The following is a 57671-nucleotide window of genomic DNA, read 5'->3' as shown; positions in this document are numbered from 1 at the left end:
TGGGCGTTCCTTATGCCTTCCTCCTCAAGCAGGCTGATGTCCCGTCCGTCGCCGTGTATTACCATTGTGTCCGAGTCGTCGAGCAGCTGGTTCAGCCGCTCGCAGCGTTTCTCGTCTATCTCAATGATCTTTATGTTCATGTTGTCGGGCGCTGTCAGGGCAGTCCTTACAGCCGTCTTGCCGCCTCCCATGATGATAACGTTCTTCACGTCTTCATAGTGCTCCTTGCCTACTATCTTGCGTATATATGGTAAATACTCCTTTGTGGTCATGAAAAAAGCCATGTCGCGGTCGTGCAGCTCGTCGTTTCCGCTTGGTATTATCGCCTCGGCCCCGCGCTTGATTGCCACTATGTGGTACGGATCGTCAGGGCCGCATAGTATCCGCAGCGGTTGGTTCAGGATCTCGCATTGCTCATGCAGTTTGATGCCGAGCATCACCAGATTGCTGCTGTGCACGTTCCAATGCAGCCTTGCCCAGCTGAGTCTCAGTCCGTTCACGATGTCTACCGCGGCCAATGCCTCGGGATAAATGAGCGAGTCGAGCCCCATTCTCTTGAAAAACGATTCGAGGCTTGGTGCCAGATACTCATAGTTGTCTATCCTCGCCACTGTCTTTTTAGCTCCGAGCGAGTGCGCTATGATACATGCGTTTATGTTTGTGCTCTCTTCCGGTGTCACGCCGATGAACAGGTCGGCGTTGTATACTCCGGCTTCTTTCTGTGTTTTGATGCTTGTCGGAGAACCTTGCAGTGTCATTATGTCGCATTCACGGTCGAGATTGCCGAAGCGTGCTTCGTCCTCGTCTATCAGAGTACAGTCCTGATGGTCTTTCGACATCAGTCCGGAGAGGTGTGTTCCGACGGCTCCAGCGCCGGCAATGACTATTTTCATTCTGTTATTTTCTTTTTAATACTGTCTTTGTCCAAGCCTACTATCTCCCGTAATTGCTCTACCGTGCCGTGTTCAACAAATTCGTCGGGCAGTCCCATGCGTTCTATTTCGGGATAGTGGCCGCGGTCTGCCATCCATTCCTGTATCGCCGAGCCGAATCCTCCGGCTCTCGCTCCGTCTTCCACGGTGATTATTCTATGGAATTTTGCCGCCACCTCATTCAGGAGTTCTTCGTCGAGCGGTTTCAGGAAGCGTATGTCGTAGTGCGCCACAGACAACCCCTCGTTCTCCTTCTCGGCCTCTTCTATAGCCTGTGCCACGGTGTTTCCTATCGGACCTATTGTCAGCACGGCAGTGTCCCTGCCGTCTTTCAGCCTGCGTCCGGTGCCCACTTCTATTTCTTCAAGCGGGCATTTCCAGTCTTTCAGCACTCCTTTTCCGCGCGGATACCTTATCACGAACGAGCCTTTGCCCGGCAGTTGTGCCGTATACATCAGTCGTCTCAGTTCGTGTTCGTTCATCGGTGATGCTATCGTCAGGTTCGGAACGGCCCGCAGGGCCACCATGTCGAAAGCTCCGTGGTGTGTAGCCCCGTCTTCGCCCACCAGTCCGGCCCTGTCGAGGCAGAGCACTACGGGCAGGTTCATGATCGCCATGTCGTGTATGATGTTGTCGTAAGCTCGTTGTGCGAAAGCACTGTATATGTTGCAGAACGGTTGCAGGCCTTCTTTCGCCATGCCTCCCGAGAATGTCACTGCGTGTCCTTCGGCTATGCCCACGTCGAATGTTCTGTCGGGCATGGCTTGCATCATGATGTTCATCGAGCATCCCGTCGGCATGGCGGGAGTCACTCCCACGATGTTCGGATTGCGCTCCGCCAGTTCGAGCAGCGTGTGCCCGAATACGTCCTGATACTTCATCGGGCTGTCATCCGACCGGTTTTCGATGCGCTCTCCCGTATCCACGTCAAACTTTCCGGGCGCGTGCCATATCGTGGCCGCTTTCTCTGCCGGCTCATATCCTTTGCCTTTCGTGGTGTGAAGGTGCAGCAGTTTGGGGCCTTTCATGTCTTTCAACTGCTTCATTATGCGCACAAGCTCTTTCACGTTGTGCCCGTCGAAAGGTCCGAAGTACCTTATGTTCAAGCCTTCAAAAATATTCTGTTGGTGGCTGATTGCCGCTTTGAGGGCGTTTCCCAGTCGTATCAGTCCGTTGCGCCTGTCGTCTTTGAGGTAGCCTTTCGAGCGCAGCCAGTTTCCTGCTTTAAATCTCAGTGCGTTGTAAGTCTCGTTGGTGTTCAGCTCGAGCAGATATTGTTTCATTCCTCCCACGCTCCTGTCTATGCTCATGTTGTTGTCGTTCAGCACTATGAGCATGTCGTTGGGTGTGGATGATACGTTGTTAAGCCCTTCAAATGCAAGTCCGCCGCTCATAGCCCCGTCGCCGATCACGGCCACCACATGTCTCTGCCCGGATTGTGTCTTGGCTGCCACCGCCATTCCGAGCGCGGCCGATATGGAGTTGCTGGCATGTCCGCATACGAACGTGTCGTATTCGCTCTCTTCCGGCGATGGGAACGGTCTGATGCCGTTCAGCTTGCGGTTGGTGCAGAACTGTTCTCTCCTGCCGGTCAGTATCTTGTGCCCATAGGCTTGATGCCCCACGTCCCACACAATGCGGTCGTCAGGTGTGTCGAATACATAATGCAGGGCCACCGTGATTTCCACCGCACCGAGGCTCGACGCCAGGTGTCCCGGGTTTACGGAAAGCTCTTCTACAATGTCCTTGCGTAGCTTTTCACAGACTTCCGGAAGCTGTTCAACATTTAGTTTTCGCAGATCATCCGGGTATTTAATGTGGCTCAAAAGGCCCAAATCATCTTGTCTCACTATATATCTTTCATGTATAATATGTGCAAAGATACGCTTTTATTTTTAAATAGGCCTTTATGTAACGATAATTTAGCGGCTTTTGCGATGATATTCGACATGGGTCAATTATGTGTCTTTCTGTGTCCCGTCGACTCTTTGTGACCTCGGGCGTGTGTTCTCAGCAGCCGTTGCAGTGGCAGTTTTCTGTCTCGAATTCGAGTGTGGTGTGGGTTATCCCGGCTTTGGCAAGGACTTTTTTTATGTCGGTTTTCGTCTGCTCTATGGCATTGATGTCGCTTGTTACGACATGTGCCGTCAGTGCGTTTGTAGTGGTGCTTATGGCCCAGATGTGTATGTGGTGCACGTCCTTAACGTTGTGTCTGTCCCTTATCATCTTCTCTATCGCCTCTGTGTCTATGCCTTCCGGTGTGCCGTCGAGAGACAGTCTGAGGCTTTCCGATAGCAGGCGCCATGTCGACGCGAGTATTACCAAGGCTATTGCGATAGACACAATCGGGTCTATCACGTACCATCCTGTCATGCTTATAGCCATGCCCGACACCACCACACCTGCCGATACCAGCGTGTCGGCCGCCATGTGCAGGAACGCTCCTCTCACGTTGATGTCGTTTTTCTGTCCCCGCATGAGCAGGATTACAGTCAGTCCGTTGATGATAATCCCGGCGGCGGCTGTCCATGACACTGCCGCGCCGTTCACTTCTGTCGGTTCGTAGAATTTGTGCGCGCTCTCTATCACTATCGCCCCGACGGCGGCGAGCAGAATGATTGCGTTGAGCAGCGATATGAGTACGGTGCTCTTTTTCAGTCCGTAGGTAAATCTTTTTGTGGAGTGGACCCTCGACAGCCTGAAAGCCACAAGCACGAGTGCGAGCGAGAACACGTCGCTCAGGTTGTGTCCGGCGTCGGATAGGAGCGAAAGCGAGTTCTCCGCCAGTCCCACCACAGCTTCTACTGCCACGAAAAGCAGGTTGATGAGTATGCAGAATATGAAAATCCTGTCTATCGTCCGCGGGGCGTGTACATGTACGTGTCCGCCGTGTGCGTGACTGTGTCCGTTATGGTTGCCTTGTTGTTTCATTTCTTCCATGTTTTTGTGCAAAGGTAATGAAACGTCTGTGCAATCCGGTTGCAAAGTGTGTGAAAAAATGTTCCGGCTATGTTTTCCGGTATTCTTCCGGCTCGTGACCGGTGATTTTTTTGAAAAAGGCGTTGAAACAGCTTTCCGAGCAAAAACCGAGTGCGGCCGATATTTCGGCTGTTGTGAGGCCGTGGTCCATAAGCATGGTCTTGGCGGTCTTTATGCGGTGCAGGCTTACATAGTCCGCGGTGTGCTTGCCTGTCTCGTGACGCAGTAAGTCGTCGAGATATGCCGCCGATACTTTCAGGCCGGGTGCCATGTCTTGTGCTGTCGGCATCGTGCCTGTTGCCGCCAGTCCTGCCGCCATGTATTCGTCGATAGCCTTGTCGATGCGGCTTATCAGCGCGGTGTTGACATCGTGTCGCGTGATGAACTGCCGTGCATAAAACCGTTCCGAGTAATTGAGCAGCGTCTCGATATGGTTGCATATCAGTGTCTTGCTGAACTTGTCCACTCCGTGACGCAGTTCGCTCTTCACTCCGTCTATGCACCGCTGCGCTGTTTCCGCCTCATGGAAAGACAGGTGCAGTGCCTCGTCTCCGGCATATCCGAAGAATGTATGTCTGCCTAATGCCAGTCCGAGTGGTGTACTGCTAATGATGTCGGGGTGGAACAGGAGTATTGCCGCCTTGTCCGCGTTTTTCGTTGAAACGGTCTTTCCCGGCCTGCGAAACTGCATTGTGGCGTATGAGAAATCGCATCTCATGCGTCCGAGATGCCGCCCGCCGTCAGGAAAAGACGCCATCATCACCGAATAACAATCACCGCACCTGAAAACCTTGTCTTGTCCGTCGGCACATACCACGCCGACAAGCGGGTGTCGTGTCTCTTCGCCGAAGAGACAGTTGCATCCACAGACTGTGGATGTCTCCGTTATGTATCCCATCTTACGTGCGTCAGACCGTTTCCTTCCTGTATTCGCTCGGTGTCTTGCCCACCCCGCGCTTGAAGTATCTCGTGAAGTGCTGCGAGTACTGGAATCCGAGGTCATACGATATTTCGTTTACCGATTTCTTGGTGCCCAGCAGTTCGTCTTTCGCCAGTTCTATGATTTTCGTCTGTATGAACTCCTGCGGGGTACGGCCCGTCTCTTTCTTCACCAGGTCGCCGAAGTAGTTTGGCGACAGGAAGCACCGCTCGGCGAAATACTTTACCGACGGCAGTCCGTCGCGCCGTGCCGTGCTGCCTCGGAAGTAGCCGTTCAGTTCGTCCTCAAACCGTGTCAGTATGTCGCGGTTCGCCTCGTTGCGGGTGATGAACTGCCGCTCGTAGAAGCGCATGCAGTAGTCGAGCAGCAGCTCGATGTTGCGGCATATCAGTTTCCGGCTGTGCTTGTCTATGGGGCGTTCCAGTTCGTCGTTGATTTTTCGGAGACAGTCCTTGAATATCCCTTTCTCTTCTTCCGACAGGTGCAGGGCTTCCCGCGACGAGTAGTCGAAAAACGAGTACTGTTTTATCTCTCTGCCGAGCGACGTGCCGCGGATGATGTCAGGATGAAACAGCAGGCCGATGGCGTTGGGGCTGAAGTCGGGCAGATGCTTCACATGCACCACCTGTCCCGGGGCGAAGCTCGTCACGGTGCCCTCCTGATAGTCATACGGTTGGCGGCCGTAGGTGATGTCGCCGCAGTATGTCTGTTTGAGAAACAGGGCGTATACCTCGTACCGGTATGTCACCTCGGCGGGGCCGGGATCGGTGCCGTTGAGGTCGACCACGGTCACGAGCGGATGCCGTGTCTCGAATCCTTGACTCTTGTTGTACTCGTCTATCGAACTAATCGTAATCAGGTTGTCCATCGTTCCAATGTTTTTGTTTGTTCCTACTGCCCGAATTCCAGGCATAATGGTTTTTGCAAAGGTAGCGAATAAATCCCGATAACACCGCAACCCGCATTACAGAAAAATGTAACCATATTACGTTTGGTTGTTTATGCGTGCCGTAAAGCATTGTTAAAATATCGTGGTGTATATGGAAGTGTATCGCGGTGAGGCTTGCTTCGACTTGCTTTTTATGTTAAATTTGTTGCGTGTTGAAACTAATTTAAACGTTGGAATGATGATAAATGTTTACAAAATAAAGCATGGGCATATGGGTGTGATACGCCGGAAGTGTATTTTTATGCAGTCTGACGATACTTTGATTTCTGATAAACGGCCGGTAGAGAAGTAGTTGCCTACATATTAATATCGTATCGGTGTATGCCGCAGCTCTGGCGGCATACATGCAGTCAGGCTCCCGACGCATTGCGTCGGGAGCTTTTTTGTTATATTTCGTGTCGTATCGGGGTGCTTTTTGCTTTGCGTTTGGATACCGGTTGGGTCGCATTTAGCGTCTAAACGCGACCCAACCGGTATCCAAACGCAAAGCAACGGGGTACCTGTCTCAACCGGGCGGACGGCTGGCGTGCTCATTGTCTGTTTTCTGTCAAAAAACAAAGTGGATATAGCCGTGTGTCGTTTTCGTTTTGCATAAATATTATCTTTATGCGCATAAATATTCGGTTGGCGGCAGTATATTGTTGGCTGATGTTTTGTTTACATTTTATGGCGCCGGCATATTGACGTGCCGATGTTTTTTTGATAAATGACATCCGGTATCGGAAAAATTCGTATCTTTGCAATAAGACAGGCTACACCTTGACCCAGGATGACGTGCGTGTCGGAAGATTTGAGACATGTTTCGCGGCTCTCTGTTTGCGCTGTCTTTGAATAAGCGGAAAAAACTGTTGATTACTAAAACATACAACTTATTATATGAAGAAAAACGACATTCGCCTGGGCGGCATGATGGCTGCGCTGAGCGTCGTTCCGGCAGCCTCTCAGGCGGCAGACAACAGCCCGAAGGCCACTCCGGACAGGCCTAACATCATTTTCATACTTGCGGACGATATGGGATATGGAGACCTTTCGTGTTTCGGCAGCAAGCATGTGAAGACACCCAACATAGACCGGCTGGCGGCCACCGGCACCACCTTCACACAGTGCTATGCGGGCAGCGGAATATCATCCCCGTCGCGTTGCGCCCTTATGACCGGAAAGAACACAGGCAATACCACGATCAGGGACAACACGTGCACGGCCGGCGGCATAAAGGGGATAAAGATTTCGCCGAAAGGCGATACCACGTATATACGCCGGGCAAACCTGTTGCCTACGGACACTACTCTGGCCACGGTGGTGGGCGCGGCGGGTTACCGCACGTGTCTGGTGAACAAGTGGCATCTCGACGGGTACGACCCGCTGTCGGCTCCAAACCATCGTGGCTTCGATGAGTTCTACGGATGGACGATAAGCACGGTTCACTCAAACTCGCCTTATTATTATCCGTATTATAGGTTTGCGGGCGACAGTCTGATAACGATAGACGAGAATGCGCACGACCGGCATGTGAAGCACAACACGGATCTTTCAACCGAAGACGCCATCAAGTTCATCCGACGCAACAGGGAGAACCCGTTTTTCCTTTATCTGGCATACGACGCGCCGCACGAGCCTTATATCATCGACAACACCGTGTGGTATGACGACCGGGACGACTGGTCGGCCGACACCAAGCGGTATGCCGCCCTCATTACCCACATGGACGAGGCGATAGGCAGGCTGATTGCCGAGCTTGACAAAATGGGGCTGAGGGAAAATACTCTCGTGATATTCGCGTCTGACAACGGGGCGGCCGTGCAGGCACCGATTGCCGAGCTTAATTGCAATGCGGGCTTCCGGGGACGCAAGGCACAGTTGTATGAGGGCGGCATCCGTGTGCCAATGATTGTCAACCAACCTGGGCGTGTGCCGGTACGCAAGCTTGAAAACCTTGTTTATTTCCCCGACATCATGCCCACGTTCGCCGCTCTCACCGGAGCGACGTCCGCACTGCCGCAGAGGCTCAACGGCATGAACATACTGCCGCTGTTCTACGGCGGAGAGGCGGATACGGACGACAGGCTGTTGTACTGGGAGTTTCCTGGAAAGCAGCGCGCCGCGCGTCGGGGCGACTGGAAGTGCGTGACAATAAAGCCTGGCAGGCCGCTCGAACTGTACAACCTGAAAGACGACCCGGAGGAACGTGTCAATCTGGCCGACAAGTATCCGGAGATGGTGAAACGGTTTGACGAGGAGATGAAAGCCATGCGCACACCGTCGCCAAATTGGCCGCTTGAAGGTGAGACATTCTGATGTGTCAAAACGAATGTGACTGTATGCTCGTCGTTTAATCACTATTTATCGGCAAGTATTCCATTGCATCTTCCCGTTGTTGATTTTTTTATTATCTTTGCATCAGACAGGCTGCGTCTCGGTAATTTGAAACGAGTTTCATTACACTCGACTTGCACTGTCTTTGTCCTCGACTTGCGTAGCCTTGTCGACTGAATACGATAATAATAAAGATGCGACAACTATTATATATAGCGGGTATACTGATGTTTCTCACGGTGGGTTGCGGGAGAAACGATGACACGGGGCACATCAGTGAGGAGACAAGAAGACGGTTGAGGACTCTTGACGACTCGATAGATGCCATGTCGCCAAAATCATTGTCAATGATAGCGGGCGGCATGGCATCTGCCGTTGACAGCCTGACATGGTATGGATATTACCTGAGATACGCGAGATATTACTATCTGTCGCAGACTCCCGACTCCATGTTGCCGTACATCGACCGTACGCTCGATTTCGCGGATGGTCGCAAGCCCGGGCCGGCGGTGAACGGAATAAAGGCTTTCGCCCTTGAATTGAAAGCCGACTACAGCCACATGTACCGTAAAAATCACGATGAGGTGATAGGCCTTCACACCGAGGCTTACGACTTGATGATGAGGAGCGACAATAAGGGAAGTCTCCCCGAGATCTGCGCTAACCTTGCGGATGCCTATGCGCAAATCAGCGACATGGCACAGGCGGCCGCCTGGTATCGGCGGGCGCTGTTTCTTGTCGATTCGCTGAAAATGCCCGACACGAAAAACATTACCCTCTATCTCGGACTTGCCAACATATACATGCAGCTCAAAGACTATGACTCTTCGCTGCGCTACTATCAGGAGACGAGCAGATACTACGACCTCATGGCACCGAACATGCAGGCTTATTATCTAAATAATTTCGGCAATTACTATTATTACAGAAAAGATTACGGTGAGGCGCTCAAAGTGTTCCTCAGACTGGAAAGCATGCTTGACAAATACGGAAACGACGGAATGGCAATGGCTACGTGCCGTGTGAACCTTGCCGATGTGTACTTGAACCTTGGCGACGATTTGAAAGCCGAGGAGTATGTGGCGCAGGCTGAGCGGTTTTTCGCCGGCCACAGTGTGTATGCGGGAATGTATTACGCCAACTCGATACGCATCGCACTGGCGGTGAAGGCAGGACGGCCGCATGAGGTTGGGAAGATAATCGCGTCGGAGAAGTTTGCCGCTCCGGGTGATCATGCGCTCGTGGGGATACGCAACAAGTACATGAGGCTGTATCATGAGAGTACGGGCGGATGGAAAGCGGCCCTGAGAAGTCTCGAGGACGAGATGCGCGTGAGCGACTCGATAGAGGAGGCACGCAGCCACATGAGGGCTTCGGAGATCATGCAGAGACTCAAGGAGGACACGCTGTTGCTGCATCATGCCATTGAGATGAACGCCAAGGATATCGAGCTTAGGAACATGTGGGGCGTGGTGGCGGCGATAGTGGTGCTGACGCTGGTGGTCGCAATGCTCTGGGGCACATACACATACAAGCGTAAGCTGCGTACGGAGATGGACATGATGTATCTCAGGCTGGCGAACGTTAGAAACAGGATATCGCCGCATTTCATGTTCAACGTGCTGAACAATCACATGCATACCATGCGTGCGGAAGAGCGTGAGAGGCTGATGATGCTCGTGAAACTGCTGAGAGCGGATCTCGACATGTCGAGAAACATGTTCATCAGTCTTGCCGACGAGATTAATTTCGTAAAGTATTACGTTGATATCGAAAAGCCCATATTGGGCGATGATTTTGAATTTACGGTGGAAGTGCCCGACGATGGGACGCTTTCGGAAATCAGCGTGCCGTCCATGTTTGTGCAGATACTGGTGGAAAATTCAATAAAGCACGGCCTGAAAGGGAAAGACGGGACAAAGCGGCTGATTATAAAGGTGGATGCACTGCCCGGCTGTACTGTTGTCACGGTAGCCGACAACGGCAACGGATTTGACATGAGCCGTGTGCGTAGCGACAGGACAAGGACCGGGCTTGACATAATACGCCATACCATACGCATTATAAACGAAAGGAGAAAGCGGAACTTTATGAGGTTCGACATATCAAACCTGACGGATGGTGACGGAAATACGGCTGGGTGCGAGGCAAGGCTTACGATACCGGCCGATGTGCGGCCGTGAGTGAGGCGGATGTAACAAAACGAAACTGATATATGAGTATGAGAATAATAATAGTTGATGACGACAAACCGGCGATAGAGTCCCTGTCGGACGCTCTTGTCAATTTTCCCGATGTGGAAATAGTGGGCATGGCGCTGACAGGCGAGAGCGGACTGAGACTGGTGGAGGAACTTGAACCGGACGTGCTATTTCTCGATGTGGAAATGCCTGACATGTCGGGGCTTGACTTTCTCGCTACGATGAACGGCGGTGGGGTTGACTGCGATGTGGTGATATGCACCGCTTTCGATAATTACATGCTGTCGGCGTTCAGGCAGCAAGCATTTGATTTCCTTCTGAAGCCGGTGGATTCGGACGAGTTGGAGATAGTGATGCAGCGGCTGACGGAGAAGAGGGACAGGCGTGGAGCAAGGCTTGCGGACGGCATGAAAAAGCCGGATGAGGGCACTTTCATATTCTATACCAACTCGGTGGATTTCAGGATGGTGAAGATAAAGGATATAGGAGTGTTCCAGTATAATCACGAGATGCGCTCGTGGGAAGTTGTGGTGGCGGGATGCAAAACCCCGATAAGGCTTAAAAGGAATATGACAAACGACAAGATACTGTCTATCGACAACCGCTTCAGACAGGTAAACCAGAAATATATCATCAATATCGATTATCTCTTCGAGGTGAAAGACAATGTATGCTGTTTCTATCCGCCTTTCGAAAATATCGGATATGTGAAGGTGGGAAGCTTCTTCCGACGCCGGTTCATAGAGCGGTTCAATAAGTTCTGAGGCTTGTCTCCGATTTCTTGGGTTGCGGCGTTCTTATAGTGCTTTAGGAATACCGGGATCATAAAAAAAACAAACTGTGCCAGGCTGTTGTTTCAGTTTGACACAGTTTTTCTTTTTCCGTCATTCATGGCAGTCTTCTACTCTCTGCCGTAGAGGGCTTGTTTGCCGAGCTTTTCCTCGATCCTTATCAACTGGTTGTACTTGGCCGTGCGGTCGGTGCGGCTCAGCGAGCCGGTTTTTATCTGTCCTGAGTTTGTGGCCACGGCAATGTCGGCAATCGTGGTATCCTCAGTCTCTCCCGAGCGATGGCTTATCACGGTTGTGTAGCCGTGGCGGTGAGCCATTTCGATGGCATCGAGTGTCTCGGTGAGCGTCCCTATCTGGTTTACCTTTATGAGAATGGAGTTTGCCGCTCCCATCTCTATGCCCTTGCCGAGAAACTCGACGTTGGTGACAAAGAGATCGTCGCCCACCAGCTGGCACTGTCCGCCGATGGCTTTGGTCAGTTTTACCCATCCGTTCCAATCGTTTTGGTCGAGTGCGTCTTCAATGGAGTCTATCGGATATTTGGTTATCAGGCGTTCCAGATACGCTATTTGCTCCTCGTCACTGAGCTTCTTGCCGTGCTGTTCTTTCGGCATGCCGTTTTTGAGCCTGCTGTAATCGTAGTAGAACTTGCCGTTTTCGATCACCGAGAACTCACTCGCCGCGCAGTCGATGGCTATCGTGACGTCGGTTCCGGGAGCGTAGCCGGCATTGCTGATGGCAATCATGATGCAGTCCAGAGCGTCCTCGATACTGTTAAGTGCCGGGGCGAACCCGCCCTCATCGCCTACCGCCGTGGTCAGGCCGCGGTGCTTCAGCAGGGCTTTGAGCGCGTGAAACACTTCCGCTCCCATCCTTATCGCTTCTCTTTCGGTGCTTGCGCCCACGGGGCGTATCATGAATTCCTGAAAGGCTATGGGGGCATCGGAGTGTGCTCCGCCGTTTATTATGTTCATCATCGGTACCGGCATGACGTATGCGTTCGCTCCGCCGAGATACCTGTATAACGGCAGACGGAGGTAGTTTGCGGCCGCATGGGCCACCGCGAGCGACACTCCGAGTATGGCGTTGGCTCCGAGCAGCAGTTTGGCCGGTGTGCTGTCGAGTTTTATCATCGCCTCGTCGATGGTGCGCTGTTCCAGCGCCGATAGCCCTATCAGTGCCGGTTCGATGATGTTGTTCACGTTTTTCACGGCTTCCAGCACACCCTTTCCGCAATAACGTCTTTCGTTTCCGTCGCGCAGTTCAAGTGCTTCGTGTTCTCCGGTGGAAGCTCCCGACGGTACAGACGCTCTTCCTGTGATGCCCGATTCGAGGGTCACTTCAACCTCGACAGTCGGGTTTCCCCTTGAATCGAGTATCTCTCTTGCATGTACTTTGTTGATATTCATGGCTTAAAAGTTTTTTGAATAGTTGATAATAACTTGGTTTATATGTGATAATGAGTTGGTTCTGATATAATGACCGTATCTTTTGTGTGCCCGCCTCACGTTTCCCTGCGTGCCTTGTACGGTGCAAATATAGTAAAAAAAGCCGTCCCACAGCGTGATAAGGCTCTGTAAGACAGCACTATTGTTTTATTTTATCTCTTTTTAGTTGATGTTTTGTTTATAAATGTTGAAAATCCGCTTTGCGCTCGAATATCATGCGTTTCCCGGTGGCAGGGTGGGTGAATTCGAGCCGGCAGGCGTGCAGAAAAAGACGCCCGGCTTTGTGTCCGTACAGTTCGTCGCCTGTTATCGGAGCATTGAGACCGTCGTGATGGGCGCAATGTACACGCAGCTGGTGTGTGCGTCCTGTCTCGGGATGCAGTTCGAGAAGTGTTGTTCCGTCTTTTGTTGCCACCGCACGCCATGTTGTTATTGCTTGTCTGCCTTTCGTCTTGTCTACAATCTGCATCGGACGGTTGAGCGTGTCGGGGCGTAGCGGCAGCGAAATGCGGCCGCTGCCGGTCAGTTCGGCATCTACCAGAGCGGCGTATGTCTTCTTTACGCTTCTCGTAAGAAACTGTTTTTGCAGGTTGCGGTAGGCCGCTTCGGTCTTTGCTATAACCAACAGTCCCGAGGTCGCCATGTCGAGACGATGCACTATCATGGGGCCGGTGGCGTCGGGGCATCGCTCACGCATAATGTCGAGCACCGATTGGCGGTTCGTCTTGCCGGGAACAGACAGCATTCCGGCCGGTTTGCATATTACGGCAATATGCCCGTCTTCGTATATTATGTCGGCCGTTTCATGGTTGTCGGCGGCCTGCGGGTCATCATCCACATCGAGTCCTTGCAGCATGTGGGTGAGTATCGGCAGGCATTTGCCGCGGCATGACGGGTAGTAGCGGCCGTGGTGGCGCACTTCCGACTTGGGTGACGCGCCCCACCAGAACTCAGCCATGCATACGGGATGCAGCCCGTGAGCGTATGCGTACTGCAGCAGTTTGGGCGCACAGCACTCTCCCGCACCCGCCGGTGGTACCCGTCCGGCAGTCTCTTTGAATATATCCGTGAGGTCACGGCATTCTCCACGGGCGTTAAGCATCTTGAATTGGGAGAACAGCCATGCCTGCAATTCATCCGACATGCGTCTCCGCCGTTCGCGGAGAGCGGCTATCTCGTTATCAAAAACGGCCAGGGCCTTTTCCGTTGCGGCTGTTGCCGCTGCGTGACGGAGCTTTATCCGTCGCAGTTCGGCCTTCAGATATTGGCTTTCCCGTATCAATCTGCCTTCCTCTTCCTGCGTCAGCCCGTCGGGACAGGCATTCCGTAGCGCGTCTCTTTCGGCCTTTGCCTGTCGCATTTTATGTCTGAACCCATCCTCCTCGGCGACCGCTTTGGCCTTAATGTCAGCCAGTTTGGCAAGCAACGACAGTCTCTTCTCGTTGTTTTCAAGTTCGGTCACCCGCTTGTTTACCGCCGTGATTTCCGCTTCACGCCTTTTGAATGTTCCGTCGGGGTGTTGGGCATCGAACACAGGCGGCACGAAAAACGGCAGGTCGTTGCGCCCGTCGAGCAATCCGGAGTAGGCCGCGAGATAATAAAGCCGCTCCCCTTGCTTCACAACAAGGACTCCGAACATCTTTCCCTCGTCGGCAAACGCCTTAATATCGCTTGCCGATATATAATCCTGTACCTCCCTGACGGCCGTTATGCACAGCTTGTGAGGCTCATAGCAGAATGGGAAGGTAAACCGTCCGGGTGGTTCTATCGTAGTGTCGAGAGGGTGAATAATGTCTGTCATGACGGCAAAGTTACGATTTTTTTTATTACCTTTGTATGTTCGGAAAACGATAATTATGCTTTCGCTGGCCGATAAGTGATTTCTATTAAAGGGATAAATGAGTCCTGTTGATGGGATAAACTCTTTTTGCGTAGGAAACAAGCAGTTCCTTATTAAGTGGATAAGCGCTTCCTTTTAAGTAAATAAATGCTTCCTTTTATAAATAAGTGCTTTGGGTAACGCTGATAAACACTTACTGTAGGGTAAATTTAAATGTTTTCGCATATATACAAATCAAATAAACAATCAGGCAAAATGAATAAACTACTGACATTGACAATCGTCATATTGATTTCTTTTACGGCCTACGGCCAAGGCGTTTACACCCGTGAATGCAATGACAAGGTGCTTCAAAAGAAAGCCGCCAAGTGGGTGAAGAAAGGAAAATGGCGCAACGGTTTTACCGCTGCCGCGCCTCACGAGACTGTAAACTCGGTGGAATTTTACGAGCAATATGCCAAGAATACCGACCAGTGGGAAGCCATGTTCCGCTGGCTTGCCTCAACGGACCTGCTCGCCATTCCCGCCGGCAAGCACCCGATAGAGGGTACGGAACTTGTGACAAGCGTGGAAGACAGTGAGAACGGAGAGCTTGCCAAGCGCCGCAGCGAGAGCCATTACCACCATGTCGACTTCCAATATGTTGTCAAAGGCACTGAACGATTCGGAATCATCGACCACAACACGAGCGAACCGAACACCAAGTACCGTCCCGACGTGATACATTACAGATACGATCCGGACAAGACACGGTTCTACGACTCCGCTACCGATAAGTTCTTTGTCTTCTTCCCGTCAGACTGGCACATCGCAAAGATAAAGACAGACGGTGACAGTCAGAAGATACGTGTGATAGTGGTGAAACTTGATTATAAGGAATGACATGGCCGAAACGACATCACCATTACTCGAACTGCAGCGGCAGCGGTTGTTGCTCGAAATGGAATACAATGCCGACAAGGAGACTTTTCGCCGCCAGACGGACGAGATGGGACTTCGGCGCATAGTAAAGAGGGGCGATGCGTGGTTCCCGTTGCGTGTCGCACGCAGTTATTACAACTCTCTCAACCAACTTGCCGTAGAGGTCTTCCGGCTAGCCGACATCGACATAGAGCATAATTTCGAGTGCGGACGTCCCGTTGTTTTCTTCACGGTTGAAGACAACGGGAATGCCGCCGGAAAAGAAAAAAGCTGTGGCGGAAGCGCGAAGAATACCCGGATAAAGCATGGTGTGACCGGTACGGTGAGCTATGTGGACGGCGACCGCATGGTGGTGACCGTTCCCGATGGAACGAATATCCTCGACTTGCAAGGAACCGGGAATGCCGGCTTGCAGTTGTCGTTCGACGAGACGAGCTACCGCACGATGTTCGCCGCTCTCGACCGGGTCATGCGCGGCAAAGGACGGCTCGGCTATCTGCGCGACCTCTTTTATTCAAGACAGAAAGCCGAGACGCTCACATTCTCCCCGTTGCGCTTCCCTTATCTCAACGCCACGCAGGAACAGGCCGTCAACAACGTGCTCCGTGCGAAAGACGTGGCCGTGGTTCACGGTCCTCCGGGCACGGGAAAGACCACCACTCTCGTGGAGGCCATATACGAGACGCTGCGGCGTGAGAGCCAGGTGCTCGTCTGTGCGCAGAGCAATATGGCCGTAGACTGGATATCGGAGAAACTCGTCGACCGTGGTGTTAATGTCTTGCGGATAGGCAACCCGACCAAGGTCAACGACAAGATGCTGTCTTTCACATACGAGCGGCGTTTTGAGGCTCATCCCGATTACCCGCAGCTTTGGAGCATACGCAAGGCCATCCGCGACTTGCGTGCCAACCGCCGGCGTGGCGATGAGCGGTGGCACGGCAAGTTGGAAAGCCTCAAAAGCCGTGCCACGGAGATAGAGATACGCATCAACGCCGAACTGTTCGCCGAGGCACGGGTTGTGGCTTCCACGCTTGTGGGCAGCGCCAACCGTCTGCTCGACGGCGCCAAGTTCTCCACTCTTTTCATAGACGAGGCCGCCCAGGCGCTCGAGGCGGCATGCTGGATACCCATCCGTCGTGCCGGCCGTGTGATATTTGCCGGCGACCACTGCCAGCTTCCGCCCACGGTGAAGAGCATAGCCGCCCTGAAAGCGGGTTTGGGCAAGACCCTCATGGAGCGCATCGTTGAGCGGAAGCCCGATGTGGTGACTCTTCTGCGCATGCAGTATCGCATGAATGAGGATATAATGCGTTTTCCGAGCGACTGGTTTTACGGCGGTGGGGTAGAGGCGGCGCCCGATGTCAGGTATCGCGGCATACTCGACCTGGATGTGCCCATGGAGTGGGTAGACACGTCGGAGTATGGCGACCTGGCGGAAGACGTGTCGTTCAAGGAACAGTTTGTCGGCGAGAACTTTGGCCGTATCAACAAGGCCGAGGCCGAACTGACATTGAAAACGCTCGAAGATTATTTCATAAGGATAGGCCGGCAGCGCATTATCGACGAGCGGATAGACGTGGGTGTCATCTCGCCGTATCGTGCCCAGGTGCAGTATCTGCGTCGGCGGATAGCCAAAAGCGAGTTTTTCAAGCCTTATCGACGTTCGGTTTCCGTCAATACTGTTGATGGTTTCCAGGGGCAGGAGCGCGATGTGATACTGATTTCGCTTGTTCGCTCCAACGACGAGGGGCAGATCGGTTTCCTGCGCGACCTCCGTCGCATGAACGTAGCCATCACCCGTGCCCGGATGAAACTCATAGTCCTCGGCAGCGTGCCTACCATGACCCGCCACCCGTTCTACCGCAAGCTGTGGGAATACGTCAAGGCGTTATAGATACCGGTTTTGCCCAATATAATATTCATTCGTACCCGAATTATTGATATCATTGTATCAGTTTTATTCTTCGATTCCCAAAAATATCATAATAAGTTTGTAATTCATTCCGGAACTATGCAAAGAAATAGGGAATTTAGGATTAAAAACTTATGCGTTTTGCGGAATATGGCAGTCGGATAAACATAAATCATGGGGCTGTTTAAAGCAGATATTCTTTTATCCTAAATGCGGAGATAAAGTTTGCGGGCAGGCGAAAGCATTATTGTTTCCGCCTGCCCGCACGGGTAGTTCAGTCCGTTAAGCGAGCTAAGTGTTTTTATTCTTCGATATTGCTCTTGAATTCTTCTATTGTCTCGGTTATCTCTTTGATGTACCGTAACTCTTTGGATAGCATCCAGAAAGCGAGACCAAGGCCTATTGCACTGCCGATTAAGGCTCCGGCCAGAAATTGCGAAAAACATGTCAAGGATATCCATATCAGCCATACGATAATGACGGGTATCTCTATCATCATCTGCAATTTCTCGTTGCGCTTGAACCTTATCAGCCACTCGCCCGCCTCTATCAGGTTGCCCGCGGCCAGTGTTTTCATGCCTCTTGTATTGATGAAGTTATATACTGCCTCGCAAATCATTAACAGGAATATGAAGATGCTCGCTCCTATGGGCATTCCTATCTTGTTGAAGAGAGAGTAGAGCATCGGTATCAGCACCACGCAAGCCACGCTGATATACCTGTTCATGTTTCTTATCCACATGATTTTCGAGTGCGTGGCCTCGCGCAACATCTTGTCGCTTACGATTGTCTGCTTGTCCAGTTTCTCTTTGAATATGGTGAGCTGCTTTTTGAGTTGCTCCATTTCGTTGTTGTTGATGATATTATTTTCCATTGTCGCACGTTTTAAGTTATTGTTGTTTTTTAAATATCGTTTTATTATTATTGCCGTCCCGTTTATTTCCTCTCGGCTTCGTCGCTCATTTTCCTGAGCTGTTCCTTTATTCGGTACAGTTTGACCGATACGTTCTTCGCGCTTATTCCCATCACGGCCCCGATGTCGTCGTAGCTCATGTTCTCGAGCCACAGCATGATGACGGCGCGATCGAACGGTCCGAGTCTCGCTATCCGTTTCCTTAGCATTTCCATTTGCAGCGAGTTGTTGTCCGTATCTTCAAACGGGTTCATGTCTATCCGCAACGGTACACGTCGGACGGTTTTCCGTTTCTTCCTGTCCAGCGATACGCATACGTTGAGGCTCACTCTGTATATCCATGTCTTTATGTCGCTGCGTCCTTGGAACGTGTCGAAGTTTATCCACAGGTTCATGAGTACCTCTTGAAAGAGGTCGTTCACCTCGTCCTGGTCTTTGGAAAACATGTAGCAGACGGTGTAAATCGTGCTCTTGTGCGTGTGTACCATCCGCTCAAATTCCTTCTCGTTCTTTTTCATCATGTTGATTTTATTGAAATCGTTCTGCACGTTAGTCGCAAGAACGTTGGAAAAACTACAGCGAAAGTAATCTTTTTTTGTTCATCCGCATATTTTTTATCCGGTTATATCGCTAAGTGTATCGTAATGAGGCTTGTTTTGACGTACTTTTTATATTAAATTTGTGCATGTTGAAATCAATTTAAATGCTGAAGCGATGATAAATATTTACAAAACCGATAATGTTCTCTGCTTGCCTGTAGTCATGAATTGCATATTTATGCGGTTTTTGCCGACTGTGATATTTGACAGTTCGCCACCGGTATCATGCCTGTTTACATATTAATGCACGTTTGGTGTATCTCTGCCGTCTGTATGTGGCAGTGGCATCAGGCTTCCGACATATGGTGTCGGAAGCCTTTTTTTGTTTTCGGATGATTGTTTTTTATGCTTCATTCGGCAGCCGATTGCCTTGCAACGGGATACTGAACGGAAGCCAACGGGATACTAAACGGAAGCTGACGGGATACTGAATGGAAACCAACGGGTATCCCGTTGCGAGATGGCGGCCGGTGTCTGTAGGTAAAAGGGATTTTGTGTCAAAAAACAAAGGATTTCTTATCCGTTTTCATTCTTCTATTGTATAAATATTCGTTTATACTCCGGATTTGAGTATATGGTTTACAATGGTTTTTGTGTGACTTATATTTTACAATGCGTAAAAACGGCTTAATCAAATCCGTCTGTTAGGGATTAATTGAGATTGGTATTTGCAATTCGAGCAAATAGCCATGTCTTGGTGGAAAGCATTGTGTGATATGTCGAGGCTATGACACGGCAAGGTGTCAATGTAAATGTGTGACTGCCGGTGAAAGCCGGAAAAGTGAAGGGGCATATTCGTAGCTGTGTCCAACAGCATGGAATATGCCTCCACCGGTTTGTGAGCCGTTATGTGGCTCGAAAAGGGGAAAAATTATGATATAAATGTGCCGTGGCAGGCTGTGTCCATCCGCCTACGGCACACTTATGCGTTTGTCAGAAGTTGTAGCCGAGGCTTATCATCCAGTTTCTGTCTTTCACGTTATCGTAGTCGTCATTGGTTTTTATGACGTTGGACAGGCCGAGCTGATAGGCAAATCCCAGGTAGTAGTGGTTGCTGAACGTCAGACCGGCGCCAAACTGCAGACCGCAGTTGAATCGGTTGGCACCGTAATTGTCGTCTCCGTCGCCAAAGAAATCTACTTCATATGAATCATCATCATTCCATTCAGCCTTTATCTTGCCACCGATACCGTATCCGAAGTAAGGGCCGGCGTTAATCTGCAGTTGCAGGGCATCGCTGAAGTCGTAGCGGTAGGAAGCCAATATCGGGATTTCGAGATACATGGGCTTTGATGTCTCGGTATATTCGTCTTCCTTGTATTTATGGCCTTTATTCTGGAAGAAAAGTCCGGTCTGCACGTACAGGCTTTGCATCAGGGGAATGTCGGCCGTAACTCCGATGTGAAACGCTGTGCGGTTTCCCGGAGAGATGGAAACCCCGTTCTCATCAGATGCCGATGCGTTCGCAATATTCATACCTGCGCGTATTCCGAATTCAATACCGCCCTCGGCCTTTTCCGTAGAGAAGAAAGAGGAAGAAGAACTGCTTGCGCGCTGTGCCGAAGCAGTCAGTGAAAGTACCGCACATGCGATAACCAATAAAGTCTTTTTCATTTCAAAAAGAGTTTAATTAATAATTATGTGAACTAAAAAAATAATTACATGTTGAAGTCCATTCGCCACACGTTGTAGATCCTGTCGGCCGATCCGCGCTGTGATAGGAAGAATATGCTCCGTCCGTCGCGCGACCATATAGGTGACAGGTCGTTGCCGGGGTGGTATGTGAGCTGGGTCAGCTGCGTGCCGTCCGTGCGGATAACGAAGATATCGGTATTGTCGATGCCCTCTTTCTCCGACTTGCTGCTGCCGGTGACGAGCAGCCATTTGCCGTCGGGCGACAGTTGAGGGGTGGTGAAGCTCTTGCCCGGCTGTGTGAGTATGACCTCTTCCACGCCCGTCTCGAAGTTTATGCGCCATATCTCGCTCTCGTTCTTGTCGGTGAAGCGTGCGCAGTAGATGGTGTGCTTGTTGCCCGGAATGAGACATGCCGTCATACCGCGTGAGTAGTTGGAGAAAAGGTTTGTCTTGCGGTCATAGCTCCAAAGGCTGTAGCTCGAGCGTCCCTCGCCGCGATGAAAGAATATTGTGTTGCCGTCGGGACTCAGCACTCCGCCGTAGTCGTTGTCCGTTCCGTTCGATATCTGGCGCACCACCGTGCCCTGGTTGGCGTCTACGAGATATACGCCGTGGTGTCCGCCCCTCGCTTCGGTGAAGCAGAGAGTGCTGCCGTCGGGGCTCCATGTAAATCCCTCCACGTTGGTGCGGAACGTGCGCTGCACGCTGGGACCGCCCTTCGAGGCACTCTTTATCATTACGTTTGTTGTCTTGTTTTTCTCGTTGATATATCCTATGCGCTTGCCGTCGGGCGAGAGGGCTATCTGTGGTATCACCCACCAGTCGAGCACGCTGGTCTTCTTTGAACCGAAAATGCTTGAAGCCTTGGCCACGAGGCCGCCCTCGTAGTCGGACACGTTGTCGGCATCCTCGGTGATTTTCTCAAATTTCACTCCGCCCTCCTCAGGCACGAACACCACCGAATAGTCGAATTTGACTTTCTTTGCTCCGGCAGCCGATGCTATCAGTGCCAGTGCCATGACTGTGAAAATAGTCCTTTTCATTGCTTGTCCTTATCGTTTTTGTTAATAATAAAGTGCATATGATTATTGCTGCCGCGCATGCGGAATGGCATGAGCGGTAATACGGCGGGCAGACTGACGCTCTGAAGTGGCAATGTGCCACGCCATACCGGAGGAAACGACAGACTTGGCAGGCTACCGGCATAAGCCGGAATCGCCACGTCTGTGTCCATAAGAACAAACCTTTCATAATTGGCCGTTATTTAGGGGTTCTTCTTTGCAATAAAAACATGGTGAAACAAAAGAGCGGGCGTCTTCTTCACATTCATTTATCGCCCCAAGGGAACGGCCAAGCACCCCGCGTAAGATAAAAAACTAAAAGGAGAATACGCCCGCATACAGGCGTATCTAATCCCTTTATTCTCTTACGCTTCTCAATTAATTATTGGCCGTTATTTTGAGACGAGAACGAAGTTCATAAACACGTATTTCACTCAAATGTTCACTGTCCTCTCCGTGGAAAGGACAGTGCAAAGATAGTGTTTTTTTTCGTAGCGGACAACATTATGTGTAAAAAAACGAACGTAATATGCCGAATTGCATTATTTGGAGGTTTGCCATGTGATTGTAACTGTTTTTTTGTAAATTTGCGCATTCAGACAATACTATTAACCATAAACTAAAAAAACAGGTATGATGATGAAGAGAACGTATTATGTAATTAGGTATGTGGCCGGACGTGTACGGCTGACGGCATGCCTTGCGGCCCTGTCTGCCGCTTCGGTGCTTGTGGCCCGAGAGAGCGGCAGCCGGCTCACACTCCATTACGACCGGCCGGCCGAACACTTCGAGGAAGCCCTTGTGATAGGCAATGGCACGCTGGGAGCCGTGGTGTATGGCGGCACGCACACCGACCGCGTTTCGCTCAACGACATTACCTTGTGGACGGGAATGCCCGACACGGAGGTGACAACGCCGGGAGCGCACAAAGCCCTTCCCGAGATACGCGCGCTGCTCGACAAGGGTGACTATCGCGCCGCTGACCGCGCCAACAGGAAAATACAGGGGCACTACTCCGAGACATATCAGCCTCTCGGTCAACTCACGATAGAACATATTGATAATATGGCGAGGAAAACAACCGGTTACCGGCGTTGTTTAGACATAGACAGAGCCGTGGCGTCGACAAGCTACCGGACGGCCGGCGGAGAGTTTTCCACTGACTATTTCGCCTCGGCTCCCGACTCGGTGATAGTGATAAGGATGAGAGCCGGCGGAGAGAAGATCAACGCCGTGCTGCGGTTCAAGTCGCAACTGCCGTGTTCCGTGACATCGGCCGGTGGAGAGATTGTTGCCGAGGGATATGCGGCACACAAGTCGTATCCGAGCTATTACAAGGGTGTGGCCGACGACGAGCGGATAATATATGACCCGTCGCGCGGAATACGTTTCCGGACCGTCATCCGTGCCGTGGACAAGAGCGGCACGGGGCGCATAGTTTCTTATCCTTCCGGTGACTTGAAGATAGAGGGATGCGGCGATGTGCTGGTATTCGTGACCAATGTGACGAGCTTCAACGGATTTGACAAAAATCCCGTTACCGAGGGCCGCGACTACCGTGCGCTTGCCAAGAGGCGTATAGGCCGTGCGGTGAAAAAGACATACGACGAGCTTTATCATACTCATCTATATGACTATCAGCGCCTTTTCGGGCGGGTGAGCCTCGACCTCGGAAAGACAGACCCTGTCATCGCAGCCATGCCCACTGACCGGCAGTTGCGGTTGTACACAGAGGAAAACCAGATCAATCCGGAGCTGGAAGCGCTCTATTTCCAGTATGGGCGCTATCTGCTCATATCGTGCTCGCGCACCGAGGGGGTGCCCGCAAACCTGCAAGGGCTGTGGAACGAGAAGATAACGCCGCCTTGGAGCTGCAACTACACGGCCAACATCAACCTTGAAGAGAACTACTGGGCGGCCGAGACGGCCAACCTGAGCGAGATGCACCGCCCGCTGCTCACCTTTATCGGTAATCTGGGCAAGACGGGAGAGACTACGGCCCGAGAGTATTACGGTGTAGGCCGCGGCTGGTGTCTCGGGCATAACACGGATATATGGGCCATGACCTGCCCGGTGGGCCTTCATGCCGGCGACCCGTCGTGGGCCTGTTGGAACATGGGCGGGGCGTGGGTCAGCACGCATATATGGGAGCACTATCTCTTCACTCAGGACAAGGCGTTTCTCCGGGCCAACTATCCGCTGCTCAAGGGAGCGGCCGAATTTTGCGTTGGTTGGCTCACAGAGAAAGACGGCCGGCTGCTGACATCGCCCGGCACGTCGCCCGAGAACAAGTTCATAACCCCCGAGGGATATTCCGCCGCCACTTCGTATGGTAATACTTCCGACCTTGCCATGATACGTGAGTGCCTGATCGACGCACGGGATGCGGCACGGGAGCTTGGCATCGACCGGGACTTCATACGTACTGCCGACAGGACGCTTGCCCGTCTGCAACCATATAAGGTAGGTAAGGACGGAAACTTGCAGGAGTGGTATCATGACCTGAAAGACAGTGACCCGCAGCACCGCCACCAGTCGCACCTGTTCGGGCTTTATCCCGGCCACCATCTGTCTGTCGGTGCCACTCCCGACCTTGCCAGGGCATGTGCCCGCACGCTTGAAATAAAAGGCGACAAGACCACGGGATGGAGCACGGGATGGCGTGTGAACCTCTATGCCCGCCTGCTCGATGCCGACGGAGCCTATCACATATACCGCAAGCTGTTGAGCTATGTCAGCCCCGACGGATATAAAGGAGCGGACGCCCGTCGCGGCGGTGGCACATATCCCAATCTGCTCGATGCCCACTCCCCGTTCCAGATAGACGGCAACTTCGGCGGCTGCGCCGGAGTGATAGAGATGCTCATGCAGTCGACCCCGGCTGAGATAACGCTTCTTCCCGCACTGCCGGGGCAGTGGAGCGAGGGAAGTGTGAGCGGGATATGCGCCCGCGGAGGTTTCGTCGTGGATATGAGCTGGAGCGGCGGCCGCGTCACCGGACTTAGGATCGCTTCTCGCCGGGGCGGCAGCACTACAGTGAAATACAACGGCCGCTCAAAGCGCCTGAACCTGCGTGGCGGAGAGACGGTAACCTTGCTTTAACATTTTATTTACATAAAAGCCCAAAGATGGTTAAGATGTGTTTTGTAATGCTTGGCCTGTGGGAAATAATTGCTACTTTTGTGCCGTAATAAAACAGTAATAACAATAAAAAGGATAAGATTATGAAAGGAATAGTAAGAAGAATTGTCATGATGATTATGGGTGTTTTCATGTTGGGTGCCACGGCTACGGCGGGCAACGGCAAGGCAATAACACTGACAGACCTGCCTTGTATGGCACAGAAGACCATAAAGGTTTATTTCGGCAAGAAGAAAGTGGCGATGGTGAAGATGGAGACAGGCTTCTTCGAGAAGACGAGCTATGACGTGGTGTTCACCAACGGCGATAAGATAGAGTTTGACGGAAACGGAAACTGGAAAGATGTGTCTGTAAAGACAGGTGCGGTGCCGGCCGCTCTCGTCCCGCAGGCAGTCAGGACATATCTGAAAGCCAACTATCCGAGAACCAAGGTCGTGGAGATAGACAAGGGTCGCGGCAAGTGCGAGGTGAAGCTGTCTTCCGGACTTGAAATAACATTCGACAACAACTATAATGTGATAGATATAGATGACTGACGGCGCATGGCCGGTATGTTAAAAAAAACATAAGTAATCGGCCGATGTTTGTATGTAATGTGTAAAAAGATTATCTTTGCTGTCCCGTTTGAATTCAGACGGGACAGTTTTTTGGGAATAAAAGAAAACACGTAATATATAAAGACAATGAAAATGAAGAAAGTATTGACCGCAGTGTGCGCCGTAGCGGCGTTGGCATCGTGCGGAACGAGCGGCAAGGTGGGTTCTGTTTACAGACTCGGAGGTGAGTGGAACATAGTAAAAGTGAACGGACATGAAATTAAAGAGGCAGATGTGGAGAAAGCACCGTTCATCGGTTTCAACGTCGCTGAAAGCAGGATATACGGCAGCACGAGTTGCAATAATCTCATGGGAGGAATGACAGCCGACGGCAAGACAGGCAAGATAAGCTTCGGCCACATGGGCAGCACACGGATGATGTGCGCCAAGATGGATGTGGAGCAGAAGGTGCTCGATGCGCTCAACAGTGTGGAGAAATTCAAGCTCGTGGGCGATAATAAGCTGGAACTGGCAGACAAGTCCGGCAAGACGGTGATGGAATTGAAGAAAAAGTAATGCTCACGATCCCCCTAAAGGGGCGTGATACCGCCACGGGTATGGCGGTTCTGTATTCCCGGCGGGCGGTAAAGCCCGGTTTGGAATGAAAACAGGAAAACAGGGACACGGAGAATGCGGGATATATATCGGTTGTGCCGATGATAATCCGTATCTCCGTGTCCCTGTTTTCCTATGTGGACGTTTTGCAGTATTCTCATAAAAATAATCTCATGACCTTGGTTTTCTCGCCGTTTATGCGTATTTTTGCGCAGCGATAGAAATCCAAGCAAAAAGACATGAGCAAGAATATCCCCAACGAGTGGAATGATTTTCTGTTGAAAGACGTGTCGTTCGTCAATCTGATGACGCACCGAATATTCAACGTCCTCATCGTAGCTAACCCATACGACGCATTCATGCTTGAAGACGACGGGCGGGTAGACGAGAAAATCTTTGATGAGTATATGGATCTCGGACTGCGGTATCCGCCGACATTCACGCAGGTGAGCACGACGGAAGAGGCTCGCGAGGTGATGAAGACATCGGATATCGACCTTGTGATCTGTATGCCCGGAAACGCCGACAACGACGCTTTCGATGTGGCGCGTGACGTGAAGGCCTGTTCGCCGAACATTCCGTGCGTTGTGCTCACGCCGTTCTCCCATGGCATCACGCGGCGTATGAAAAACGAGGATCTGTCTATCTTCGACTATGTGTTCTGCTGGTTGGGAAACACCAATCTCATACTCTCTATAATAAAACTCATCGAAGACCAGATGAACATAGAGCATGACATAGGCGAGGCCGGCGTGCAGGTGATATTGCTTGTGGAAGACAGTATCAGGTTTTATTCGTCGATACTGCCGAATCTGTATAATTATATTCTCCAGCAAAGCAAGCGCTTCTCCACGGAAGCGCTCAACCCTCATGCGGCAGCGCAGCGGAAGAGAGGCCGTCCGAAGGTGGTTCTTGCCCGTAACTATGAGGAGGCGATGGCGATATACGACAAATATTCGGGAAATATGCTCGGAGTGATAAGCGACACGCGCTTCGCCAAGGACGGTGCGGATAACAGGGACGCAGGTCTGGAACTGCTGCGTGAGATAAGACGGCGCGACGAGTATATCCCGTTGATACTGCAGAGTTCGGAAACAGTGAATGCGGCTAGGGCGAAAGCAGAGGGCTTCCGCTTTGTTGACAAGAACTCGAAGAAGATGAATATAGACCTGCGCAACCTCATGGAAGAGCACATGGGCTTCGGGGATTTTATCTTCCGCGACCCGGTCACGCATGCCGAGGTGATGAGGATAAGCACATTGAAGGAATTGCAGGACTGCATATTCACCATCCCTAACGATTCGATGCTTTATCATGTGAGCCGCAACCACATGAGCAGATGGCTCAGCGCACGTGCAATTTTCCCGGTATCGGCATTCCTGAAACACGTCACATGGCACAAGTTGCAGGACGTGGATGCCCACCGTCAGATAATATTCGATGCCATAGTGCAGTACAGAAAGATGAAAAACATAGGTATCGTGGCTGTGTTTGACCGTGGAAAGTTTGATGCTTACGGGCATTTCGCTCGCATAGGAGACGGCTCTCTCGGAGGAAAGGGCCGCGGCCTGGCGTTTCTCGACAATATAATCAAGCGTCATCCGGAGTTCAACCGCTTCCCGGGAGCAAAAGTGTCCATACCTCGCACGGTGGTACTCTGCACCGATTTCTTCGATGAGTTCATGGACTCCAACAACCTGTATCAGATTGCCTTGAGCGACGCTGGCGACGAAGAGATACTCGCGCACTTCCTGAAAGCACAGTTGCCGGACTCTCTGATAGCCGATTTCTATACGTTCTTCGATGCCGTGAAGTCACCGATAGCCGTGCGCTCGTCGTCTCTTCTCGAAGACTCACACTATCAGCCGTTTGCCGGAATATACTCGACATACATGATACCGTATCTTGAAGATAAGTATGAGATGGTGAAAATGCTTGCAGCTGCCATCAAGGGTGTGTATGCGTCGGTGTTCTACAAGGACTCGAAGGCGTACATGACGGCCACGAGCAATGTGATAGACCAGGAGAAGATGGCGGTGATATTGCAGGAAGTGGTGGGTCACAGGTATGGCGACAGGTATTATCCGAATTTCAGCGGTGTGCTGCGCTCGCTCAATTATTACCCTATTGGCGACGAAAAGTCGGAAGAGGGCATTGTAAATCTCGCTCTCGGACTGGGTAAGTATATCGTGGACGGCGGTCAAACGCTTCGCGTCAGCCCGCATCATCCGCATCAGGTGTTGCAAACCAGCGAGATGGAGACGGCCCTGCGTGACACACAGACACGTTTCTACGCTCTCGACATGAAGAATGTTGGCACGGATTTAAAGGCCGACGACGGGTTTAATATACTTAATCTGAGGGTTAAAGAGGCCGACAAGGACGGTTCGTTGAACTATATAGCGTCTACTTTCGATCCATACGATCAAATCATCCGTGACGGCATATATGAGGGCGGACGCAAGGTAATATCGTTCTGTGGGGTGCTGCAACAAGGCGTTTTTCCACTGCCGGAACTGTTGCAGACGGCTCAGAAGTGCGGGGCGGACGAGATGAAGCGTCCTGTTGAGATAGAGTTCGCGTGCAATTTGAATGCCGATAAGACAGGAGAACTTTATCTGTTGCAGATACGTCCGATAGTGGATAGCAAGCAAGTGCTTGACACCGACCTGCAAGCGATTGCCGACGAGAGCTGTCTGCTGCGCTCTCACAACTCGCTCGGTCATGGAATAAGCGAGGATGTGACGGATGTTGTGTATGTGAAGACAGATGAGAACTTCACTGCCACCAACAATCCGGACATAGCGAGGGATGTGGAAGCTATTAACCGCAGGTTCCTTGACGAGGGAAAGAACTATATTCTGATTGGTCCCGGGCGTTGGGGGTCGAGCGATTATTGGCTCGGTATTCCCGTGAAGTGGCCGCATATAAGTGCCGCCAGGGTGATTGTAGAGGCCGGATTGAAGAACTATCGCGTGGATCCGAGCCAGGGAACGCACTTCTTCCAGAACCTGACATCGTTCGGGGTGGGGTATTTTACGGTCAACCCATATAACGGTGACGGTATATGCCGCACCGACCTGCTCGACAGCATGCCGGCTGTGACTGAGACCGAATATATCCGTCACGTCAGGTTTGACCGCCCGTTGAAGATAATGATGGACGGAAAGAAGCAGGAGGGAGTGGTTGTGATGAGCGAGTGAGACTGTAGATCGGCAGTCCGGATGGTGTGTTCCAAAATCTAATAGGCCGTCATGATAGTCGGGTTGAGATGTAAATAGACAGATGTCTTGTTTTTTTATCCGTTTTGATGGAGCGGCCTTGGTTGGCAAGTTAAAATATAATCAATAATAAAAAGAAAGAAAAGGATAATGTTCAAATCGGTGTTTCCGTCGGCGATACTTGCCGGATTGTGTATTTCAATAGGTTGTGTGGTTAATCTTCGTGTGGGCGGTGTGGCAGGAGCAGTGCTATTTGCTTTCGGTCTTACCACGGTAGTGTATTACGGTTTGAAACTGTATACGGGTACGGCGGGCTTTATCCGTCGTCATGGCGACTGGGCGATGCTCTTCACCGTGCTGCTCGGCAATATCTTGGGATGCGGCCTTTCGGCTCTTGCCATATTCTACTCGAAGCCCGATTGCATAGCGCCGGCCATGGCGGTAGTCGACAGCCGTATGGAAATAGGAGTGCTGGCATGCGGTATTCTGGCTGTCGGATGCGGATTTATAATGACTACCGCCGTGCAGTTTGCCCGCCAGGGCAAGATGCTTCCCTTGTTGTTCGGTGTGCCGGTGTTCATCCTTTGCGGTTTCACGCACAGCATAGCCGACGCTTTCTATTTCCTGTTGGCCTCTTGCGCGTCGCTGCCTGAAGCCGATATAGCGGTTATTTATGTCGCGGAAGTAGTAGGCAACTTCATCGGCTGCAATCTTTATCGTTGGATGATAAAGGCTGATAAGAAAGCATAAAGCGTCTTGTTTTTTTGTTTGATAAAGAGCCATATGACGCGTCGTTAATATGTTGATGGCTTCTTATAAGATATAAAATAAAGGCTATTAATACATCTGATAAGGCCTTGTCTCATGCATGTTTACAGCCGGGACAAGGTCTTTTGTAATCAAGGCATTACCGCCTGTTTGTATTATTTATGTCGTTTGGCGCTTGATGCTATTGCCCTCCGAGCCTGCTGAAATACTCAATTACCTCATCCCACGTCTTGAATGTGTCCGAGCCGAACTCTATCCGTGTGCCCATGAAGTCTTTCGAACCGTTGTCCTCAAGCCTGTCGATGAGATAATCACCGTATAGCAGGTCTTTCCGGTTGGTAAGTATCAGCCGGTTATAGGCCGCCACTCCGAGATTTTCAAACGTCCATTCCTGCATACGGCGTGCGTATTCGGTATTGTTGGTCGGAGCCGCGGCCACGATATGTATGTCGTAAAACTCGAGCAGAAGCCTGTATGCCTTTACTAAACTTGGCAGCGGCCTGCCGTTGTGTTCCATCGTTTCCTCGATGCATATATATATAATATTGCGCTGGCGATGTTCCTGCCTGTCGTATATCCACCTGATTACCGGCAGTACGGAGTGCAGCAGTATGCTGTCGTTCATGCGGTGCCCGCCGTGGAAGCGCAGGGCGTTGCGGTATCGTGCGGCAAAAAGGTCATGGGTGTGTACCACCGGATCCTCGATACCGAACAATCCCCATACGTGTTGTTGCTCGTCCTCATCGATGCCGGTGAAGCATTGTTCCGTTATTTCCTGATATTCGGCCTGTATTTGCTTTGTCATCATGAACTCCTTGATGCCGTCTTGTCTCGGATTCAGGAACGTAACCTTGCCGAGCATGTTGTTTTTCAGTATGTCTTCGCCCATCTTGAATGCGGGGTTGACAAGTATACGGTCGAAGCCCCGCAGCATCTCGGCATACATTCCGCCCATCGACGTGCCTATTATCAGGTCGGGTTTAATCTCGTCGCATGTCTTTTGCAGAAGTTCCATTGCCTCATGTGGATGTATCGGCAGGTCGGGAGCCGTCACTGTGGCTTCTGGCAGCAGCTCACGGATTTTCGATACCGTTCCCGATTGTCCCGAAGAGCCGAAGCCATGGACGTATAGTATGTTCTTTCCGGCCATCAGGTCGGGGTATGATAGCGTGTGATTGATTTCCATCTGACGTATTATCTTGTTCCGGTTGCAAAGATATAAATTTTAAGGCATATTACAATTACTCACCTTCAACTTGCTGATCACATGTTATGTGGCAATGGTATGTAATGTCAAAGTAAATCGCAGCGGTTTAGGTATTATCCAACCGTGCTTGACTGGTGTTTTAAGTATGGATGAAAATAAACCCCGGCATCGCATGATGGATGGTGTGCGATACCGGGGGTGATAGTTCTTGTCAGAAAGATTCTATGTTATTATCCGGATGAGTACGATGTGCTTGTCCGAAATGAAAATCTTTCTTTTGCGCATGCTTCTTACTTGTTCTCCTCGGGCAGCATGGTCACTGTCACGCAATTGTGTTGCTTCAACAGGTAGTTGCTCACAAAGTCCTGAATGTCCTTCGAGGTCACGCTCTTTATCGCTTCGAGCATGCCTTTATGGTCGTCCTTGCCCCAAAGAGCTGTCAACACAATCTGGTTCTGCCAGTAACTGTTCTCGCGCTGGCTGTCGTTGTAGTCCTTGACCTCAAACTCTTTAACCTTCGTCAGTTCTTCTTCGGTCACTCCTTTGGCTGCTATGTCGTCTATTCCGACTTTCATCAGATAGAGGGCGCTGTCCATCTTCTCGGGTTTCACCGGGCAATATATCTGCATCGTATAGCTGTCGTATAGTACACAGTCGATGGATGCGCGCGCGCCTACCGAGTATGCCATCGATCCTTCCTCGCGGATGCTCTTCAAGTAACGCTGTGACAGGATTTCACCGAGAGCGTTGACCACGGCCGCTGTCTTGTTGTCATATTTCACCTCGCCGGTCCAGATCACCCTGATGCTTGCCTTCGGGCTTTCCATCTGGCGCTTGAAGCGGTTCTCTACGTTGCCTTTCACGGGGCGTATGCCGCAGTCTGTGAGTTTCTCGCGCTTCTTGATACCGGGCAGAGTGGCGATATACTGCTCTGTAAACGCACGCAGGCTGTCTGTGTCGAATGCTCCTGTGAAGAAGAAGTCAAAGTCACCTGCCGACGCGAAACGCTCGCTGTAAATGCGGCGTACAGTCTCGTAGTTGGCTTTGTCGAGGTCGGGGATGACGCTGCCCACACGCTTGTTGTGGCCGTACAGGGTCTGCTGTATGGAGTCAGAGAAAGCCACATCGGGGTTCTTGACCACGTTTTGCAGTTGTGTGCGCAGTGTCTGTATCAGGTTGTTGTATCCGTCGTTGTCTACGCTCGGCTTCTGGAAACGCAGGTAAATGAGTTCGAAAAGCGTGCGAAGGTCTTTCGGTGTGCTGTTACCGTCGAGACGGTCTGTCGTCATTGTCAGGCTGGGAGAGAGGCTCACCTGCTTGCCGGCCATTTTCTTTTCAAGTTCCACAGAGTTGAAATTTCCGATACCTGTCGAGCTCATTACAGCTGTCAGCAGTTCGGCGTTGGTGAGGTCTTCCTCTTTCACTTTGTTTGTTCCGCCGAGCGAGCGTGCCGCCATCATGACCTGTGAGTTGTTGAAGTCAGTCTTTTTAAAGAACACTCGTGCTCCGTTGGCCAGAGTCCAGCATGTATATCCGTGTTCTGCGGCCGCCTCCTTCTTTATCTTCACCGGTGTGGGAAGTTGCGGTACGAGCGGTTCGTCTTTTACATTGTCCACGTATGCTTCGAGTTTCGCCTCCTTGGCTGTCTTGATGGCCTGTTTGAAAGCGTCGGCAGTAGGAATGGTCACTCCCTCTTTGTCTGCGTACAGGGCCAGGCATACGAAGTTGGTGTCGGTGCTTGCCACCATCTCTTTGAATGCTGTTGAAATGGCTTCGGCCGGCAATTGCTGTGCGTATGCCTTGAAAGTCTGGAATTCTGTCTCGATGTCTGTGAAGTAATCGCCGTCGAGGAAGTGGCGTACATATTCGTTTACGAAACTGCCGTTCTTGCGCTTGTCGCGGTTCTCGTATATCTTCTCGAACGAGCTTATCTGCTCGTCGCGCGCCCTGAGCACCTCGGTGGCGGTAAATCCGAAGCGGTTGGCACGCTCAACCTCTTCCATCACAGCCTGTACGGCGGCTGCGTCCTGTCCCGGTTTCGGGATGATGTATACCATGAAGGCATCGCATGTGCGGCTCATTATATATTCACCGTATTGCGAGCCGGCCTGCAAGAACGGGCAGTCGGCTTTCTGAGATAGTTCTCCCAGACGTGCGTTGAGACATGTCGATACTACCGATGTCATGTAGCTCTGCAACATCAGGGCAAGCGTCCCGCGCATTTCCTGCGGCATTCTCTCCTGCTTGAAGAGCAGCTCGATGATGTTGTTCTGCTGTTCTTTGTCCTTGTCGATCACGTAGATAGGCTCGTTGTTGGCCGGTACGGGATACATTTCGTACTTGGCCGGGTTCTCGGGCATCTTTATGCCGCCGAACATCTCTTTGATCTTGCTTTCAACGTAGTCCACGTCAAGGTCGCCCACAACAACTATTCCCTGCAAGTCGGGGCGGTACCACTTCTCGTAGTATGCGCGCAAAACCTCGGGCTTGAAGTTGTCGATGATTTCCATCAGTCCGATAGGCATGCGGTGACCGTACTTGCTTCCCGGATACAGAGTGGGAAGGTTGCGTTCGAGTATACGCTGGCTTGCCGAGCTGCGCATGCGCCACTCCTCGTGTATCACGCCGCGCTCCTTGTCTATCTCGGCCGTTTCGAGCAGCAGTCCGTCGGCCCAGTCGTGCAGTATGAGCAGGCAGGAGTCGATGTTTCCCTTTGTCGTAGTGGGCACGTCGTTGATGTTATACACAGTCTCGTCTGCCGCTGTGTATGCGTTCAGGTTGTATCCGAACTTCACTCCGATAGTCTCGCAGTATTCCACGACCTTGTTGCCGGGGAAGTTTTTCGTTCCGTTGAAGCACATGTGCTCCAAGAAGTGAGCCAGGCCGCGCTGGTTGTCGTCTTCCTGCACCGCGCCCACTTTCTGCGCGATGTAGAAACTTGCCCTGTCTTTCGGCTCCTCGTTGTGACGGATGTAGTAAGTCAGTCCGTTTTCCAGTTTGCCGTAACGCACTGCGGGGTCCATCGGAAATCCGGGCATCTGTTGTGCACCGGCTGTCCACGAACAGAACGCAGCGAATGCGATAACGATTAATTTTTTCATTGTTTTCAAATGTTTGGTTAATTATTAGTGTATCCTATTTATTTATATTCCAATATCTCTCCCGGCTGGCAGTCGAGCGCCTTGCAGATGGCTTCGAGCGTGGAGAATCGCACGGCCTTTGCCTTGCCTGTCTTCAGGATAGACAGGTTGGCGGGTGTCACTCCCACGGCTGTCGCCAGTTCGCCGAGCGATACCTTGCGTCTTGCCATCATCACGTCGAGATTAACTATTATCGGCATTGTCTTTTCTATTCTTCTGTATATTGCTATTTTTGTTATATTGTCAGTTCCTGGTCCTCCCTCAACCTCAGTCCCATGGCGAACACCTCGCCTATGATGCAGGCCAGCACTCCGAGTATGATGTTGCTGCTGCACAGCGGACTGAGCCAGTCTATTATGCGTCCTTCCACGGCGAATGCCTGTGAGATCGTGTAGCATTGTATCCAAGAGTATATGAGGTTTAGCGCCGATGCGGCTATGAGCAGTCCGCCCATGGTTTCCAACAGGTTCACGTTCTTCCATGTGAATATCTCCTGTCGGTTTATGTTTTTGATGAAACGGATGAAGTGCCACATCACAAGCAGTGTCAGCACAGTGCTTATTATGGCGCAGAATGTGCTGATGAATCCTGGTATTCCGCCCATTACATCTTTGTCGAGCCACACCACGCCTTGTGTCATCTGTGCTTTTACTGGCTTACCGTCCACGGTGTTAGTCACGTATTCGGGATGTTTCACGAGGCTGCTTGGCAGCAGTTGCACCATTACCGGGCTTTCTGATTTGAACGGCGTGCCTTGGTTGTGCGAGGCTTTTATTCCTTCGTTGAAGCCCTCGTAAAAACCGAGGCCGGCATAGAAGCATCCGCCGATGAAGTTGATTATCAGCACCACGAATACTATTATGCTCAGGAGGTTGAACTTTCTTTTCATGTTTATATGCCTTGTTTGTCAGCTTTGCCGGGCGGTTTGTGTCTTGTTGCGGCATTGAATTGTCGGCAAGACACGCTCTTCCGGCCCTGCAAATGTATGAATAATATTTTTATTGACAAAACAAATCAGTAGATATATATCGAAAAACGATGTTTTTTTTTTTTTGTTCGATATATATTGATTGAATAATAATAACATGAATATACATCTGGCATATATGTGTTCAGGAATTTGCGTATAATTTTGTTTCATGCTGTCTCGTATTTTAGGACATTATTTTGTATTATGACAGGGATGGCTTCTGCTTTATGATTAAGATGGTTCTCGTGATATTTTTAATTAAGGCGGACTTGCTGTTTGTAAAATAAAATCCGAAAGACAATGGAGGGCAAATCTTGCATGTTTATGCAAAAGACGGTTGCCGGATATTCGAATTCCCATTGATTTTTGATAATAAGACGATTGCCGGTTTGCCGTTCGGACGTTGTTTTGCATTTAGATACTCCTTGCACTGCGTTTAGACGCTAATTGCTTTCCGTTTAGATGCCGAATGGAAAGCAATTAGCGTCTAAACGCAGTGCAACCGGATACCAAATGCAGCGCTAAAACATCGGATATAATACAAAAAAAGGCTTCCGGCATAATTTGTCGGAAGCCTGCTGCCATCGCCTCTGACAGGGCGATACGACACATTGTGGCAAATGCGGGGCCAAAGTAAATATGTAATTACTTTATGGCGGACATGCCGTCACTTTGCTTGTGTCAAATATTGATGTCTTCAAAACTGTATGATTATTCATTTTGTGCGGGTGTCTATTTGTCTGCTATTGGTTATTTGTAAATTATTTATACTAAAAGCGGGCGGCTTCCGGTACAAAGATAGTCATAAACACAGCCGAAAACAAGATTTATGGCGATAGAGATTGCGATAAAGACGTATGGTCGGCAAGATTTCGGAAATGTGAAAGTTTATTTTAAAAAATACAAAGTCTTTGCGTTGTGCGATATTTGTTATACCTTTGTAGACATATAGGCCGGTGGCAGTGAAGTGCCTGCCGTGGCCGGACAAGTCAAAAACTATTATCATGAACAAAACTGTTTTTACGATCATTGCCTTTGCGGCACTGGCATTCGTACCCGTCAAGGGACAGACATACGCATCGTTGTGGAACCAGGAGAAGGCGGCTGAAAGAAAAGACCTGCCCAAGACACAGATAGAGGTGTTGAGGAAAATACAGGCCAAGGCCGCGGGAGAGAAAGACTACGGGCAGTTGCTCAAGGCCGAGATGAAATCGGTGTCACTGTTGTGCGGCCTGTCGGTAGACTCGTTGGGCCCGGCGACAGACCGGTTGAAGGCCAAAGAGAAAAACACGTCAGATGCCGTGCTGCGTGCCGTTTACAGTGCGATACTGTATAAAATTTTTTCCGGAGAGATACTCGACGGCTGCTCGTCAGACTCGCTTGCCGCACACTATAAGGCCCGTGCCGTCGCCGATGTGAAGACCCTCGCCGCCACCCGCGTGTCGTTGTACGAGCCGTTTGTGATAAAGGGCTATAATGCGTCGGTATTTGGCGACGACATGCTAAGCGTCATCGGATACGAGACGCGCAACCATGAGGCCATGCACCGCTATTACAGTGCGGCAGGCATGCGACAGGCGGCCTGCATTACAGCGCTCGAGATGTTGCGTGGCAGCGGCATGGAGAGAGGCGGCAAAATGAATAAATCGGGCTATATAAAATCGCTCGATTCGCTTATCAACGAATATTCCGATCTCGACATAGTCTGCGAGGCGGCCATAGAGCGGTATGATGCCATGAACATATGTACTGACGTGACAGTGGAAGACAGGATAAGCTACATAAACTACGCTATCGGAAAATGGGGCGGCTGGCAGCATGCCAACGTGCTGCGTAACCGTAAGAAGTCGCTGACCGACTCTCGCTTTGAGGTATATTCCGAATACAACACGGTGGCTCCGGGTGTCGGCAGTGTCATCAAGCTCCGGGAATTGCGCAACATATCGTCGCTGACGATGAATGTATATCGTGTGAATGCCACGGGCGAGACGAAGCTGTCGCCGGATACAGAAGACGGATACAGGGCTATGAGACCGTTGCTAAAAGCACTGCCCGACCGTAGGGTGACGCGTAAGTTCATGGCTCATCCCGATTATTTCGAGTTCGCGGACTCGATAACGCTGGCCGGATTGCCGGCCGGGGTCTATATGCTCGAATTTCAGAGTGTGCCAGCAACGATGACAGTCAGAAAAATATTTTATGTCACGAGCGTATTTACCATGGCCGAGGCTTTGCCGGAAAATACGGTGCGTTGCGTGGTGGTGGACGTCACTACCGGACAACCGCTGCCCGGGGCGAAAATCAAACTGAGCGGCCGTGGAAATGGTTTGAAAACAAATAATGTGGTGCTGACGTGCGATGACAAGGGAGAGGCACTGCATAAGTTTGCTGCCAACCGGTGGTGGTTTGACAAAGTATATGCCTATACTCAGACAGACAAGTACAGCCCTGTCGGCAGAATGTACACGATATACGGTTATTCGGAGGGCAACAGCGGATTTGAGCAGACAAATATTTTCACCGACAGGAGCATATACCGCCCTGGGCAGACTGTTCACGTGTCGGCGGTGACTTATATGAACACAAATCGTGTGGATAACATTGCCGTGGCGGGTCGTTCGGTTACTGCGGTGCTGCGCGACGCCAACCGCAAGGTATTGGCAGAGCGGCAGCTCACCACGGATAAATACGGCTCTTGCTCCACCGACTTCACTCTGCCGGCAGGCATGATGAACGGAAACTATACGGTACAGGTCGGAAAGTCGGCCAGGGGAATAAGGGTTGAAGAGTATAAACGGCCGACATTCAATATCGAGTTTCCTGCGATTGACGAGAAATACGGTGCTGGCGACACGCTGGTGCTCAAAGCGAAGGCGCTCAGTTATGCCGGTGTGGCGGTGCAGGGAGCAAAGGTGCGCTATACCGTGCGCCGGGATGTCGCGTTATGGTGGCGGGGCATCGCCCGTGGAGTGCGGTCTTTCCCGCTGTCGGGAGAGACCGTGTGGACTGGCGATGCGGTGACCGGCGAAGACGGGACGTTTGCCGTGGAGGTGCCGCTCACGCTGCCGGCAAAAACCGGCATGACCCCGATGCACTATAATTTCGTGGTTGAGGCAGACGTGACCGACACTGCCGGTGAGACGCAAAACGCATCGATGAGCGTGCGGCTCGGCACCAAGGAGGCAACCCTGACCGGAGACTTGCCGGAAAAAGTGCTTGGCGACAGCCTGAAAACAATAACATTCACTCTGTATAATGCAGCCGGAATGACGATGGTGTCAGACGTGCGGTTTTATATTGACAACGAGAACGACTGGCAACAGGCCCGCACGGGTAGTCCGGTGGAGTTGAAAAAACGTCTCGCCGCCGGCCGTCACTGTCTTTTCGCCGTGTGTGATGGCGATACTCTCAGGCAGGATTTCACCGTCTTCGGGCTTGACGACACGGTGCCTTGTGTGGATACCTGTGCTTGGTTCTATACGTCGGCAGGTTCGTTCCCCCGTGACGGAGGGGCCGTGACCGTGCAGGTAGGATCGTCGGATAAGGATGTACACATAGTGTACAGCATCCTCTCAGGAAACAAGATAATAGAGAGCGGTTCGACAGACGTGAGCAACGGGCTGATAAACCGCAAACTGACATATAAGGACGAATATGGCGACGGACTGCGGATAATGTATGCCTGGGTGAAAGACGGTCGTTATCATGATTATGCCGCAACGATAGAAAGACCTCTTCCGGACAAGCGTCTGAAGATGAGCTGGACAACGTTCCGCGACCGTCTCACTCCAGGACAGAAAGAAGAATGGAGGCTCAGGATAATAAAGCCTGACGGGACACCGGCCGACGCACGGCTGACAGCCACGCTCTACGACAAAGCCCTCGATAATATAATGAGTCATAATTGGAGATTTGATGTATTCTCTTCGCTAAACATCCCTTATTCGTCGTGGACATCGATGAGAAGAATGCCGCTCAGCGGTTTTGCCATGGCATCGAGCAGGTCATTGCAAAGTAAAGAGTTTGATGCCGGACGGTTCGACATAGGCATGGTATATAGCGGCTTTCTGATGTCTGCGGCAAGTACAAGGAAATATAGTGTCAGGGGTATGGGAATTATGGCAAAAACGGAAATGTCTGCTGATATGGGTGAAAAGGAGGCCGGCGGGCTGCCTGCTGCCGGCATGGCTGATGAATTGAAAGAGGTGAAGGAAGAGAATTCGGTGACAGGACCATACGGAATGGACGGGAATGATGCGGGCGGCGACGTGTATGGTGAAGTGCAGATGCGTGAAAACTTCAACGAGACGGCTTTCTTCTGTCCGGATGCCGTGACGGATAAGGACGGTAGCGTGACGCTCTCTTTCACACTGCCGGAGAGTCTGACTACATGGCGTTTCATGGGGGTTGCGCATACTCAGGACATGCTGAACGGAATGATTCAAGGCGAGGCCGTGGCGACAAAGGAAATAATGATTCAGCCAAACGTGCCGCGTTTCGTACGCATGGGCGACAAATCGCAGATAACCGCACGCATCTTCAACACGGGTACGGAAACGGTGAAAGGCACCGCAAGGATGGAGCTGATAGACCCGGAGACGGATAAGACGGTATATAAAGAGGCAAAGCAGGTGACGATAGATGCCGGCGGCACGTCAGGCGTGACGTTCGGTTACAGTCCGTCGGTAGGACACACCCTGTTGATATGCCGTATTTCCGTGTCGGGTAAGGATTTCAGCGACGGCGAGCAGCACTATCTGCCGGTACTTCCCGATCGTGAGCGGGTGACGGTCACTGTTCCATTCACCCAGAACGGGCCGGGAGTGAAGACGATAGACATATCGAAACTGATACCGGTAAAAGACGGACAGACCAAGCTCACGGTCGAATACACTGATAATCCGGCATGGATGATGGTGCAGGCGCTGCCAGTGATAGCCTCGCCGAATGCCGAAAACGCCATAGATCGCATGGCGGCGGTATATGCCAATACCGTGGCCGCAAGCATAATGGGCGGCAGTCCTAAGATAAAGGCCGCTATCGCACGGTGGAATATGGAGAGCGGCAGTGAGACATCGATGATGAGTGCCATGAAGAAAAACGGTGAATTGAGGGATATTGTACTCGCTGAGACACCGTGGGTGGCCGATGCCGACAATGAGGATGAGCAGAAACGGCAAATCGCCGACTTGTTGGACGGGGCGCGGATAGAAAGCCGCACTGTTTCCACGGTAAGGAAACTTATCGATACACAAAATGCCGACGGGTCGTGGGGCTGGTGTCCGGGAATGAGAGGAAACCAGTATGTCACAGTGACCGCGGTACAAATGTATGCCCGGATGAAGGCTATGACCGGCAATGAGGCCGGTTGCGGGGCAATGATGGACAAGGCGTTCAAATATATGGACGGTGAGATTGTGAGGTTGGTAAGTGACATGAAGAAAGCGGAGAGCAATGGAGTGGAACAATCTTTCCCCGGAATGATGCCGTTGCAATATCTCTATTCGATGGCGATAAGCGATCGCAAGCCGTCGAACGCCGCACGCTCGGCATGCGATTATCTGATAGCGTTGTTGAAAAAGGACATTGCAAGCCAGTCAATATATGCCAAGGCGCTCACGGCAATAATACTCGCCAGACATGGAGAGACGGCCAAGAGCCGCGAGTATGTGCGGAGTTTGAAAGAATATACTGTATATAACGAGGAGACGGGGCGCTATTACGACACACGGAGGGCAAGCTATTCATGGTGCGACTATAAGATACCGGCACAGGTGGCGGCAATAGAAGCCATAAAGGCGGTGACCCCGGCCGATGGCAAGACGATAGGTGAGATGCGCCGCTGGTTGTTGCAGCAGAAGCGTACGCAGGCATGGGACACTCCTATAAACAGCGTCAATGCTGTATATGCTTTCCTTTTCGACAACACTAACGCACTGTCGGCAGGAACAGAAACGGTGCTTGCCATAGACGGGAAAAGGCTCGAAACACCGGGAGCGACGGCTGGATTGGGATATGTGAAGACTGCCGTCACAAATCCGAGAGGCACGGAACTGACGGCAACGAAGACATCGGAAGGCACGTCATGGGGTGCTGTATATTTACAGTACATGCAGAAGACACCGGAGGTGAGCGCCACCGGAAGCGGGATAAAGGTGAAAAGGGAAATAATACCATCGGGAACTGACGGCAAGAAAACCGTGAAGGAACTTTCCGTGGGCGACCGTGTGACGGTGAGAATAACGGTAGAGGCAAGCCGCGACTTTGACTTCGTGCAGATAACGGACCGCCGCGCGGCCTGCATGGAGCCGGTGAATAGGCTCAGCGGATACAGGAACGGTGCGTATATATCGCCAAAGGACAACTCGACAAACTATTATATCGACATGCTTCCGAAAGGAACATGGGTGATAGAGGATGTATACTACATAGACCGTGCGGGTACATACGAGACCGGAACATGTGCCGCAGCTTGCGTATATGCGCCGGAGTATCGTGCAACGGAGAAATCGCAGACGGTAAACGTGAAGTAAGTAATATTTGGATATGGAAATGAAAACGATAATAACACAACTGTTGCTGTTGGCTGCCATGCCTGTGGCGGCGCAGAGACTGACGGTAGCGAAGAAGACGGTGGACTGTGGAAAGGTGGCATACGAGAAGCCTGTGACCGCAACGTTCGAACTTCGCAACAAGGGGATTAGAAAACTGAAAATAACGGAAGTGAAAGCCGGCTGCGGATGCACGAAAGTGGAATATCCGACAGAGGACATTCCGGCGGGAGACAAGTTCACGCTCAGACTGACATACGATTCCCGCCAACTCGGACACTTCGACAAGAGTGTTCGAATAGTCAGTAACGGAAGCAGGCAACCGGTATATCTCAACATGAAAGGAGTGGTGGTGGAAGATCTGAAAGATTACTCCGCGTCTTATCCTTTCGCGATAGGCGAACTGCTCACCGACCGTAATGAAATAGAGTTTGACGATGTGAACAAGGGCGATAACCCGGTGCAGGATATATATATCATGAATGCGGGGACAAAGGTGTTTACGCCGAATATGATGCACCTGCCGCCCTATCTCTCGGCAGTGGTGACCCCGGAACGGTTGGCACCGGGACGCTCAGGGAAGATAGAGGTGATGCTGAACTCGGCAAAACTGCATGATTTCGGTCTTACCCAGACATCTGTTTACTTGGCTCGTAACATAGGCGAGAAGATCAGTAATGACAATGAGATAACAGTGTCGGCAGTGCTTTTGCCCGATTTCACAGGTATGACGGGCGCACAGCGGCAGTATGCACCGAAGATGAAGCTGTCGGCCGAGACTCTCGATATAGCCTTTGACGGCAAGTCGAAGAAGACGGAAGAGATAGTGATAACAAATAACGGGCGCACTGCTTTGAAGATAACATCGCTGCAAATGTTTACATCGGGATTGAAAGTCACGCTCGGAAAGCGTGAGATAGCAGCGGGAGAGACAACCAAACTGAAAATAACGGCCCAGCGCGACGAACTGAAAAAGTTGCGCTCGAAGCCCCGTGTGCTGATGATTACCAATGACCCGGACAAACCGAAGGTGGCAATAGAGGTGAGGATAAAGAACGATTAGCGGTCCGTATTTCTGTTGTGACAGATAGATATTATATTTATTTACCGATTATGAATGATTGATTGTGAACTATGGAGCATCCGGAGAATAACGAAGAATACAAAGGACTGACGGTCAATGGAGGCGTGGAGCAGCCGTCGATAGTAAATCCGTACTTGAAGCGCAACCGTTTCCGACGCCGCGAACTTTCAGTAGCCGAGATGGTTGACGGAATAATACGCGGTGATGTGACGGTGCTCAGTCAGGCGGTGACACTTGTCGAAAGCGTAAACCCCGACCATGTGGCAAAGGCTCAGGAAGTGATAGAGAAATGTCTGCCGCATAGCGGCAATTCGATACGTGTGGGAATAAGCGGTGTGCCGGGCGCGGGTAAGTCTACAAGTATAGACGAGTTTGGCGTCCATGTGCTCGACACGTATGGCGGAAAGCTTGCCGTGCTGGCCATAGACCCCAGTTCGGAACGCTCGAAAGGAAGCATACTTGGCGACAAGACGCGAATGGAAAAACTCGCCCAGCACCCCAAATCGTTTATCCGTCCCAGCCCGTCGGCAGGCTCGCTTGGCGGTGTGGCACGTAAGACCCGAGAGACAATAATACTCTGTGAGGCTGCCGGATTTGATAAAATATTCGTAGAGACTGTGGGAGTGGGGCAGAGCGAGACAGCCTGTCACTCAATGGTGGACTTCTTTTTGCTTATCCAACTTGCCGGAACGGGCGATGAGTTACAAGGCATAAAGAGGGGAATAATGGAGATAAGCGACGGGATTGTGATAAACAAATGCGACGGAGAGAACGTGGATAAGTGCAAACTTGCGGCCACGAGTTTCCGCAATGCGTTGCATTTCTTCCCCATGCCGGAAAGCGGGTGGACACCGAAGGTGTTGTGTTACAGTGGTTTTTATGGTATCGGCATCAAGGAAATATGGGATATGGTGTATGAATATATTGATTTTGTCAAGGCAAACGGATATTTCGACTATCGCCGTAACGAACAAAGCAAATACTGGATGTATGAGAGCATAAATGAGCATCTGCGTAACAATTTCTACAACAATCCGCTTGTTCGGTCGCGTTTGAAAGAGTCTGAGCGTATAGTGCTTGACGGAGAGAAAACGAGTTTTACCGCCGCGAAAGACTTGCTTGACATGTATTTCGATGTGTTGAGAAAATGACTTTCAGACAGACATCTGTTCTGTGGTGTGCCATGAGACGGTGAAAGAGGAATGGTGGCCATGGTATATGAATGATTGATTAACCGTGGTAAGGAATCTTTGATTAGCAATAATTGTTCAACGCTTATTTTGATTATGCTTCAGATAGAGATAGACAAAGGCAGCGGGTTCTGCTTCGGAGTGACAACGGCTATCAGCAAAGCCGAAGAGGAGTTGGCCGAGGGAAAGACGTTATATTGCCTTGGTGATATCGTGCATAACGGCATGGAATGTGAGCGCCTGAGAAAGATGGGGCTGATAACCATCAATCATGATGAGATGCGCAACCTGCACGATGTGAAAGTACTGCTCAGGGCACACGGAGAACCGCCGGAGACGTATGAGTTGGCTCGAAGAAACAATATAGAAATCATTGACGCTACTTGTCCTGTGGTGCTGCAATTGCAACGCAGGATAAAGAAACAGTATGAAAAGGCAGGAGAGGCAAAGGCTTTTGTGGAAACCGGTGAAGAGGAAACCGGCGGTGTGATGGAGCGGAGTAGGAGTGAAGTGCGTCATGAGGCCTCGTCCGGACGGCAGGTTGCGGCCGCCCCGCAGATTGTTATATTCGGAAAAAACGGACATGCGGAAGTGCTCGGGTTGGTAGGACAGACGGAGAGTCACGCCATTGTGATAGAGCAGTTTGATGATGTGAAGCGTCTTGATTTCATGCGTGATATATACCTTTATTCGCAAACGACAAAGTCACTCGATGAGTTTCATAAGATAACAGAGTATATACAGAGCCATATATCGCCCGTTGCGGAGTTTCGCAGTTTTGATACTATCTGCCGGCAAGTGGCCAACAGAATGCCTAATATAAGTACTTTTGCCACACGCCATGACCTTATTCTTTTTGTTTGCGGCAGGAAAAGCAGTAATGGGAAGGTGCTTTTCAACGAATGTCTGAGGGTAAACGGAAACAGTCATCTTATAGAGGGGCCGGAAGAGATAAGGCCTGAGTGGCTTGAAGGAATAAGTACTGTTGGTATATGTGGGGCCACGAGCACACCGAAATGGCTTATGGAGCAATGTCGTGACGCTTTGTTGAAGTTGTGATTTCAAAGTAAGGCAAGTATTTAAAATGAATTGAGCAAGTAGGTTTGCTCAATGATGATATAATAAATGTGCGTTTAGGAGAAATGCTTCTCCTAAACGCACATTTATTATCATTGTGGATAAACTTAGTGATAAACTTTATTTGGTCGCGAACTTGCTGAAATAGTCCAGACAGGTGTCGCGCCATTCCTTGGCATCTTTAAGCTGTATACTTAGTTTTTCGTTTACTTCCTGCCATCTTTGCGGGTCTATTAGTTTTTTTGACTCTTGCCATATAGAGGCAAAGTCCTCTACTTCTTTCACTCCGCGATTATATCTGTACTGCATTTCGTCCCATAGTGTTCGTCCGCTCAGTGTGCGGTAGGTCCATGGTACATGGTGGAACCATAGCAGATAACGTTCCGGACATGTCGTCAAACTGTCATATATGGTGCAGTACGGTGTCGGGTACTGCGCTGTAGCTCCCGTACCTTTGGTGCTTCTGTCGAATCCTACGCCTGCCGAGTCTGCCTGATGGTAGTACACAGGGCACCATTCCAACGGATAATCGGCCTTAAAACCGTCAGGTTCTGGTCCGTAGTGATGGTCGAACTTAAAGATGTGGTGCAGTCCGAGGGGCATCATGTAGTCAACACATGCTTCACGTGAGCGGAGCATCATCGACAGAATGGCTTCGTCGCGGACGAATGTTTGTTCGAGCCATTCTTCTGCGATATTGCGTGACGACAAGTCGGGATTCCATGCCAAGCGTCCGAACGCATACCAGTTTGCCTGCGCAAAATGATGGCCGCACCAATTCGCATCGTCGCCGATGTTGGCGACTCCGGCTATGCCAATGAGTTTTTTAGGGTTGACGAAAGAGAAAAACTCTTTCCACATGGGTGCGAGATATACCAGGTGATTGGATTGTCCGAGATATTCCTGTGTGATTTGGAGTTCAGCTATCTGCGGGGTCTTCTGCATTCTGTCGAATATCGGTGCGTACGGTTCACGCGGCTGGAAGTCGAGTGGGCCGTTCTTTGACTGCAAAATAACATTTTTTCTGAACTTACCGTCACAAGATTCGAACTCCGATACGGCTTGTTTTACCCTGTCTTCACCTTTATGGTTGGCACCGTATACGAAACTGCGCCAGATGATAGTGCCTCCGAATGGGGCAACGGCATCGGCGAGCATGTTTGCTCCGTCGCTGTGACTGCGGCCGTAATCTCCGGGGCCGGGTTGACCTTCGGAATTGGCTTTAACAAGAAAACCGCCGAAATCAGGTACCTCACGATATATCTCTTTAGCCTTTTTCTTCCACCATTGACGTACTCCGGTATTCAAAGGGTCAGCTGTTCTCAATCCGCCGAGTCTCATAGGTGATGCGAAGTTGACCGATAGATATACGCGTATGCCGTAAGGGCGCAGAATGTCAGCGATTTGTTTTACCTTCAATAGATAAGGGCGTGAAAGCATTTTTGGAGATGCGTTCACGTTGTTCAGAACCGTTCCGTTTATTCCAATGGAAGCATTTGCCCTTGCATATTCGTGTATACGTGCTGTATCAAGGCGCATTTCTTTGTTCCAAAAAATGCTTGGTCCCGCATATCCGCGTTCTATCGAACTGTCGAGATTGTCCCAATGATTGAGTATACGTAACCCGAATGCTGGTTGATTTACTCCTTGTGTCATATCGTTCCGAAGCAATGCGTAAGCTCCATAGAGTAGTCCGATGTCGCTTCCGGCGCTGATTTTTTTATCATTCTGCGTTCCGGAAATGACATAACTTCCGTTTGTCGGCAGCGATTTGTCAATATTCAGTGCAACTGATTTACCGTCATAGTATTGTTCCAGTTCTTTTTTTGCTATCTCGGCGGTAGCCGATTTCGAGTGAATTGTTACTTTGGCGGTATTGTACGGTTTGTATCGCATCCATAGTTTACTGCCGTCCTCTGCCATGACAGCAAGGTTGAACAGTAGTAATGATATGGTGCACAACAGACTTTTTTTCTGCATTTGAATTGAATTTGTTAAAAGGATATTCTTTTGTTATTGGGCAAATACCTTTTGTTTTAGTTTCAGGACATTGTTATTTGAATTCCCACCAGTCGAGATTAAACAGGTTCTTGCTTTGTTTGGTAGAGCCTTTGAACACGAAGTAAAGATCATGCAGGCCGGTGGCACTCTTTATATCCGTCTCAAATACCTTCAGTTCCGACTTGGTGTTTGCTATATTAACGCTGCCTATCATTTTCCCGTCTGTGGCGTCAAGGCGTATCTCTATTGTGCCGCCGTATAGGTGGCAGGATGCGCTTATCTTGAATACAGAGGCTCCTTTGGCGAAATCCACTCCTTTCACCATGATGTATTCCCCGTCGTCTATTCCGGTTACGAGTTGATTCCACCGATCTTTGCCCCATGGGTTTTTCGTTACCGTTTCCAAACCGTATCCCCATGCCATTGTTTCGGCCTCTACTTTCCTGAAAGGATTGAACGGCTCTATCTGCTCCAATTTACAGTCGAGGAAGTAAGGGAGCTCCTGAATGGTTCCATCGGCATTGTACGTCATCTCTGCGGCAGAGACCGATCTGCGTTCCGCATGACGGCCTGTTTCGAGACGGAACACATCGTAATTCAGTCCAAAACAATATGATTTGCCTTTGTAGTCGATGATACCAGGGTGGTTTCCGCGTGTGCGGCTTGTGTGGTTCATGATGTGGCCTTTATATTCCCATGGGCCGGTCGGTGACTTGCTCATGGCATAACCGATTCCTTCCGGACAGCAGGTGGATGCAAATGCCATATAGTAATGTCCGTTACGCTTGTAGCACCACGGCCCTTCCTGATAGTCTTTGATGTGCGGTATCCGGACAATCTCACCTGAATATGAAATCATGTCTTTGTTGAGTTTCACGTAGTATGTGTTTGGATTGCCCCAGTACATATATGCCTGGCCGTCATCATCAATGAATACAGTAGGGTCAATGTCGTCCCAATGTTCTTTCTGCCATACCAAAGGTTTGCCTATCGGGTCTTTGAACGGTCCGTAAGGAGAATCGGCCACGAGAACACCTATGCCATGTCCGTGTATCGGGCAGTACATATACCATTTCCCGTCACGTTCTATTACCTGCTCGGCCCATGCTCCGTTGTTGCCTTTATACCACTCGAAATCTTTCAAAGAGGCGACGGCTCCGCGGTCTTGCCAGTTCACCATGTCTGTGGAAGTATAAAGCAGCCAATCTTTCATGTGAAATCCTTCCGCGTCGTTTTCGTCATGAGTAGTGTACAGATATATCGTGTCATTGTGCACCATTGGGGCGGGATCAGCGGTATATTTGGTCTGTATGATTGGCATATTAAGCTCTTGTGCCGCCGAATTCATGAAAGAGAAAAAAACTGTAGCAACAGTCGTGAGAATATGATATTTGTTCATAGATATCTTCTTTTAATATACGTCAATTGTTGATTACTGATTTAATTTTTAATATACGTCAATTGTTGATCACCGGTTTAATGGTGCCATCTTCATTGTAGTATAGTTTCTGTACTTTTAGAGAACGCAGCCATGTAATATCTCCCGATGGAACGCAGTCATGATAGAACAGATACCATTCTCCTTTGTATTTCACGATGCTGTGGTGTGTGGTCCAGCCGACAACGGGTTCAAGGATTACTCCTTGGAACGTGAACGGTCCGTAAGGATTGTCACCTATGGCATAGCACAACAGATGAGAATCTCCTGTTGAGTATGAGAAATAGTATTTACCGTTGTACTTGTGCATCCATGATGCCTCAAAGAAACGGTGCGGGTCATTTGCTTTCAGCGGATTACCGTCTTTGTCTATGATAATTATCGGTTTCGGCTCTTCGGCAAATTGGAGCATATCCTTGCTCATTCGTGCTACACGTGATGGCAGGGCAGTCTCGTCTCCTTCCGGCAGGTGTGCGCTTTCAAGTGCCTTGTTGTCGCGGTAACGCTGGAGCTGTCCGCCCCACAGACCGCCGAAATATACATATATCTCACCGTCATCATCCTTAAATGCGCACGGGTCGATAGAATATGACCCCCTGATCGGATCCTGTTGAGCAACGAACGGGCCGTGTGGGGCGTCTGATACTGCCACTCCGAGGTGGAATATATCATTCTTGTCTTTTGCGGAATAAATCAGGTAGTACTTTCCGTCACGTTCCGCCACGTCGTTGTCCCACATCTGACGGCCTACCCATTCCACATCGTCTACGCATAGTATTTGGCCGTGGTCCGTGACTTCTCCTTTTTCAACGTCATCAAGTGACAGTACATGATAATCTTTCATTTCGAAATGCCCTCCATCGTCATCTTCTGCCGCGCCGCTGTCCCAGTCATGGCTGGGGTATATATATAAGCGGTCGTTGAACACATTGGCTGATGGGTCGGCCATATAGTCACTCGGAAATAAATATCTTGGCTGTTTCATTTGCTATATAGTTTTATGATATCTTCTACTACAGGTTTTGCTTTATAATCACGGTCGAAGAGCAGGGGATAGTTGGTGCGGCCGGGCACGGGCCAGCCGTTGAGCCACGAATTTGCATCGCTGATACCCCAAAGGTTTATTCTTGATATCTTATCACGGTGGCGATAATAAATCTTGAAAAATTCAAATATCCTTTCGTTCAGTTCCTTTGCCTTGTCTTTCGGAAGTCCGTTGGTGTATGGGTTGTATTTCTTCTGATAGTCGAAGTTCTGTTCCACAGCCGCACCGCCAAAGCCCTTCGGATTTGGTAGCACATTGAAGTCCAACTCCGTAATCATTACTTTCACTCCGCAGTCGGCAAAAGCTAAAAGCGATTTCTCGTATTCGTCCACGTTGGGATAGTCAAGTCCGTTGTGGCTTTGCATGCCTACACCGTCTATTCTCAGTCCTTTTTCCTTGAGATGCTTTACCAGTTTGCATGTCGTTTCGCGCTTTCCTTTCTGCGACATCGAATAGTCATTGTAGTAAAGTTCAGCGTCGGGGTCAGCTTCATGTGCCGCCTGGAAAGCGATGTCGATAAATTCTTCGCCTATTATGTTGTAGAATGGAGATTTACGGAACGTTCCATTATCTTCGATAGCTTCGTTTACAACATCCCATCCGTGAATTCTTCCTTTGTATCGTCCCACAACCGTATGTATATGCGCTTTTATTCTCTTGATGAGTTCTTCACGAGTCACTTGCTGTCCGTCTTTGCCTTTAAAGAACCAACCTGGAGCCTGTGAGTGCCATACGAGGCAGTGGCCAATCGCTTTCAGGCCGTTCTGTTCGCAATAATCCACAAAATTATCCGCCGCGCGGAAGTCGAAACGTCCTTCCTCTGGCTGAAGCGGCCCGCTTTTCATGCAGTTTTCCGCCACTGCCGTGTTGAAATGCGTGCGGACAATGGCTGATGCCGCTGCATCAAGCCCGTCCGACTGCCTTTGATTGAGGGAGGAACCGATGAGGCAGTACTGCCCCACGGTCTCCTTCATTCCTTGTTGCGCATACGCTGCGAACGAGGATACTACAACTACTAAACTACTGATAAAAATTCTTGCTGTTTTCATAATTAATACCTATTGATTTGTTCATTCTAATGTAAGATTATTTCTTATTGGTTTTTACGCCTCACGGAAAGTTCGGCTTGCATATTCTCATTGAATTCCTTGGTTATCGGGTAGAAGAATAACGCCACTACACCGATACCGAATAATACGGCAGGTACGATAGAAGAGACAAGGCGTATGCCTTCCATTGCCGTCTCTGATTGTGAAGCGGCGTTACCCGACACATATCCGAAAGCGGAAAGTATCAATCCTGCAAAAGCTCCTCCGATGCCTAATCCTGCTTTAAGCGCAAATACCACTCCGGAGAAACAGAAGCCTGTCGCACGTCTGTGGTTCACATATTCCACATGGTCGGCCACGTCGCCAATCATCGCCCAGAGCAATGGCACTGTCGGGGCGTATGCCAATGACTTCAATATGCACAGTACAAACATAAACCCTACGTCTGACGGTTGAGGTAGATAGAACATCGCCGTGAACAGGGCGGTCAGCGAGAGACATACTATAAATGTCTTCTTCTTGCCGTATTTGTTTGCCAGATAGCCCGACAGGCAAATCACTCCGATGAACTGTACCAATGCTCCCACCATGTTGAAAAGCGAGAAGCCTATCGCGAAAGCGTCTCCTTCTTCATGTGCTATCAGGTTGAATGCGCCCAATACGGTTGCCATTACGCCCGTTTTTTCATATCCGGGGTCGGTCAGTCCGAAGTCTGCAAGGAATTCATATAACGAAAGCTGGTTTACGTTGTATTGGAAATAGAAGTTCATCGCCGAGCCCCACATGGCCAGTGTTATGAACACGAAAAGCGTCAGTACGAACATCGCACGCCATGGAATGTTGGAAACCGTGCCTTTGATGTCATCTTTTATACTTACTTTTTGTGTCTTGGGCGGCTGTATTCGCTCTCTGGATGAGAGGAATGCGATGATAAGGAAGACAAACGCGATTATGGCAAACAGGCTGATCGTGCACAGCCATCCGTGCTGAAGGTCTCCTTTGCCGAACTTGTTGACAAGAGGCAGTGTCAGTCCTTGCACAACGAACTGTGCTATTGTGGCTGCCACAAATCTTATTGACGTTATGCTGGTACGTTCCTTGATGTCTCCGGTCATCACTCCTCCTAAAGAAGAGTACGGAGTGTTGTTGAAAGAGTACATCGCCATTAATAATATGTATGATATGGTGGCATAGGTAGCCACGAGTCCTTTATCTTCTATTCCGGGATTATAGAACGCCAATACGTAGAACACCGCGAACGGCAGGGCGGTCCATAACACCCAAGGCCTGTATTTTCCCCATCTTGTCTGTGTGCGGTCGCTGAGTATTCCCACTGCGGGATCCACAAATGCGTCCACTACGCGTGCGATGAGCAATACGCTTCCTGCTATTGCCCCGTCCAGCCCGAAAACGTCCGTATAGAATTTCAGCTGGAAAATCATCATCATCTGGAAGACAAGGTTTGCTGATGCATCACCAAGTGAGTAGCCTATTTTTTCTCCCAATGATACTTTTTGTGAGATTTGTTTTTCCATTGTAAGTTATGTCTTTTAAATTTTCCGCTTACAAAGATAGTGTCTTTTTTTTACTTAATCCGATTGCATACGTCACATAAGTTTTCTTATTTGTTTCACGGGCTGATCTTCTTGTGTTTAAAAGGGCTTTTTATTAAAGTAAAACATATAATTTTGTGGAGAAGAAAATATATCCGAGCGTATGAAAATAAAGTTTATTTTATCAGTTGTTACGGCACTCTGCTTTTCTTTCTGCGTGAGTGCCAAGGTTGTCATGCCGCAGTTGTTCCAGTCAGGCATGGTGGTCCAGCGAGGCAAACCTGTGATAATATGGGGCAAGGCCGACAAGGGAGAGAAAGTCACGGTTACATTCCGAAAAAAAGTTTATGAGACTTCGGCTGACGGAGATGGTAACTGGCGTGTCAGGTTGCCCAAGCAGAAAGCAGGCGGTCCTTATGTAATCCGGGTCAATGACCTTGAGATAAAAGATGTGCTTGTAGGCGATGTGTGGCTCTGTTCGGGGCAGTCTAACATGGATTTGCAGGTAGAGCGCGTCTATCCACAGTATACGACAGACATTGATTCTTATTCCAATAATGACATACGTCTGTTCCATGTGCATAACGAGACGGCGATACACGGACCCAAGAGAGATGTGCGGCCTACGTCATGGAAACCCGTCACAAAGGAAAACGCATGGAATTTTTCTGCGATAGGCTATTTCCTTGCCCGCGAGATGTATGAGAAGACGAAGGTGCCGCAGGGTATCATAGCCGACAGTTGGGGCGGTACGCCTATCCAGTCATGGATATCCGCCGACACGATGAAGAACAATTTCCCTATGGAATACCGCCGTTCGCTGCTTTATCAGAACGATGAGATGATAAGGTCGCAGATGCGTGCCAATCAGTTGGCCAATCAGCGTTGGTTCGAGGTCATGAACGAGACAGACCCTGGAATGAGCGAAGACTTCACGGCTCTCGGTTATGACGACAGCAAGTGGATCAAGAAAAACCAGTACGACAATCTTACCGGCGAGCGCAGTTATATGGGTTCGTTCTGGGTTCGCCAGCACATAAAGGTTGACGCCGCTCATGCCGGAAAACCGGCGCGTCTTCTGGTTGGAACGTTGTACGACCAAGACTATACGTATGTCAACGGGCAAAAGGTCGGAGAGACCGGCTACCAGTATCCCCCGCGCCGCTATAATGTGCCGGCGGGACTGTTGCGTGAGGGCGACAACGCTTTGACGGTGCGTTTCATTACCAAGGGCGGAAATCCGCATTTCATAAAGGATAAGCCGTATAAGCTCATTTTTGAAGACGGTGTCGAGATACCTTTGTCCGAGCAGTGGAGTGTCCGTGAGGGTGCCCGTATGCCCAGATGCCACAATAGTGAGATAAATGTCCATTATCTGCCGATTACGCTTTATAATGCGATGATTTACCCTCTTGCCCCTTATCCCGTTTCGGGCGTTGTGTGGTATCAGGGCGAGTCGAATACGGGTGACGGCCAGATATACGAGAGTATGCTGACCAAGCTTATTGAAAACTGGCGCCAGTTGTGGAACGATTCCGATATGCCGTTCGTTGTGGTGCAGCTTGCCAACTTCATGGAGCCGAGCGATAAGCCGCAAGACAGCGGATGGTCGTGGGTCCGTGAGGCTCAGCGTCTCACAGCGAAGCATGTTCCTAACACTGAGCTTGCCGTGGCTATAGATCTCGGCGAGGCGGTGGATATACATCCGCTCCGCAAGCGCGAGGTCGCTCAGCGTGCCGCGCTGGGTTTCGAGAAGATGCTCTTCGATCCGAAGGTAAAGCTGTCTCCCGAAGTGATATCTTCGGAAGTAAAGGAAGGCAATGTCGTTCTCACACTCGATCAGCAACTTAAGCCGGGAACTCTTTATGAATTTGAGCTTGCCGGTGCCGACGGCAGGTATCATAATGCCGAGGCAGTGGCCGACGGAAGCACTATAACAATAAAGTCTTCCTTAAAGTCCCCGAAGTCTGTCCGTTACGCATGGAAGAACAATCCCATACGCGCGAACGCTTATGGAAAGAACGAATTGCCGTTGTCTCCATTCCAGTTGGTAATAGGCGAATAGTGTTTTGTCATTGTTTTGATATGTCGATATAATTAGAATTGTATTTCGGTTCCCTGTCTTGCGGCTTGAATACCGGTCTCGGTTTGGTATCCTTCCTTTGGCAGTGATTTCGTAAATCGAGGGCGCTTCTTTTCCGTTTACATCCTTGTCGGTGTATACGGGATAGGGAGCGCCCTTGTTTTTTTGTCCTCGACTTTATTTCTTTTTTTTGCCGCTTACGTATCCTTGCGGTTGTCTTGCCTGTTATTCATTTATTGATGGTGATGGGCTTTATGTCCCGTCTTTTGCGGATTGTATGTCCCGTACTTTCCGCTGTGTTGTTGTCGGGGCTGTGGATATTGGTTGATGATAGGGCCCTATGGGAAGGTTTGTTTCATTTCAGTTGATTACCTAATGATTTTTGGGGCATTCAAATATGGCGTATTTGTCTTTTTGTGTTTTTATTTTTGTTTCATATATTTATTCCGTGGTTTCATTGGTTAAGTTTTATTGAGTATGATTGACAAATGTCTTTTTAAATGTCTACTTTTGCAGTATAACTATAAATACTGTTAATCTATGAGGATTGGTGAAAAGTTGTTTTTTATAGCGATGATGTTTTGTGGTTCGGCTGTGTACGCACAGACATATCAGCTTACGGATGGCGGGATTAAATCCGTTGTCGGTTCTACCGATGTGGAATTGAAGTTCTACGACGCTTCCACGGTAAGGGTGTTGAAGTCGCCGCAAGGAAAGGTTTTCGAGAAAAAGAGCCTTGCGGTTGTTGAAGAACCCGAGAAAGTCAGGTTGTCGATAAAAGAGAACGGGAGCGATGTGCGTTTGAGAACCTCGGCCATGGAAGTGGCTTTCAATACCGAGACAGGCATCGTGACCTTTTATGCTCCGGACGGCAGCCGTCTGCTCGCCGAGCAGGGACAGCCGTCGTTCAAGGAGTTCGACGATGCGGGAAACAATACTTTCACGGTGAAACAGGCGTTCGGGCTTGACAAGGACGAACCGCTGTACGGACTGGGTATTCTGCAGAACGGCAAGATGTCGCAGCGCGGCCAGACCAAGCGTATGGTGCAGGGGAATGTTGAAGATTTCATACCGTTTGTACAGTCGGTCAAGGGTTATGGCATATATTGGGACAACTATTCTCCCACCGATTTCATCGACACGGACAAAGAGACTGCTTTCCGTTCGGAGGTCGGCGACTGCATAGATTATTATTTCATGTATGGAGGAGATGCCGATGGAGTGGTGGCAAAGATGCGCCGCCTGACGGGCGACGTGCCTATGATACCTCTGTGGGCATACGGATACATGCAGAGCAAGGAGCGGTATAAGAGTCAGGATGAGATAGTGGGGGTATTGAAAAAATACCGGGAGTTGAACGTGCCGATAGACTGTGTCATCCAGGATTGGCAGTACTGGGGGCACAATTATCTGTGGAATGCCATGGATTTCCAGAATCCCCTGTTCCGCAACCCGCAGAAAATGATGGATGACATCCATGCGATGAACGGCCGTGTGATGATATCCATCTGGTCTTCGTTCGGTCCGGCCACACGGCCTTACCGTGAACTTGACGGCAAGAACATGCTTTTCAATTTCGGAACGTGGCCCCAGTCGGGAGTCGACTCATGGCCCCCGGACAGGAATTACCCTTCCGGCGTTAGGGTGTACGACGCTTATAATCCGGAGGCCAGAGACATATATTGGAAATATCTGAACGACGGTATTTTCAAATACGGTATGGACGGATGGTGGATGGACTCCACGGAGCCGGACCATCTCGACTTCAAACCGTCAGACTTCGACACCAAGACCTATATGGGCTCGTTCCGCAAGGTGCGCAACGCATATCCGCTGATGACTGTCGGAGGCGTGTACGACCACCAGCGCGCCGTCACTTCAGACAAGCGTGTGATGATACTCACCCGCAGCGGCTTTGCCGGACAGCAGCGCTACGGTGCCAATGTATGGTCGGGCGATGTAAGTTCGTCGTGGGAGACATTGCGCAAGCAGGTTCCTGCCGGCCTTAACTTCACGCTCGCCGGCAATCCTAACTACAACAGTGATATTGGCGGTTTCTTCTGCGGCCATTACAACAAGAGCTATGCCGACGGCAAGGCGACGAGCAATCCCATGTTCCGGGAACTGTATGTGCGTTGGCTGCAGTTTGGCGCTTTCAATCCGATGATGCGTTCCCACGGCGCCGATGCTCCGCGGGAGATATACCAGTTCGGCAAGAAAGGAGAGCCGGTGTATGACGCTATCGAGAAGACCATACGTCTGCGCTACTCGCTTCTGCCTTATATATATTCCACTTCGTGGGACGTATGCCACCGCCGAGGCAGCTTCATGCGCGCTTTGGTGATGGATTTTGCCGGTGACCGCAATGTGTGGGACATGAACGACGAGTATATGTTCGGCCGCTCCATCCTCGTGGCACCGGTGTTGGAGGCTCACTATACTCCAGAGGTGGCGGTGAATGTCAATGAGACCGACGGGTGGAACCGTGACGGGAAGAAAGTGGAGAGCAACGTGCAGGCCGATTTCACCAAGCCGCATAATTCCAAGGTATATCTTCCTGCCGGCACTGTCTGGTATGATTTCTGGACAAACGAGCGTCATGAGGGTGGCAAGGAAATATCCAAGACGACAACCATCGACATCATTCCGCTTTACGTCAGGGCCGGAGGCATAGTGCCGATAGGTCCCGATGTGCAGTATTCCGGAGAGAAAGCGTGGGACAACCTCGAACTCCGTGTATATACGGGAGCCGACGGTGAGTTCACGATATATGAGGATGAGTTTGATAATTACAATTATGAAAAGGGTGCGTATACCGAAATTCCCGTGACATGGAACAATGCGTCTCGAAGGCTTACCATAGGCAAGCGCAAGGGAGCGTATGCCGGCATGCTGCAAAAGCGCAAGTTCACGGTGGTCACTCAGGACGGTGTCCGTAAGACCGTGAGCTATGACGGCAGGAAAACAAGTGTCAGACTGTGATGCCGGAACATGGTTTTGCGGGTATGATACGGATGTGAAAGCAATGTAGGCCGTATGTGAATGCAGACAGTCGGGATATTTTAAATTTGCGAACGATTTCAATAACAACAATAAACATTTATATTATGTCAAAAGAGTATTTCCCTTCGATCGGTAAGATTCCTTTCGAAGGTCCCGAGAGTAAGAACGTGATGGCTTTCCATTACTATGATCCCGAGAGGTTGGTAATGGGTAAGAAGATGAAAGACTGGCTTCGTTTCTCGATGGCCTGGTGGCACACCCTTTGCGGCGCGTCCGGTGACCAGTTCGGCGGTCAGACCCGCAGCTACGAGTGGGACAATTCCGACGATGCCTTGCAGCGTGCCAAGGACAAGCTTGACGCCGGCTTCGAGATAATGGGCAAGCTCGGTATCGAGTATTTCTGCTTCCACGACGTAGACCTTGTCGACGAGGGCTCTACGATCTCCGAGTACGAGTCTCGTATGTCTGCGATCACCGACTACGCTCTTGAGCGTATGGGTCAGACCGGCATCAAGCTTCTTTGGGGCACCGCCAACGTTTTCGGCAACAAGCGCTACATGAACGG

Annotated in this window: 38 protein-coding genes and 1 pseudogene (1 of these 39 running past the window's edge); 17 read left to right on the top strand and 22 right to left on the bottom strand. The window is 50.4% G+C overall.

Features of this window, described 5'->3' with window-relative positions; translation table 11 throughout:
• The 5 genes from trkA to HPS53_RS07585 form a co-directional block, all read right to left on the bottom strand.
• On the bottom strand, nucleotides 1–893 hold the 5' portion of the coding sequence (trkA, locus tag HPS53_RS07605) for a Trk system potassium transporter TrkA (RefSeq protein WP_104368597.1). It extends 466 nt beyond the left edge of the window; only the first 893 of its 1359 coding nucleotides appear in the window; its start codon is at nucleotides 891–893; its stop codon lies beyond the left edge, outside the window.
• Nucleotides 890–2782, bottom strand: a complete 1893-nt coding sequence (gene dxs / locus HPS53_RS07600) for a 1-deoxy-D-xylulose-5-phosphate synthase (protein ID WP_172205470.1) — start codon at nucleotides 2780–2782, stop codon at nucleotides 890–892. The genes trkA and dxs overlap by 4 nt, the downstream gene beginning before the upstream one ends.
• A gap of 160 nt (nucleotides 2783–2942) precedes the next feature.
• Nucleotides 2943–3863 carry a cation diffusion facilitator family transporter gene (locus HPS53_RS07595; RefSeq protein ID WP_172205468.1) on the bottom strand — a complete coding sequence of 307 codons (921 nt, stop codon included), beginning with the start codon at nucleotides 3861–3863 and terminating at the stop codon, nucleotides 2943–2945.
• A gap of 76 nt (nucleotides 3864–3939) precedes the next feature.
• Entirely contained in the window at nucleotides 3940–4809 is an 870-nt protein-coding gene (locus HPS53_RS07590; protein WP_172205466.1) for an AraC family transcriptional regulator, read from the bottom strand.
• 10 nt (nucleotides 4810–4819) lie between these two features.
• On the bottom strand, nucleotides 4820–5719 hold the full coding sequence (locus HPS53_RS07585; RefSeq protein ID WP_104369149.1) for an AraC family transcriptional regulator: 900 nt from the start codon (nucleotides 5717–5719) through the stop codon (nucleotides 4820–4822).
• Between the two features lie 957 nt (nucleotides 5720–6676).
• On the opposite strand from HPS53_RS07585, the gene HPS53_RS07580 reads away from it, so the two are divergent.
• The 3 genes from HPS53_RS07580 to HPS53_RS07570 all read left to right on the top strand — a co-directional run bounded on the left by HPS53_RS07580 (nucleotide 6677) and on the right by HPS53_RS07570 (nucleotide 11078).
• Nucleotides 6677–8095: a sulfatase-like hydrolase/transferase gene (locus HPS53_RS07580; protein ID WP_104369206.1), complete on the top strand. Its 1419-nt coding sequence runs from the start codon at nucleotides 6677–6679 to the stop codon at nucleotides 8093–8095.
• A gap of 212 nt (nucleotides 8096–8307) precedes the next feature.
• Nucleotides 8308–10296: a histidine kinase gene (locus HPS53_RS07575; protein WP_172205464.1), complete on the top strand. Its 1989-nt coding sequence runs from the start codon at nucleotides 8308–8310 to the stop codon at nucleotides 10294–10296.
• A 32-nt stretch (nucleotides 10297–10328) separates the two neighbouring features.
• Nucleotides 10329–11078 (top strand): LytTR family DNA-binding domain-containing protein, encoded by a 750-nt coding sequence (locus HPS53_RS07570; protein WP_216651901.1) that lies wholly within the window; start codon nucleotides 10329–10331, stop codon nucleotides 11076–11078.
• Between the two features lie 137 nt (nucleotides 11079–11215).
• Here the strand turns inward: HPS53_RS07570 and eno are convergent, their stop codons facing one another.
• A complete protein-coding gene (eno, locus tag HPS53_RS07565) occupies nucleotides 11216–12514 on the bottom strand; it encodes a phosphopyruvate hydratase (protein ID WP_104369209.1) in 1299 nt (432 codons plus the stop codon).
• Nucleotides 12515–12731: 217 nt separating this feature from the next.
• The gene (locus HPS53_RS07560) at nucleotides 12732–14354 is read right to left on the bottom strand and encodes an RluA family pseudouridine synthase (RefSeq protein ID WP_172205460.1); all 1623 of its coding nucleotides are present in this window, start codon (nucleotides 14352–14354) and stop codon (nucleotides 12732–12734) included.
• Nucleotides 14355–14648: 294 nt separating this feature from the next.
• Between HPS53_RS07560 and HPS53_RS07555 the strand changes: the two genes are divergently transcribed.
• Together HPS53_RS07555 and HPS53_RS07550 are read left to right on the top strand one after the other, a co-directional pair.
• On the top strand, nucleotides 14649–15275 hold the full coding sequence (locus HPS53_RS07555; protein WP_172205458.1) for a YhcH/YjgK/YiaL family protein: 627 nt from the start codon (nucleotides 14649–14651) through the stop codon (nucleotides 15273–15275).
• A 1-nt stretch (nucleotide 15276) separates the two neighbouring features.
• A complete protein-coding gene (locus tag HPS53_RS07550; protein ID WP_172205456.1) occupies nucleotides 15277–17208 on the top strand; it encodes an AAA domain-containing protein in 1932 nt (643 codons plus the stop codon).
• 319 nt (nucleotides 17209–17527) lie between these two features.
• Here HPS53_RS07550 and HPS53_RS07545 read toward each other — a convergent pair whose 3' ends face one another.
• From HPS53_RS07545 to HPS53_RS07525, 5 genes are all read right to left on the bottom strand, one after another.
• The gene (locus tag HPS53_RS07545) at nucleotides 17528–18100 is read right to left on the bottom strand and encodes a hypothetical protein (RefSeq protein ID WP_172205454.1); all 573 of its coding nucleotides are present in this window, start codon (nucleotides 18098–18100) and stop codon (nucleotides 17528–17530) included.
• A gap of 62 nt (nucleotides 18101–18162) precedes the next feature.
• Entirely contained in the window at nucleotides 18163–18657 is a 495-nt protein-coding gene (locus HPS53_RS07540; RefSeq protein WP_104368425.1) for an RNA polymerase sigma factor, read from the bottom strand.
• A gap of 1014 nt (nucleotides 18658–19671) precedes the next feature.
• Complete coding sequence (locus HPS53_RS07535; RefSeq protein WP_104368422.1) at nucleotides 19672–20352, bottom strand: porin family protein; 681 nt, start codon at nucleotides 20350–20352, stop codon at nucleotides 19672–19674.
• A 44-nt stretch (nucleotides 20353–20396) separates the two neighbouring features.
• Entirely contained in the window at nucleotides 20397–21416 is a 1020-nt protein-coding gene (locus tag HPS53_RS07530) for a PD40 domain-containing protein (RefSeq protein ID WP_104368421.1), read from the bottom strand.
• A complete protein-coding gene (locus tag HPS53_RS07525; protein WP_104368420.1) occupies nucleotides 21413–21607 on the bottom strand; it encodes a hypothetical protein in 195 nt (64 codons plus the stop codon). Before HPS53_RS07525 ends, HPS53_RS07530 begins: the two co-directional genes overlap by 4 nt.
• Before the next feature lie 460 nt (nucleotides 21608–22067).
• Here HPS53_RS07525 and HPS53_RS07520 point away from each other — a divergent pair, with 460 nt between their 5' ends.
• From HPS53_RS07520 to HPS53_RS07510, 3 genes are all read left to right on the top strand, one after another.
• Nucleotides 22068–24536 carry a glycoside hydrolase N-terminal domain-containing protein gene (locus tag HPS53_RS07520; RefSeq protein WP_233210100.1) on the top strand — a complete coding sequence of 823 codons (2469 nt, stop codon included), beginning with the start codon at nucleotides 22068–22070 and terminating at the stop codon, nucleotides 24534–24536.
• A 122-nt stretch (nucleotides 24537–24658) separates the two neighbouring features.
• Nucleotides 24659–25111, top strand: coding sequence for a PepSY-like domain-containing protein (locus HPS53_RS07515; RefSeq protein WP_146078610.1), 453 nt, complete (start codon nucleotides 24659–24661; stop codon nucleotides 25109–25111).
• 153 nt (nucleotides 25112–25264) lie between these two features.
• On the top strand, nucleotides 25265–25687 hold the full coding sequence (locus tag HPS53_RS07510) for an META domain-containing protein (RefSeq protein ID WP_172205453.1): 423 nt from the start codon (nucleotides 25265–25267) through the stop codon (nucleotides 25685–25687).
• 14 nt (nucleotides 25688–25701) lie between these two features.
• On the opposite strand, the gene HPS53_RS07505 is transcribed toward HPS53_RS07510, so the two are convergent.
• The gene (locus HPS53_RS07505) at nucleotides 25702–25887 is read right to left on the bottom strand and encodes a hypothetical protein (RefSeq protein WP_172205452.1); all 186 of its coding nucleotides are present in this window, start codon (nucleotides 25885–25887) and stop codon (nucleotides 25702–25704) included.
• 78 nt (nucleotides 25888–25965) lie between these two features.
• Here HPS53_RS07505 and HPS53_RS07500 point away from each other — a divergent pair, with 78 nt between their 5' ends.
• The gene (locus HPS53_RS07500; RefSeq protein ID WP_104368417.1) at nucleotides 25966–28929 is read left to right on the top strand and encodes a PEP/pyruvate-binding domain-containing protein; all 2964 of its coding nucleotides are present in this window, start codon (nucleotides 25966–25968) and stop codon (nucleotides 28927–28929) included.
• 144 nt (nucleotides 28930–29073) lie between these two features.
• Nucleotides 29074–29697 carry a formate/nitrite transporter family protein gene (locus tag HPS53_RS07495; protein ID WP_371741814.1) on the top strand — a complete coding sequence of 208 codons (624 nt, stop codon included), beginning with the start codon at nucleotides 29074–29076 and terminating at the stop codon, nucleotides 29695–29697.
• A gap of 199 nt (nucleotides 29698–29896) precedes the next feature.
• On the opposite strand, the gene HPS53_RS07490 is transcribed toward HPS53_RS07495, so the two are convergent.
• The 4 genes from HPS53_RS07490 to HPS53_RS07475 form a co-directional block, all read right to left on the bottom strand.
• On the bottom strand, nucleotides 29897–30901 hold the full coding sequence (locus tag HPS53_RS07490; RefSeq protein ID WP_104368415.1) for a YqiA/YcfP family alpha/beta fold hydrolase: 1005 nt from the start codon (nucleotides 30899–30901) through the stop codon (nucleotides 29897–29899).
• A gap of 311 nt (nucleotides 30902–31212) precedes the next feature.
• Nucleotides 31213–34023 carry a pitrilysin family protein gene (locus HPS53_RS07485; protein WP_172205450.1) on the bottom strand — a complete coding sequence of 937 codons (2811 nt, stop codon included), beginning with the start codon at nucleotides 34021–34023 and terminating at the stop codon, nucleotides 31213–31215.
• 38 nt (nucleotides 34024–34061) lie between these two features.
• Complete coding sequence (locus HPS53_RS07480; protein ID WP_104368962.1) at nucleotides 34062–34262, bottom strand: helix-turn-helix transcriptional regulator; 201 nt, start codon at nucleotides 34260–34262, stop codon at nucleotides 34062–34064.
• Between the two features lie 35 nt (nucleotides 34263–34297).
• Complete coding sequence (locus HPS53_RS07475; RefSeq protein ID WP_172205449.1) at nucleotides 34298–34951, bottom strand: DUF2975 domain-containing protein; 654 nt, start codon at nucleotides 34949–34951, stop codon at nucleotides 34298–34300.
• 1085 nt (nucleotides 34952–36036) lie between these two features.
• On the opposite strand from HPS53_RS07475, the gene HPS53_RS07470 reads away from it, so the two are divergent.
• The 4 genes from HPS53_RS07470 (at nucleotide 36037) to HPS53_RS07455 (ending at nucleotide 44916) form a co-directional block, all read left to right on the top strand.
• Nucleotides 36037–41565, top strand: coding sequence for an alpha-2-macroglobulin family protein (locus HPS53_RS07470; RefSeq protein WP_172205448.1), 5529 nt, complete (start codon nucleotides 36037–36039; stop codon nucleotides 41563–41565).
• 19 nt (nucleotides 41566–41584) lie between these two features.
• Nucleotides 41585–42646: a DUF1573 domain-containing protein gene (locus HPS53_RS07465; RefSeq protein ID WP_253942845.1), complete on the top strand. Its 1062-nt coding sequence runs from the start codon at nucleotides 41585–41587 to the stop codon at nucleotides 42644–42646.
• A 71-nt stretch (nucleotides 42647–42717) separates the two neighbouring features.
• The gene (gene meaB, locus HPS53_RS07460; protein ID WP_104370016.1) at nucleotides 42718–43818 is read left to right on the top strand and encodes a methylmalonyl Co-A mutase-associated GTPase MeaB; all 1101 of its coding nucleotides are present in this window, start codon (nucleotides 42718–42720) and stop codon (nucleotides 43816–43818) included.
• A gap of 135 nt (nucleotides 43819–43953) precedes the next feature.
• The gene (locus tag HPS53_RS07455; RefSeq protein WP_172205446.1) at nucleotides 43954–44916 is read left to right on the top strand and encodes a 4-hydroxy-3-methylbut-2-enyl diphosphate reductase; all 963 of its coding nucleotides are present in this window, start codon (nucleotides 43954–43956) and stop codon (nucleotides 44914–44916) included.
• A 138-nt stretch (nucleotides 44917–45054) separates the two neighbouring features.
• Here HPS53_RS07455 and HPS53_RS07450 read toward each other — a convergent pair whose 3' ends face one another.
• From HPS53_RS07450 to HPS53_RS07430, 5 genes are all read right to left on the bottom strand, one after another.
• A complete protein-coding gene (locus HPS53_RS07450) occupies nucleotides 45055–46914 on the bottom strand; it encodes an alpha-glucuronidase (protein ID WP_172205445.1) in 1860 nt (619 codons plus the stop codon).
• A 73-nt stretch (nucleotides 46915–46987) separates the two neighbouring features.
• Nucleotides 46988–48283, bottom strand: coding sequence for a glycoside hydrolase family 43 protein (locus tag HPS53_RS07445; RefSeq protein ID WP_233210270.1), 1296 nt, complete (start codon nucleotides 48281–48283; stop codon nucleotides 46988–46990).
• A 109-nt stretch (nucleotides 48284–48392) separates the two neighbouring features.
• Nucleotides 48393–49358, bottom strand: a complete 966-nt coding sequence (locus HPS53_RS07440) for a glycoside hydrolase family 43 protein (RefSeq protein ID WP_104370019.1) — start codon at nucleotides 49356–49358, stop codon at nucleotides 48393–48395.
• Nucleotides 49355–50467 carry an endo-1,4-beta-xylanase gene (locus HPS53_RS07435; RefSeq protein ID WP_172205443.1) on the bottom strand — a complete coding sequence of 371 codons (1113 nt, stop codon included), beginning with the start codon at nucleotides 50465–50467 and terminating at the stop codon, nucleotides 49355–49357. The genes HPS53_RS07440 and HPS53_RS07435 overlap by 4 nt, the downstream gene beginning before the upstream one ends.
• Before the next feature lie 44 nt (nucleotides 50468–50511).
• The gene (locus HPS53_RS07430; protein WP_172205441.1) at nucleotides 50512–52002 is read right to left on the bottom strand and encodes an MFS transporter; all 1491 of its coding nucleotides are present in this window, start codon (nucleotides 52000–52002) and stop codon (nucleotides 50512–50514) included.
• 181 nt (nucleotides 52003–52183) lie between these two features.
• Here HPS53_RS07430 and HPS53_RS07425 point away from each other — a divergent pair, with 181 nt between their 5' ends.
• The 3 genes and pseudogenes from HPS53_RS07425 to HPS53_RS07415 form a co-directional block, all read left to right on the top strand.
• On the top strand, nucleotides 52184–54085 hold the full coding sequence (locus HPS53_RS07425) for a sialate O-acetylesterase (RefSeq protein WP_172205439.1): 1902 nt from the start codon (nucleotides 52184–52186) through the stop codon (nucleotides 54083–54085).
• Nucleotides 54086–54643: 558 nt separating this feature from the next.
• Nucleotides 54644–57085: a TIM-barrel domain-containing protein gene (locus tag HPS53_RS07420; protein ID WP_172205437.1), complete on the top strand. Its 2442-nt coding sequence runs from the start codon at nucleotides 54644–54646 to the stop codon at nucleotides 57083–57085.
• Between the two features lie 122 nt (nucleotides 57086–57207).
• Nucleotides 57208–57671 (top strand): annotated as a pseudogene (locus HPS53_RS07415) (xylose isomerase); the annotation flags it as partial.

This window comes from Prevotella sp. PTAC (assembly GCF_013166535.1).
GTDB lineage: Bacteria > Bacteroidota > Bacteroidia > Bacteroidales > Bacteroidaceae > Prevotella.
This window is presented reverse-complemented; position numbering and strand designations above follow the sequence as displayed.

Bases quoted from the DNA above. Each gene is read 5' to 3' on its own strand.
- HPS53_RS07595 (WP_172205468.1), bottom strand. From the start codon at position 3,863: ATGAAACAACAAGGCAACCATAACGGACACAGTCACGCACACGGCGGA.
- HPS53_RS07590 (WP_172205466.1), bottom strand. From the start codon at position 4,809: ATGGGATACATAACGGAGACATCCACAGTCTGTGGATGCAACTGTCTC.
- HPS53_RS07585 (WP_104369149.1), bottom strand. From the start codon at position 5,719: ATGGACAACCTGATTACGATTAGTTCGATAGACGAGTACAACAAGAGT.
- HPS53_RS07580 (WP_104369206.1), top strand. From the start codon at position 6,677: ATGAAGAAAAACGACATTCGCCTGGGCGGCATGATGGCTGCGCTGAGC.
- HPS53_RS07575 (WP_172205464.1), top strand. From the start codon at position 8,308: ATGCGACAACTATTATATATAGCGGGTATACTGATGTTTCTCACGGTG.
- HPS53_RS07570 (WP_216651901.1), top strand. From the start codon at position 10,329: ATGAGTATGAGAATAATAATAGTTGATGACGACAAACCGGCGATAGAG.
- eno (WP_104369209.1), bottom strand. From the start codon at position 12,514: ATGAATATCAACAAAGTACATGCAAGAGAGATACTCGATTCAAGGGGA.
- HPS53_RS07560 (WP_172205460.1), bottom strand. From the start codon at position 14,354: ATGACAGACATTATTCACCCTCTCGACACTACGATAGAACCACCCGGA.
- HPS53_RS07555 (WP_172205458.1), top strand. From the start codon at position 14,649: ATGAATAAACTACTGACATTGACAATCGTCATATTGATTTCTTTTACG.
- HPS53_RS07550 (WP_172205456.1), top strand. From the start codon at position 15,277: ATGGCCGAAACGACATCACCATTACTCGAACTGCAGCGGCAGCGGTTG.
- HPS53_RS07545 (WP_172205454.1), bottom strand. From the start codon at position 18,100: ATGGAAAATAATATCATCAACAACAACGAAATGGAGCAACTCAAAAAG.
- HPS53_RS07540 (WP_104368425.1), bottom strand. From the start codon at position 18,657: ATGAAAAAGAACGAGAAGGAATTTGAGCGGATGGTACACACGCACAAG.
- HPS53_RS07535 (WP_104368422.1), bottom strand. From the start codon at position 20,352: ATGAAAAAGACTTTATTGGTTATCGCATGTGCGGTACTTTCACTGACT.
- HPS53_RS07530 (WP_104368421.1), bottom strand. From the start codon at position 21,416: ATGAAAAGGACTATTTTCACAGTCATGGCACTGGCACTGATAGCATCG.
- HPS53_RS07525 (WP_104368420.1), bottom strand. From the start codon at position 21,607: ATGGACACAGACGTGGCGATTCCGGCTTATGCCGGTAGCCTGCCAAGT.
- HPS53_RS07520 (WP_233210100.1), top strand. From the start codon at position 22,068: ATGATGATGAAGAGAACGTATTATGTAATTAGGTATGTGGCCGGACGT.
- HPS53_RS07515 (WP_146078610.1), top strand. From the start codon at position 24,659: ATGAAAGGAATAGTAAGAAGAATTGTCATGATGATTATGGGTGTTTTC.
- HPS53_RS07510 (WP_172205453.1), top strand. From the start codon at position 25,265: ATGAAGAAAGTATTGACCGCAGTGTGCGCCGTAGCGGCGTTGGCATCG.
- HPS53_RS07505 (WP_172205452.1), bottom strand. From the start codon at position 25,887: ATGAGAATACTGCAAAACGTCCACATAGGAAAACAGGGACACGGAGAT.
- HPS53_RS07500 (WP_104368417.1), top strand. From the start codon at position 25,966: ATGAGCAAGAATATCCCCAACGAGTGGAATGATTTTCTGTTGAAAGAC.
- HPS53_RS07490 (WP_104368415.1), bottom strand. From the start codon at position 30,901: ATGGAAATCAATCACACGCTATCATACCCCGACCTGATGGCCGGAAAG.
- HPS53_RS07485 (WP_172205450.1), bottom strand. From the start codon at position 34,023: ATGAAAAAATTAATCGTTATCGCATTCGCTGCGTTCTGTTCGTGGACA.
- HPS53_RS07480 (WP_104368962.1), bottom strand. From the start codon at position 34,262: ATGCCGATAATAGTTAATCTCGACGTGATGATGGCAAGACGCAAGGTA.
- HPS53_RS07475 (WP_172205449.1), bottom strand. From the start codon at position 34,951: ATGAAAAGAAAGTTCAACCTCCTGAGCATAATAGTATTCGTGGTGCTG.
- HPS53_RS07470 (WP_172205448.1), top strand. From the start codon at position 36,037: ATGAACAAAACTGTTTTTACGATCATTGCCTTTGCGGCACTGGCATTC.
- HPS53_RS07465 (WP_253942845.1), top strand. From the start codon at position 41,585: ATGAAAACGATAATAACACAACTGTTGCTGTTGGCTGCCATGCCTGTG.
- meaB (WP_104370016.1), top strand. From the start codon at position 42,718: ATGGAGCATCCGGAGAATAACGAAGAATACAAAGGACTGACGGTCAAT.
- HPS53_RS07455 (WP_172205446.1), top strand. From the start codon at position 43,954: ATGCTTCAGATAGAGATAGACAAAGGCAGCGGGTTCTGCTTCGGAGTG.
- HPS53_RS07450 (WP_172205445.1), bottom strand. From the start codon at position 46,914: ATGCAGAAAAAAAGTCTGTTGTGCACCATATCATTACTACTGTTCAAC.
- HPS53_RS07445 (WP_233210270.1), bottom strand. From the start codon at position 48,283: ATGAATTCGGCGGCACAAGAGCTTAATATGCCAATCATACAGACCAAA.
- HPS53_RS07440 (WP_104370019.1), bottom strand. From the start codon at position 49,358: ATGAAACAGCCAAGATATTTATTTCCGAGTGACTATATGGCCGACCCA.
- HPS53_RS07435 (WP_172205443.1), bottom strand. From the start codon at position 50,467: ATGAAAACAGCAAGAATTTTTATCAGTAGTTTAGTAGTTGTAGTATCC.
- HPS53_RS07430 (WP_172205441.1), bottom strand. From the start codon at position 52,002: ATGGAAAAACAAATCTCACAAAAAGTATCATTGGGAGAAAAAATAGGC.
- HPS53_RS07425 (WP_172205439.1), top strand. From the start codon at position 52,184: ATGAAAATAAAGTTTATTTTATCAGTTGTTACGGCACTCTGCTTTTCT.
- HPS53_RS07420 (WP_172205437.1), top strand. From the start codon at position 54,644: ATGAGGATTGGTGAAAAGTTGTTTTTTATAGCGATGATGTTTTGTGGT.